Origin of the sequence: uncultured Phocaeicola sp., from assembly GCF_948499155.1 — a bacterium.
In the GTDB taxonomy this organism is placed as follows: Bacteria; Bacteroidota; Bacteroidia; order Bacteroidales; family Bacteroidaceae; genus Phocaeicola; species Phocaeicola faecalis.
The window spans coordinates 1-57671 of the sequence record NZ_CAOOSE010000024.1 but is presented as its reverse complement, the minus strand read 5'-3'; the positions used below and the strand labels follow the sequence as shown (position 1 = coordinate 57671).

Below are 57671 nucleotides of genomic sequence, written 5' to 3'. Positions count from 1 at the left end.
AAGACATTCAGTCGGGAGTCGCGTTCTTTACGGACGTCGGCTATGGTTTCGTCTCCTTGATATCCACTGCCTGATGCATAAATGGGCAAACCGTTGGCCATTAGGAATCCGTCCACCATTCCACGGGTAACCCCGATTCCATAATTGCCGTGCTGTGCGGCTACCACCACATTGTGTGTCAATCCTAATGCTTTGCTGTAGGGGCGCCATAAGAGCACTTCGCTGTAGCCTGACATGTCTTCATCTCCGAACATATCCATATAAGGATTTGTCGGTTCGGTAGCCGACTGCTGTATTAATCCGGTGTTGTCAACCATTTCTACTGCATCGCCTAGTTCTTTGGCCGCTTCCATAGCTTGGGTTAGGAAGTAATCGATTTCATTGTCTATATTTCCTGTCGGATATTGGTAATTGGCATTATACTCTTTGCTTTTACCCGGCCAGTCCGGACCGTTGGGAACGAATGGCGTATCTTTGAAGTACTTCAACCAAGTACCTTCGAATAAAGCGACGCGCGATTTCATCAGCAATGCACATTCACGGTTGATGCGGGTCTTTTCGGTTCCTTTTCCCGAAGCCATAAATTCGATGGCGGCATCTAAGTCCGACAAGATAAAACGTGCAACTTCGTTACGTGGCGAGCGCTTGCTGGCTTCTACCAACGGTTCCATTTCGTCGGGCAATGTGGTTTTGACAATAGGGAAATCACCATAAGAACGAAGTCTCTTGAAATATTCATACGCACGCATAAAGTACATCTCACCTATATATTGGAGAATCTTTTCGTTTGCGCCCGAAATATTGCCTGCTTCGTATTCGGGAAGTACTCGTTCGAAGAAGTAGTTGCAGCTGTAGATATTTCCAAAGCTATATGAGCCACCCGACGATTGTGAAGTTTTCCATTGTCCCGGAATATAACGGTTGTCATAACCGAAGCCGGCTTGATTGTCTGTGTGGTTGTCGTCTCCGAAAAGTCCGTATCCATATCCGTGTCCGGGCAGGATATCGGTATAAAGTTTGTTGGCATAAGCCGCTAATTGGGATTCGTCTTTCAGATACTTTTCCGGTGAAACAGAAGACTTCGGCTCCTGATCTAGAAAATCATTGCAGGAAGTCATGATGCCCAAAATGGCAACTCCGGCTGCATATTTAAATAGATTACTATGTTTCATGATTGTTATTTCTTTTATATGTTATAAGGTTACGTTCAATCCAAAAGAGAAAGTTCTGCTTAACGGATAAGCATTTCCATTGTATGCATCACCGCCGCCGATTGTTTCGGGGTCGAATATTTTGGTCAGTGAAGTACCTGTCCACAAGTTCTCGCCTGATATGAACACGCGTAATTTGGATACGGCAAATTTCTTGGTAAGGGATACCGGCAGGGTATATCCCAACTGAAGGTTTTTCAGGCGGATATAAGAGGCATCCTGCAAGTAACCGGATTGCGTCTGTTTATTTTTGTCGGAGCCAAAGATGGGGCGCGGATAGTAAGCGTCCAGGTTGGCAGGCAAATCGTTGGAAGGTTCTGCCCTGAAGTAATCGGCATGTTCCACAAAACCGGTAGAATGCCACAATGTGGTTGCTCCCCAGAAATAAGCACTTCCCTGCCAGTAGTCGCGTTTCATGACTCCCTGAAAGAATGCCCGGAAGTCAAAACCTTTCCAGTCTGCATTCAAATCGATACCGAATTGATAGCGGGGGGTGTTGTTACCCAAGATTTTCTTGTCGCCCATATCATCATATTTATTACCTCCGCCATCTATTTTGCCATCACCGTTTAAGTCTCTGTACATGATGTCTCCGGCTTCCCAAGTAGAACCCAATGCGTTTTGCCCTCCATTGGGAAGAGATGCTAAATGCTGTTCCATTTCTTCGTCGGATTTGGCAATGCCAATCGTTTCATAACCATAAATAGCTCCCAACATTCTGCCTTCTCTGTATTTGTCCAATGTATTGGTAGGATTCGGATAGCGGGTAATTTCGGTTTGTGAATCGGATAAAACAAATCGAATTCCGTAACCCAGTCCGTTTTTCAGTCGGTCTTGCCAAGCTATTTCAAAGTCGAAGCCGTAAGTCTTCAAGTCGGTATTGTTTGTCTTGGGAACGTCCAGACCAAGGATTCCCGGAAGTTCGGGAGCCGGTCCTACCATATCTAATGTCTCGCGGGTATAATAATCGAACGAGCCGGTCAGACGGTTATTGAACGCTCCGAAATCGAAGCCGATGTTCCAGTTGCGCACACGCTCCCATCCCATGGTAGAGCTAATGAGTCCCGGTACGGTGGCCGTATTGGGTTTGAGTCCGTTTTGTATCCAACTGCCGCTGCTGGCTGCTACTGCCAATGTCTGATAAGTAGGATACCATGATTTGGTATTTTGGTTGCCTAACTCTCCATAAGAACCGCGTAATTTCAGTGTTCCTACATATTCGCTCCATGGTTCCCAAAAATTTTCGCGGGCAATGTTCCAACCGAGGGAGAATGAAGGAAACCAGTTCCAGCGCTGTTCGCGGCGGAAGCGGGAGGTGCCGTCATAACGGATATTGACTTCTGCCAGATATTTACCTTTGTAGTCATAGTTCAGACGTCCGAAAAAACCGGCGGTAGACCAAGCGGCACGCGAACCGTTTACGGATGGGCTTACCACTTTGCCGTTATAATCCAGTCCGGTAGTTATGTCAATTTCAGGTAGTTCGGGGACGATAATGCCTTTGCGGGTCGCGCCGAATATTTGTTGTTTCATTTCTTCAGCTTGAAAACCAATCATACCTTTAAAGTTATGTCCCGATTCAAGACTGTGCGAATATTCTGTATAGGCATTGAAGTTCATATAGTTCTCTTTTGTCTGGTCTTCGTGAGCCTCTGTGTCCTGATAATAACTGATGGGATATGGATTGCCTTGTACGTCATGGTTGTACAAAGTCTGTGTATCCCAGTGGTTGTTGACTATATTGATTCTGTAGTTGAAGTCCACATGGGTTATCCAGTTTTTTATCGGTTCGATGATGAGAGATATCTGCTGGTATATATTGTCTGTTTGAATGTTGTGCTTACCTCCGTCGCGAATGGGGAGTGCCGGAGAAGGAGAGTAGTACATATATCCGTTAGGGTCATATAAGGGAAGTGTAGGCCAGCCTTGGCGTGCCAAGTCACGGAATAATGCATTGGTAAGGTAGGCAGGACGATGAAAGTCTTCGCGTGTAAAACGGCTGGTGTAGTTCACTTTTGCCCACTCTGTCAGTTGCGCATTGATTTTTCCTGTTCCGGTGTAGCGTTTGTAAGTATCTTGATTGTACTCCATCAATCCTTTTTGATCCATGAAGTTGCCGGATAAATAGTAATTTACCTTATCGTTACCGCCGCTGAAGCTCAGGTTATGTTCTTGTGAGAACGTCCAGTCACGATACATCACATCATACCAGTTTGTATTGGCATTACCGCCGGCATATCCGTCGAGCCAATATTGATTGTTGGCATCTGCCAATACTCCGTCTGTTATTTTACCGTCCTGATAGTCTTTAATACGTTGCAGATGGTCGGGGGTAAAATAGGCACCCGCCCCTGAGTTGATATTGGCATCGTTGTAGAAGGTGGCAAATGTATACGAATCCATTTGTTTAGGAATTCTGACAGGTTGTCCCCAGCGGAAATTGTTATTGTAATTGACAGAGGTCTTGCCGCTTTTACCGCTTTTAGTTGTTACCAGAATCACACCAAAAGGTGCGCGTGAGCCGTAGATGGAGGCGGCAGCGGCATCTTTCAAAATTGAAATGTTTTCAATGTCCTGTGGGTTGATAGAGTTGATGTCACCTTCCATGCCATCGATTAATACTAAAGGACTGGCGTCAGAACCGTCACCGATAGTTCCTGTACCGCGGATACTCATACTCATCTTGTTGTCCAGTGCGCCGCTGGTTGTAGTAATTTGCAGTCCCGGCACTATACCCTGCAAGGCTTGTACGGCGTTCTGCACCGGACGGGATGCAAGCGCTTCGGCATCAACGGTACCTACCGAACCGGTCAGGTTGACTTTCTTTTGGGTACCGAAACCTACTACTACCACTTCATCCAGTGTTTGGCTGTCTTCTTTTAGCATAATCTTAAGGATGGATTGTCCGGTGTACTTCACTTCTTTAGTGGTGTAACCTACGAAAGAGATTTGCAGAATGCTTCCTTTTTCTACTCCTTCTAAGGTGAATCGTCCGTCAATGTCGGTAGTGGTTCCGTTAGTCGTTCCTTTTACTATTACCGTGGCTCCGATTACTGTTCCTAAGTCATCTTCTACGGTACCTATAACTTTCCCATTCTGTTGGGAAATGCTTGCTTCGGATTGATTAGGCATCTTTTCTGCCATACCGATGACCGGAAAACTTAAGGCTCCGACCAGCAAGATGAGCTTCATAGCTTGATTTTTCTTTGGCATAATATTAGTTTTAATTAAGATTTGAATACCCCTTTCATTGAGATATTTTGTTTGAGGCAAAATTACAATGAATGAAATGAAGCGGCGAACGAAGCAGATGATATGGATTAACGAATTCGGTACTTACAAAAAAGATAATTATAAAAAACGGAAATGACGAAATGTGCTCATTATGAGGATATAAAATATACATTATTATATTAAATAAAGGGGAGAAACCGCTGTGCTAACTATAGAAAGAAGTCCGGTTGCCAGATAATACTCTATCATCCTTACCTTTGAAAAGCAATTAGATTCCATACATAAAGCCAATCGGCTCTTGAGATATTCGTTAGTTTCTGCCATCGACTAATAAATCAGTGGCAGAAACTAGCAAATCAGTGACACTGTTTACTGAGCCAATGGCAATGATTAATGAATACGACGGTTCGCTGCAAAGAATGTATCAGCTCGCCGGACGAAATATCTATCGTTCTGTTTGGTTTATTAAACTGAAATCTTGTGTATTACTGTGGAAACTCCCCCAAAAACACTTATCCCGAACTCACGTTAATCTAGAGGACGAAAAGGCTTACGGTATTGCTCTTGCCGGCTAAGTATATCTTCTTATGTCCATTTTCTATATGTTTTCTTGCTATTTGTTCCGAATTTGTTAAAAGTAAATTTGAAATTTAGGCTGTTGTTTTCGTCTGATTTGTGTATGTTTGCAATAGATTCTTGAATTTAATATACTGAATGACATGAAATTGAAAAAGATATTGATGCTAGGCTTCGTGGTGGGCATAATGAGTTGTAGCACTTCTGTAGATTATTGTCCTGTTACGGCATCTGATAATGATTTGGTCTTTCCGGCTTTGGCACAAAGTTGGGATGAAGGCATTCCATTGGGGAACGCCACGGTAGGTGCATTGGTGTGGGAAAAAGATACCGCCTTGCGTTTCTCCCTAGACCGTACTGATTTATGGGATTTGCGTCCGGTGGACAGCCTTTCGGGGGATAATTATCGTTTTGCATGGGTAAAGGAGCATATCCGTATGCGCGATTATCGGCCTGTGCAGAAGAAATTCGACGAACCCTATAACAGGATGCCTGCCCCTTCCAAAATACCGGGGGCGGCTTTAGAGTTTCCATTGACTGAACTTGGAAAACCTGTGCAAGTGCGCCTGTATCTGGATAATGCTTTGTGTGAGGCCATTTGGGAGAACGGCACCCGGATGCAGACTTTTGTCCATGCTACTAAGCCGGTGGGATGGTTTGTCTTTAAAAATCTCACAACGGAACTGGAACCTTTGCTGGTGACTCCTCAATATAAGAAAACAGGAAACAGTTCCGAAGCCAGTCCGGTTTCTGGACAGGACTTGCAACGGCTGGGGTATGAGCAGGGAAGTGTAGTGCGTAAAGGCAATGAATGTGTGTATCATCAGAAAGGATATGGCGACTTTTCTTACGATGTGGTGGTGAAATGGAAACGGCAAGGAAAAACGTTGTATGGAACGTGGAGTGTCACTTCTTCTTTGTGCGGCGAACAGGCGAAAGAAGAGACAGAGGCTGCTATGCTGCGCGGTTTGGAAAAAGATTATGCAGTGCACTTTGATTATTGGAAGAATTATTGGGCACAGTCATCCGTTGCTCTTCCGGATAGTATCCTACAAAAACAGTATTATAATGAGATGTATAAGTTCGGTTCGGCAGCTCGTGAAAATTCCTATCCCATTTCTTTGCAAGCCGTGTGGACGGCAGACAATGGCAAGTTGCCGCCTTGGAAGGGGGACTATCATCATGACCTGAATACCCAACTCAGTTATTGGCCTGCGTATGCGGGTAATCACTTGTCTGAGGGACTGGGATATCTGAATACGTTGTGGAATCAACGTGATACTTACAAACGTTATACCCGTCAATACTTTGAAACAGAGGGGATGAATGTGCCCGGAGTCTGCACCCTGACAGGTGAGCCTATGGGAGGATGGATTCAGTATGCCATGTCTCAAACGGCGGGAGCTTGGTTGGCACAGCACTTTTATTTGCATTGGAAATACTCTGCCGATAAGGAGTTTTTGAAAGAAAGGGCTTACCCTTTCTTGAAGGACGTGGCTATATATATGGAGCAGAATTCCATTGTCGACAGCAAAGGAGTTCGTCGGCTGGAGTTCAGTTCAAGTCCCGAGATATATGATAACTCACTGCAGGCGTGGTTTAAGGATATGACGAATTATGATTTGTCATTGATGCATTTTTTGTTTGATGCAGGTGCTGAAATGGCAAATGAACTGGGAATAAGGGCTGAGGTAGAGCATTGGAGCAAATTGAGAAGTCAGTTGCCTGATTTTGATTTGTATAGTGATGGAAGCCTTACCTTTGCCAAAGGATTTCCCTATAATGCATCGCATCGTCATTTCTCTCATGCACTGGCCATTCATCCGTTGGGCATCATAGACTGGAGCGACGGTGAGAAGGCGCAACACATCATCCGTGCCACTCTGAAAAGAATGAGTGACTATGGGCCGGATTACTGGACCGGATATACTTATAGTTGGTTTGCCAATATGCAGGCGCGTGCATTTAACGGTGAAGAAGCGGCAAAGGCATTGAGAACTTTCGCCGAATGTTTCTGTCTGAAAAATACATTCCATGCCAATGGAGATCAGTCGGGCAGCGGAAAATCAAAGTTTACTTATCGTCCTTTTACGCTTGAGGGAAATTTTGCGTTTGCCTCGGGCATACATGAAATGTTGTTGCAGAGCCATACAGGAGTGATACGGGTCTTTCCGGCAATTCCCTCAACCTGGAAGAATGCATCTTTTAACAATCTACGGGCCATGGGAGGTTTCCTTGTCTCGGCCGCTCTCAAGGATGGAAAGATTGTCCGATTGGAAGTTTATTCCGAAAAGGGTGGTCATCTTGCTGTCTTTTCTCCTTTCGAACATAAAGTGATGGAGTATGAGACTCAGCCGGGTAGCCGGATTGACTTAGTTGTGAAGTAGATGAAAAGTTTGGATTTGTGTAACAGAGAAATAGATAAGATTATGGATGAATGTGCCGTACCCTCTTCCCTTTGGGAGATATTGGAGCAGATAACCGAGAATTTAAAGAGTAAGCGTCTGGCGGATGTGTTCCGTTTTATCTCGTTTTATCCTTCGGAAACGTATGGCCCTCATAAGCATTTGCGCATTGAAATAAACTATGTGAAAAAGGGCTATTGTATCCTCCATTTGGATAATGAAAGTGTGACCTTCAAGGAAGGAGAGATAATGGTTATCACTTCGGATGTTAATCATTTGTTTGAAGCGGGCAGTGAAGGGACAACTCTGATGCAGTTGGAGTTTTTGCCGGAAATCTTTTCCAACTTTAACTTGAATTCCCGGGTGGGCAAAGATAATTCGGTGCCCACTTCCGTCTTTTTATTTTCTGAAGAAAACAGGCTGATTAAAATAGTGAATAACCTTCGTATCATGCGGGTAGTGCAGCGTATAGTGAATGAGTTGGAGATAAAAAGTGTATATTATCAATATTTGGTCGTGATGTATTATGCAGAGTTGTTGGTGCTTATCTATCGTTATATGGATGAGGCTTATTTACCTATCTGCACTAATGAATCGCTGAGAAAAGCCATTGCTTACATCCGTTTGAACTATCATTCGGATATTAATATAAATAAGGTGGCGGAAGAAGTAGGCATCAGTGAACGCTATCTCAGAAACCTATTTTCACAGTATTTGAATCTTTCTCCCTTAGATTATCTGAATCAGATAAGAATCAATAAAGCGGTCGAACTTTTAAGAAGCACGGAAATGTCTATAAAGGAAGTGTGTTTCCAATGTGGTTTTCAGTCGCCACAATACTTTTCACGCATCTTTAAACAACAGATGGGAGTGTCTCCGCGTGATGTGGCAAAATAGTATTTCCGTTTTGTATATGTTTTGGCCATATTTTCACCTTTTTACATAAGTGCCATAGCTCTGAAAAGTTCTTTCTTTCTTTAAAGCAGATTACCTTTGCTGTTACTATAATAAAGTAAAAACAACCTTTTAATAGAACAGAAAAATGAAAGAATGGAACGATGACAAAGAGCTGGTTTCCTTGATAAAGGGAGAACTCTATACGGCTGTTGTCGGAGATATTATGGACAAGATGGGATATACACATCAATTCTTGCCGCCTCGTATTCGTCCGCTTCGCGACGATATGTTTGTGGCAGGGCGTGCCATGACCGTACTCGAAGCCGATGTGTATGACAATCAGGGAACAAGCGGAATAAACCCGGTGCTGAAGCGCTCTTTCGGTTTGATGCTCGAAGCATTAGACGATTTGAAAGAAGGTGAAATCTATATTTGCTCCGGTTCTTCTCCCTCTTATGCTTTATGGGGGGAATTGATGAGTGCACGTGCCATGCAGTGTAAAGCTGCCGGTGCGGTTGTGAATGGCTATTCCCGTGATACGAAAGGTATTCTGGCTTTAAACTTTCCCTGTTTTTCTTATGGTCCCTATGCTCAGGATCAGGCTCCGCGCGGAAAAGTGATTGATTATCGTGTGCCTATCGAAATTGATGGCGTGTTGGTGAATGACGGAGATATGTTGGTGGGGGATATTGACGGTGTGTGTGTGGTGCCGCGCCAAATAGAAGAAGAAGTATTTGTACGTGCTCTTGAAAAAGCGCGTGGCGAACGTACCGTCTTGAAGAAGATACAGGAAGGCATGAAAGCCCGGGATGCATTTGATAAATTTGGTATTATGTAGTTTATAAAATAAGTAAAGATGAAAATAACAGATGTAAAAGTATGGTTGGTGCAGGGCATCAAGTACAATTGGACTTTATTGAAGATATATACAGACGAAGGTTATACGGGTGTGGGTGAGGCTACTAACTGGCCGGGAAGCCCTATCGTATACGAGGCGGCAAAACATATAGGCAACCGCATTATCGGGCTTGATCCGATGAAGACGGATTTTATTTGGACAAAGCTTTATCGTGACTTAAACTGGGTAGGTCCCTATGGTGCCAGTATGTGTGCCATTAGCGGTATTGATATGGCATTGCTTGATTTGAAAGGCAAGGTATTGGGGGTGCCGTGCTATGAACTTTTGGGAGGAGCTTACCGTAAGGATATTCTGTTGTATGCCAATTATTGGTTTACGAAAGGGGGGCACAATGAAGCCGATTATGCTGAACAAGCACGTGCGGTGAAGGCAGCCGGATTCACGGGGTTGAAGTTTGACCCGTTTGCACATACCAATTATTTCTATGGTGAAGATTTGGCGTCCAATCTTACACTGACTCCTGCACAACAGGATTTGGCATTCAACGTTTCAAAGGCAGTCCGTGAGGCGGTAGGTCCGGAGGTGGATATTATGATTGAAACCCATGCCATGCTGAATTACCGCATTGCTGTGAAGATGGCGGAGCGTTTGGCAACATTGGATATTGCCTGGTATGAGGAGCCGGCAGGACCGGAAAGTTCTCAAACATTGCGTGCCATGCGTGAACGCATTCCCTCGGATGTCTCTATTTGTGTGGGCGAACGTCATTATACCCGCTTTGGCATTCGCTCATTGCTTGAAAAACATATATGTGATATAATCATGCCGGATATAACCCGCTGCGGAGGACCTTCTGAGATGAAACGGATGGCTACGATGGCTGAGGCTTATCAGGTTCTATTGGCTCCTCATAATCCTAACGGCCCCTTGTCCACTCTTGCTTCGTCTCATGTGTGTGCTTCCGTTCCTAATTTTTTCCGTCAAGAGTTTATGTTCAATGATGTTCCCTGGAGGGATACGGTTATTGACCATCCTATTGCCGATATGGTTTATGATGGGCATTTACATCTGTCGGACCGCCCGGGGCTGGGAGTGGATTTGGTGGAAGAGGAGATGGAAAAGCATCCGGGTATTATAAACAATCCTCCTGAGAACTTTTATATTTAATGCGTATGCCGTTTCAAATAGACTTAACCGGAAAGGTTGTTCTGATTACCGGAGTATCCTCCGGTATCGGACTGGGCACGGCACGTGAGTTTGCTCGTGCAGGAGCTTGTGTGGCAGGATGTTCGCGTAAGCCGGGCACTGATGACAGTGTTTCTGTATTTTTGCAGGCTGTGGAAAGAGAGGGTCGCAAGGCACTCTATGTTCAGGCGGATGTCACGCAGGAAAAGGAATTGGAACAGTTTGTGCAAGAGGTGATTACGACCTTCGGGCGGTTGGATATTGTTGTTTCCAACGCCGGGATGAATGTATTTGAAGGTGCGGCAGCATGTTCGGAAAGCCAATGGACATACAATCTGGACCTGAACTTGGCTTCTCACTGGCGTTTGGCTAAACTTTGTAAACCTTATTTAGAACAAAGTGGCAATGGGGTCATCTTGCTGATGACTTCCAATCATGCTTTCTGTTCCATTCCGGGATGTTTCCCCTATAATGTTACAAAGACGGCTATCACCGGACTGGTACGGAGTCTGACTATAGAGTGGGGGCCGAAGATACGGACGGTCGGGGTGGCTCCCGGATTTATAGATACGGCAGGAAATGATACTTGGTTCAATTCGTTTCCGGATGCGATGGCCGAACGTCGGCGTACGATTGACCTTCATCCGGTGAAAAGAATCGGTACGGTGGAGGAAGTGGGTGCATTATGTGTTTATCTGGCTTCACCTATGGCTCAATTTATAAGTGGAACGACCATTCTGATGGATGGAGGACGGTCTGCGTTGATGCAGGATGTTTAAATCAGTTTTCAATAGGTAGTTTAATATAGATGATGATGAATGCAACTCTATTACATCGGTGTTATAACCGGACCGGCGAGGCCGCTACATGGATGCCTGGTTTAGAATGTTTGTTATGGGTGGACATTGATAATGGGATTTTATATCAATATGGTTCCAATGAAGGTACGGTGGAAGAACATACCTTTCCGGAAATGGTAACTTCTATTATTCCTTGGAAAGGACATGACCATGAAGTGCTGCTGGCAATGAAAAACCGCTTTATCGCCTATGACTTGAAAGAAAGGACATATAGGACATTGATTGAGCTTCCATGTTTGCATCCGCAATGGCGTACCAATGACTGTAAGGCATCTCCGGAAGGTCGTATCTGGTGCGGAGTGATGCATTGCAGTGAACATAATGGAAACGGAAGTTTGTATTGTGTGGATAATGATTTATCTTTGGCATCTGTTTTGGGACAACAAAGTATCCCGAACGGAATTGTTTGGAACCGGAAAGGAGACCGTATGTATTATGCTGATTCCGGCAGAAGATGCATTGAAGAATATGCTTATGACTATTTGACCGGTGCTATTTATTTTATTCGTACTGCTGTACAGGTTCCTATGGAGTATGGAGTGCCAGACGGAATGACCATTGATGCTAACGGACTTTTGTGGGTGGCTCATTGGGGAGGATTCGGCGTGTATGTTTGGAGTCCGGCAACGGGACAACTGGTTGATAAAATAGAAGTTCCTGTTCCCAATGTGGCTTCGTGTACATTTGGTGGTAAGGAGCGTAATCAGTTGTTCATAACAACGGCCAGAGACGGTTTGTCGGAAGCCGAGATACAAGCCTATCCACTGAGTGGCAGTTTGTTTGTGGCCGATATACCCGGAGTTGCTCCGGGAGAGAATCATTATCCGTTTATAATCCGCTAAGAGGACGACAGCATGAATATATCAACGATTGATTTGATTATCTTTATAGCCTACTGCTTGCTTATTTTGCTTGTAGGACTTTATGTTTCACGTAGTTCTAAAGGGGAGGTGCAGGATGCCAATAACTATTTCTTGGCCGGCAGGGGATTGGCTTGGTGGGCAATAGGGGCCTCTATTATAGCATCCAATATCTCGGCAGAACAGTTTGTCGGTATGTCGGGGTCTGGTTATGCCATCGGATTGGCTATGGCGACGTATGAGTGGATTGCGGCGTTGGGGCTGCTGATTGTGGCTAAGTTTTTTATTCCTGTTTTTCTGGAGAAGAAAATCTTTACGATGCCACAATTCTTGGAGGAGCGTTTCGACCGCCGGGTGAAGACGGTGATGGCTTTTTTCTGGTTGGCGGTATTCATATTTATTAATTTAACTTCCATTCTTTATTTAGGTGCCTTGACCATTGAGAATATTATGGGAGTTCCTATGTTGGCAGGGATAATAGGATTGGCAGCCTTTGCCGGAATTTATTCCATTTATGGAGGACTGAAAGCCGTGGCGTTGACCGATGTTATCCAGGTTGTGTTCTTGATAGGCGGCGGATTGATAACCACTTACATTGCACTCGATATGCTGGGCAATGGGGAAGGGGTTATTTCAGGGTTTACCAATCTTTGTGAACAGGCGGAAGATAAGTTCCATCTTATACTTGATAAGTCACATCCCGGATATATGGATCTTCCCGGGGTATCGGTTATTATAGGAGGGTTATGGGTTGCCAATTTATATTATTGGGGATGCAACCAGTACATTATTCAGCGTGCGTTGGCAGCCAAATCGGTGAGCGAGGCACAAAACGGTATGTTGTTTGCCGGTTTCATCAAATTATTGATTCCGTTGCTGGTCGTCATTCCGGGCATTGCGGCATTTGCTTTGAATGCTTCTCTGGAAAAGTCGGATGAAGCCTATCCTTGGTTGCTGAGCAATCTGCTGCCTGTGGGGGTAAAGGGAATTGCGTTTGCGGCTCTGACGGCAGCGATTGTCAGTTCGCTGGCATCAATGATGAATAGCATTTCCACCATTTTTACAATGGACATTTATCGTTCCTATTTTCGTCCTAAAGCAGGACAGACCGAGTTGGTGCGTACCGGACGTTGGGCAAGTGCTGTTTCGTTGTTGGTGGCAGTGTGTATCGCTCCTTTACTTTCGGGGTTGGATCAGGCGTTTCATTATATTCAGGAATTTACCGGATTTGTGAGTCCGGGTGCATTGGCTATTTTTCTTGCCGGTTTCTTTTATCGGAGAGCAACGGCAAACGGTGCGCTTTCGGCAGCACTGGGGTCATTTGTATTTTCTGCTTTGCTGAAAATACTTTGTCCGGCTTTGCCGTGGATGGATAGAATGGGCATTGTCTTTTTATTATGCTGCGGTCTTATCATTATGCTAGGCAGACGTAACCGCTCATCCGGCCAATGTTCCGCTATTCATGCTTCGTTGTTTCATACAAGTAAGTTATTTAATATTTTTTCTTGCATCATCATTGCCATTCTGATTGGTTTCTATTGGCTTTGGTGGTAAAAAGAGTACTAACCTTATTTATATCATTATGATAACGATAAAACAGACTTTATTAATGGCAGGTATTTGCCTGCTTTCATATTCTTCCCTGAATGCAGCATCCGCTGCTGTCTGTTCAGGGCGAAGTTATATCTTACCTTCACAGTTGGAAGGAGTGCAGCAACCTGTCATGTCATTAAGCGGAACATGGGCATTTAAATATTCTCCCCAAAGCCGGTGGACTACTATTCAAGTGCCCGGCGAAGCGGCTATGCAAGGATTTGCCATTGAACATGATAAACCGTTCTTTTATAAGAAGACATTTATCATACCGGCCGACTATGCGGGAAAGCAGGTTATTTTGCGTTTCGACGGCGTATACAGTCATGCCAAGTTGAGTGTAAATGGTAAATTTGTTCGTGAGCATCATGGTGGTTTTACCCGTTGGGAAACTGATATTACTTCGCTGGTGCGTGTAGGGAAGAAGAACGAAATTCAATTGGAGGTAGAAGACCGTTTAGACGAGATTTCTTATGCTTCCGGATATGCACATCATCCTATTGGCGGCATACTTCGTGATGTCACATTGTTCGCTTTACCTGAATCTCACCTGTATGATGTGAGTGTGGAAACCCATTTGGATTCACTTTATAAAGATGCCGAGTTGCGTTTTGCTTGTGAGTTTATTGGTAAAGAAGGTGCGGAAGCAAGATTGGAGTTGAAGGATAAGGAAGGCAGAAATGTACAGTTGCCGCAAAGCCGTTTTAAGTTGGCGAAAGGGAAAAATACGTTCTCGTTGCCTGTAGCAAACCCATTGAAATGGGATGCGGAACATCCTAATCTGTATACATTGGAAGTGGCAGTGTACAAGGATGATAGAGAACTGTCTCGTTTCGACCGTCGCATCGGTTTTCGGGATGTGAAGATTGTTAAAGACCGTATGTTGGTTAACGGCCGTCAGGTGAAACTGCGCGGAGCTTGTCGTCATGATATCCATCCTACATTGGGGCGTACCACTACTGCTGAGTTGGATAGTCTGGATGTATTGCTCTTTAAGCAGTCTAATATGAACTTTGTCCGTACTTCTCATTATCCTCCTTCGGAACGTTTTTTGGAGTTTTGTAACCGTTATGGTGTATATGTGGAAAGTGAAACGGCTGTTTGCTTTGTTGATACTTATCGGCAGAAGAATTATGCTCCGGGTAATACACAGAGTGATTCGGCTTATGCCGACCGTTACTTGGGACAATGTCAGGAAATGGTGAAAGCTTTCCGTTCTCATCCTTCTGTCTTGTTTTGGAGCATCGGTAATGAAAGTGCTTATGGTACTAATTTCCAATTGTGCTGGGATTGGGTGAAGGCTACGGATACCACGCGCCCCGTTATTTTCAGCTATCCGGGTTCGGCTGTGGAAAAGAAGGCTAAAATATTTGATATTCTGAGTATGCACTATCAGAATGTGTATGGCAATATCAACCAATGGGGGATGTCTACCCGTAATTTTCAAGGACATGGTATGCCGGCATTATACGATGAGTGGGCTCATCCGGCTTGTTACACCTATGCCACTTTGCAGACCGACCCTAATATCCGTGAATTCTGGGGGAAATCTATTGATATGATGTGGGATGGCTTGTACAATGCGCCGGGCGGATTGGGAGGAGCTATTTGGGGATATGTGGATGAAGTGTTTGCATTACCTCAGCCTAAGGTTGGAACTGCATTCTGGAAAGAGTTTGCCCACACTGCCAAACCTGAAAATTATCAAGGGAACTGTGTCGGATACGGAGAATGGGGTATTGTAGACGTATGGAGACGTCCGAAACCGGAATTTTGGTCTACCAAGAAAGCTTATTCACCTGTGCGTTTACTGGCAGATGACAATCTTTCTTTTACTGCCGGGCAACCACTGATGTTGACTGTATACAACCGTTTTGACCATACCGACCTGGATGAAATAAGTGCATTTTATACTTACAAAGGAACGCGGAAGTCTTTGAAACTGACTTCTGTCGGGCCTCATCAGAAAGGTCTGTTGACAATTCCTGCCGAGCAATGGGAAGAGGGTGAGAAGCTGTTGGTAGAGTTCTTTACTTCGGAAGGAGATTTGATTGATGCTTATCGTCTTGTATTGGGAGTAGAAAAGATAGACTATCCTGCTGTGGTTGGCGGAGAAAAGCTGATTGTAACAGATAATGGTGATAAACTGATTATAAGAGGGGAAGGCTTTGAAATACCTTTTGATAAGGCTACAGGGTTAATAGTCAATGCTAAAGCCGGTGAGCAAGTGATAATAGAAAAAGGTCCGTTCCTTAATCTTTATGTTAACCTGAATCATTTGACAGGTGCAGAGGTTCGTAAAATGGCCAATCATTTTACGATTTCAGATTCGGACTGGAAAAAAACATCATTCAGTTACACTGAGAAAGAGAACGGAACAATCAAAGTAGTGCTTGTCGGCAATTACCGGGGAGTTGTAGCGGAGTTTGATATATTGATATCTCCTAAAGGAGAGTTGTCGGTTAATTACCAAACTTCCGGTGTGCCCAATGGTTTCTTGCGTGAGACGGGGTTGTCTTTCTATTTGTCGGATGCTATCCAACACTTGGATTGGAAGCGTAAAGGGTATTGGAATTATTATCCTGAGGGTGAATTTGCCGGAAATGAAGGTCGTACTTCCCTTTATCAGTCTAAACAGGCAGCATACGGCGAAAAACCGGTTCAAGTTTGGCAGGCTGATACGCACAACTATTATTATTGGGCAGATGCCGGTGCCAATTGTAAGCAGCCTCTTACACAAATGGCAAAAGGTATGAAAGAGAATATTTATTATTATTCACTTTCTACGGAAACAGATTCCGAACATCGGATATCGGTCATCTCAAAAGATGCTTCAGTAGCTTGTCGGATAAACAAACGTGCCGATGAACAATTGATTTTATACACAAATAATCGTTGGGATTATCCTGAAATAGCATGGGGAAATTATTGTAAGACATTGGAAGCTCTGCCTTGCTACGGACAGATAAATCTGAGAATGAAATAATCGAATAAAAAAGTGTGCGTCATTTTATGATGAAGGTTAATATAATAAAGAGATTGAAACGTTTTGGGGCAATAGTCGGAGCAATGCTTATAGGAGCATTGCCGGCACTTGCTCAGGAAAGTTCATTGACGAGGGTTGCAGCCAATGATTGTGGTGTACCCGGTGCGCAGCCTTTTTTAATAAAAGGAGAGAACTATACGATGCCTCCCGAGGTAAAAGGTAGTAAGGAAGCTATAACATGCAATTTCGGTGGAAAAGTGATTTATGCTTTTAATCATTTGGATATTCATGCCGACTATCAATTGGAGGTGGTTTATCTGGCTGACCATGAACGTAAACAACGTATTGTGGTAGATGGAAATGAAATACAGAATGTGACGTTGGAAGCGGGAAAGGAGCAAAGATATTTGTTGGACTTACCACGTAAAGCTTATGCTTACAGTCAGTTGGTATTGGTGTTTGAAGTGGCCGGGAAAGGAGCAAATGCCATTGTTTCCGAATTAAACCTTTATTCCTCCAATACTAAAGCTCCGGTTCCTTTTGAAGGTAAAGAGAAAGAGGCATTGGGAAATGTGCAGACTTATCGTATTGATACGGATGTGGATGTTGAAAAAGTGTTGCCGGTTTATACGGTTCTTCCTAAAAGTGTTACGGGTACTTATCGGCCGGTTTTGTCTTTGAATGGAACATGGCAGTTTAATCCTCAGCCTGAAAAAGAGTTTTATAAACACCCGGATTCTTCCGGGTGGAGGTCTGTTATTGTTCCCGGCCAATGGTCGATGCAGGGATTTAAGGTGGACTCGATGGCGTATGCAGGTTATCGTAAGTCGTTTGTTTTGCCGGAAGATTGGAAAGATAAGAATGTCAAGTTACGCTTTGACGGAGTGCATAGTGAATACTATGTTTATCTAAATGGGGTGAAAGCAGGTTATCATTTAGGGGGGATGACTGTATATGAGATAGATGCGACAGAGTATTTAAAACCGGGCGTTAATGAGTTGGCACTTGCTGTAAGAAGCGAATCTTTGGCTGATATGCTGGGCAGTCTGACTCAGTATGCCGCCCATCAGTTGGGAGGTATTACCAGAAAGGTGACACTGATGGCTGTTCCTCAAACCCATGTGTCGGATTTGCGTATTGTAACAGATTTGGATAGTGAATATCGGAATGCGGTTCTGAAGATAGAGACTGCTGTAGTGAATAAGGCAACTTACGTGCAGAGTGGATTGACATTGCGATTGTCTGTCAATGGTTTGCCTAATGTCATAGAGCGATGTCTTCCGAAACTGGCTGTCGGAGAGACTTGGAAGGGGCTTCTTTCGGATACTGTTACTGCCCCGCTGTTATGGAATAATGAACAGCCTAATCTTTATACGTTGAGAATGGAGCTTTGTCTAAATGGCGAAGTGATAGAAACCGTGGAGAAACGTTTTGGTTTTCGTGAGATAGAAGTTCGTGGAAATGAGTTGTTTGTAAATGGGCGTGCTGTTAAGTTGCGGGGAGTATGCCGACATGAGATGCATCCTTTGACGGGGCGTGTCGTGGATGCAATGTTGCAACGAAAGGATATTGAACTTTATCGTGCCGCCAACTGTAATTTTGTCCGTACTTCACATTATCCTCCTTGTGAGGAAATGCTGGATATCTGTGATGAACTGGGGATGTTTGTCGAAGTAGAATCTCCGGTTTGCTGGGTGGGACATCATGCCAATGAAAATTGGAAAACACTCAATTATCAAGATAGCCAATACTATCCTTATATACTCCAAGCTAATATGGAGACGATTCATTTTTATCGTAATCACCCTTCTGTTTTGTTTTGGTCTATGGCTAATGAGTCTTATTGGAACAAAGAATTTGCCCAAATACAAGAATATGTGTATAAAGCCGATTCTACTCGTCCGCATACGTTTCACGACCAGGCGTATGGAGGTTTTAATAATCAGGGAAGTACTGCTCCTATTGCGAATATTCATTATCCCGGGCCTAATGGCTATAAAGTGGCTGCGCAGAGTAATCGCCCCATGATTTATGGAGAGTATTGCCATTTAAATGTTTATAACCGCAGTGAACTGGTGACCGACCCGGGGATACGTAGTGATTGGGCATTGGCTTTGGCTCCTACTTGGGAAAATATGTATCAGACCCGAGGAGTGCTGGGCGGTTCTATTTGGTCGGGCATTGATGATATCTTCCAATTGCCTGACGGGAATGCTGTCGGGTATGGAGCTTGGGGACCTATTGACGGTTGGCGTCGCCCCAAACCGGAATATTGGGATATGAAGAAAATTTATAGTCCGGTCAAAGTTCTTACCGAAGCTCTTTCACCTGCCAATGAATTGGTTGTGGATGTGGAGAACAGATATACTTACCTGAATATGGATGAGATAAAGATTGCTTATCAATATGGCGAGGAACAGGGTACGGTTTCTGCTTCCATTTCTCCTTCGGAAGATGGAAGGATACGTATACCAATAGCCAATCCCGATAAGGCAAATGAACTTTATTTGTCATTTACTGATCCTCGTGGGTTTATTGTTGATGAATATCTGATACCGGTAGGAGAACAAAAACAAAATGAGCTGCCTCAATGGTTGTCGCAGCCGACTAAACTGAAAGTCGGTAAAAAGGCTTATGTAATCAGTGGAAAGAATTTCTGTTGTGAAATCAGCAGATTTAATGGGCAAATCTTGTCTCTGAGGAAGGCAGGAAAAGAAGTCTTGAAAGGCGGTCCATGGTTGATGGCGCTTCCGTTGACTGGAGGTGGATGTTATCCCAATCACAATGCTAATACGCCTATTTATAACGATTTATGTTCAGATTGGAACGCAGTGGAAGTAAAGGCATATAAGGAAGAAAATAATGTAATAGTAACTGTAACAGGAAGCTATAAGGAGTTTGAAGGCAGTTATCGTTTGACGGTTAATGCTAATGGTGAATTGGCAGTTGACTATCATTTTAAAGCTTTACAGAATGTAAATCCGCGACAATGGGGCTTGGTTTTTGAGGCACCACAAAGCTATGACCAGACGTTTTGGCGTCGTAAGGGAATGTGGAGTGTGTATCCTGATGACCATATCAGCCGTCCGGTAGGTACTGCCGATTTATTTTATCAGGGTCTTCCTGCACAAACAAATCCGCGAATACAACCTTCGTGGTCGTGGAGCAAAGACTTTAATGAATTGGGTAGCAATGACTTTCGGGCTACTCGCCGAAATATTTGGTATGCAGGATTGTGTGACGGAAACGGGCATAAAGTAACGGCTTGTTCAAATGGTGAGCAGCATTGGCGTTCTTGGTTGGGAAAAGATAAAATCTGTTTCCTTGTTGCCGACTTTGTAACTGCCGGCAACGAAATGTTTTTGGACGGATATTATGCTCCTTATCGGAAACCGATTAAGAGTAATGACATAATAAAAGGTAAAGTGACACTGAGAGTGGAATAAAGCTGTATGTTCAGTACCTGATATTCCTAGAGTTTTATTTATTAGTTCCGTTTTGTGCAACTCTTCTTTCCGGCAAATTAAATTAGGAAAGAAGGGTTGTTTTTATCTTTGTACTTTAAAACAATCAGCTTATTAATGTCGTATTATGAAAAAATCAAGTAAAGTCTTTGTCTTGTTTTTCTTCCTTTGTTCTTTGATATTTATGGGATGTAGTCCCATACAAAAGGAGAAACATACTTTTTCTATTGGTGATAAAACATTTTTATTGGATGGAACCCCTTTTCTGATAAAAGCAGCCGAGATGCATTATACCCGTATTCCTGCCGAGTATTGGGAACATCGTATACAGATGTGTAAGGCACTTGGCATGAATACTATTTGTATTTATGCTTTTTGGAACATCCACGAACAAAAAGAGGGCGAGTTTGATTTTAAAGGGCAGAATGACATAGCTGCATTTTGCCGTTTGGCACAGAAACATGGAATGTATATCATGTTGCGTCCCGGTCCTTATGTTTGTTCGGAATGGGAGATGGGAGGATTACCTTGGTGGTTGTTGAAAAAGAAAGATATCAAGCTTCGTACCAATGATGCCTATTTCCTTGAAAGAACAAAATGCTTTATGAATGAGATTGGTAAGGAACTGGCGGATTTGCAGGTGAGCCGCGGAGGGAATATCATTATGGTACAGGTAGAAAATGAATATGGAGCCTATGCTACTGACAAAGAATATATTGCCAACATACGCGATATAGTCAAAGGAGCCGGTTTTACAGATGTGCCTCTGTTTCAGTGTGACTGGAGTTCTACTTTCCAACGTAACGGATTGGATGATTTGGTTTGGACAATTAATTTCGGAACAGGAGCCAATATTGATGCACAGTTTAAAAAATTGCAAGAAGCTCGTCCCAATGCACCTTTAATGTGTAGCGAGTTTTGGAGCGGATGGTTTGACCATTGGGGACGTAAACATGAAACTCGTGATGCTGAGACAATGGTTTCGGGCATTAAAGATATGCTTGACCGCCATATCTCTTTTTCTCTGTATATGACGCATGGAGGAACTACTTTTGGACATTGGGGAGGAGCAAATAGTCCTGCTTATTCTGCCATGTGTAGTTCTTATGATTATGATGCTCCTATCAGTGAAGCGGGTTGGGCAACTCCTAAATATTATAAGTTGCGGGAGATGTTGATGCAATATGCCGACTCAGCACAAGTGATACCCGATGTTCCGGCTGCTTATCCGGTAATTGAGATTCCCGAATTTGCTTTAAAGGAAGTGGCTCCGTTATTTGACAATCTGCCCGAACCGAAACTTTCAGAGGATATCAAACCGATGGAGCAGTTCGACCAAGGTTGGGGAACGATTTTATATCGCACCTCTTTGCCGGAAGTGAAGGAAGGTACTACTTTGTTAATAGATGAAGTACACGATTGGGCACAAGTGTACGCCGATGGCAAACTGTTGGGACGTCTGGATCGCAGACGCGGACAGAATTCGTTGGTACTTCCTTCGCTGCAGAAAGGTACCCGACTTGATATTCTGGTTGAAGCGATGGGACGTGTTAATTTTGATGTGGCTATCCATGACCGTAAAGGAATTACGGATAAGGTTGAACTGCTGACCGAGACGGATAAACGGGAGTTGAAGAATTGGGAAGTTTATAGTTTCCCGGTTGCTCACGACTTTGCAGAGTCAAAGAAATATGTGGAGGGTGAAAAACTTGATGCACCTGCATACTATCGTGCAACGTTTGAGTTAGACCAAGTAGGAGATGTTTTTCTAGATATGCAAACGTGGGGAAAAGGAATGGTTTGGGTTAATGGAAAGGCGATGGGACGTTTTTGGAAAATCGGACCGCAGCAAACTTTGTTCATGCCTGGCTGTTGGCTGAAAAAAGGTAAGAATGAAATCATTGTTCTTGATTTGCTGGGACCTGAGAAAGCAACGGTATCGGGATTAAAGAAACCTATTCTTGATATGTTACGCGCTGAGGCTCCCGCCACCCATCGCGCTAAAGGGCAAAATCTTAATCTGAAAGGCGAGAGCCCGGTTGCCGTTGGCGAATTGTCAGCAGGTAACGGCTGGCAGGAAGTTAAATTTGGAAAAACTGTTGCAGGACGTTATTTCTGTCTGGAGGCATTGAGTGCGCAAGATGGAAAAGACAATGCTGCCGTGGCCGAGTTCTATTTGTTGGATGAAAATGGTAAGCCGCTTTCCCGTCAGCATTGGAAGATTGAATATGCTGATAGTGAAAGCACAAGTTGGGGCAACTTTACTGCCGATAAAATATATGATTTGCAGGAATCTACCTATTGGAGCACTCGTGATGGAAATAAATATCCTCACCAGTTTGTAATAAGTTTGGGAGAAGACGTAAAAGTTTCCGGTTTCCGTTATCTGCCACGTGCTGAAGAGTCGTATCCGGGTATGATAAAGAAGTATAAGGCTTATGTAAAGAGTACCCCTTTTAATTTCTGATTCTATTTCCCGGCTTGCGTGCAGTGTTTGCGATAGTATGTGCCTCGGCTTCTACTTTACCTTTTACAAATTCAGGAATATTATATGAGAACATGAAGCGTGAGTAGAAATCAGGGTCTTTTTGCGGGAGGACAAAAGGTTTGCCAGACGTTCCGTTTTCATCAATATGTACCAGATACGGACGTGTATAAAGACCGTCAATGCGCCGGCTGCTGAAAACAAGCCAACGGCTGTTACTGCTCCATGAATGGTAGCTTTCCACATCGTCACTGTTTACTTCATCCATACGGTGCATGACACCCGAATTCAAATCTATTCTATATAAATCTGCATCTTTATGCCAAATGGAAAAGTTTCCATACTCGGACAGTGTAAAGACAAGTTGTTTTCCATCGGGAGAAACCCGGGGGAAGGAGGCACTTTTGTGTTCTGTTCCGGTTATTTGGACAGTGGCTTGTTCACTGCTGTAAAGTGTATCGACTTGATGACCGAAACGGCGGGTTTCGGGGTCGAAGCTGATAGAACAAAGGCTGTATTTCACTGATTTGAAGTCTTTGGGAAGTTCCTTCGCCTGAGCCGAACAAAAATAAAGTGTTTTGCCATCCGGTGAGAAAGTGGGGAAAGTTTCAAAGGCTTTATTGGAGAATATCAGCGAGTCGGTCACTACTTCATGCTTATTGACATCATATACTACCACGTCGGAAGACAGGTCATAGACTTCAATCCGGTTTTTATCGTTCATGTGGAAAGACTGACGGGTATTGTTGACGGAGAAAGCCACAAAGTTGCCCGTAGGATGCCATGACGGATAAACCAATGACTGCACTTTTTCACCGGCTTTCGTATCCAGTTTTTCTATGCTCTTTCCATTTATAATGTAAGTACCCGGCAGTTCGGCACGCATGTGGAACAACATTTTCTCCGGGTCTTGCTGACAGAAGGAATGGCAATTCATGCAGTTATGGTTTGTCAGGCTGTTTTCAATGATAGGTGTTTGTTCATAATCGGTGAGATGACGTTGGTAGATTCCCATTTTATTCCACAATTCATATCCCGGTTCTATCAGTCGGTAGGCCAGATACTCGTCTATCGGGTCGGCAGATACATGCCACAGAAAAGTGGGGTAGCTTTGCCATTCGTTCTTTTCTCTTCGATATACTTTTACATTAATGTCTTTTCCGACAGCCTTGTCTAGTAATTTGTTCCATTCTTTTTCTGAAAAGAGAAATTGTCCGTCAGCGGAAGCTGCCGTTATCATCTTTTCATTGCCGCAGCTGAGTACGGCTATTGCTTCGTCTCCCGGTTCCAATAACTGAAAACGTAAGGGGGCGATATGTGGGGGAATGGTGACATCGGCGTAATCGGGAAAGATAGACGGTAGTTCGTCCAGCGTTACATCGGCAACCGGTTCTTTAGTTGTGCCGGTGCAGGCCATGCAGCAGATACAAAGCAAAAATATGTGGAATAAGATAGAGTTCTTCATATTGTTTTATTTTTTGAACATATAATAATACCAGTATGTATTACCGAAACCGGCATGCAGCTTATTGGGTAATGCGGCACTTCCTCTGTTTTGAAGTACCGTTTGCTTGAAAGCACGGAAACGTTCTGCCACTTGTGGGGTTACGCCCAATCGAGTCCATGCTGCTGTGTCTCCTTCGTGGGCGAGAATGATGGCTTCCTGAAAACTCACCGGCATAGGCGACAACCCTTTGGCATTATGATAGGTTTCTATAAGTTGGTTGAACGGAATGATATCTTTATTCATTAAACAGAATATGCCTAGGTATTCGAATGCCGTCTTACATTCGGGATTGGAAGCGACGATTTGGAGCAAATCATAGGGAACTCCTTCTATTTGGGCCAAGCCGTCGGTCTTGGCAATACAGTGTCGTTTGAACCCCAATTCAGAATCTTTGTCTATAGCTTCATCATTGTTCAGAAATTGTTTTAAAGCAAGTGCCTGCTCTCTATAAGCGTGCGTGTCTTCCAACATTCTGATGTATTTGCCGGCAACGGCATGATTGCCATAAATCAAATTTGTCTTCACCAGTCTGATTAGCAGGCGGGGATTTACAGTCCATTCGGAAGAAATCATTCCCTCGAAAGCCATTCGTTGGGCAAGGGCTACATTTCCCATTGCATAATAAACATCACTTAATAAGGTGGAAGCTGTGGTGGAACGGTTCCATGTAATCCATAAACCGTCTGTCCCTACTTGTTTGAGCGATAATGCTTTGTTGGCCAAAATGCCTTTTTGTGCCAATGCCAGATTTTGGAAACAGGCGTGCATGGCGTTTTTATCGGAACGAAGGGGAGCAGAAAGAAGTTTGTCCCATTGTTCGGTTCTGGCGTAATAATCGAGCTCTTTTACAAAATACAACGTAGGGGAGTTGTATGTCTTTGTTCCGTTGTGTAGGAACCATCCTGCCAATATGATTTGAAGAATAGGAGAGGTATAGACCATCCATTTCTTTTTAAACCCTTTGAATTTACCACATAGGCAGGCTAGTGCGAATATGAGTAATAATGCACCCCAAGCATAATAAATAATAGGTTGTAATGCCAATCGGGGATGGAAATAAGCATCGGGCGAGAATACAATGCGTGCTTCTCCTCCCAGTCCTGTCTGATACCACCAAAAGGCGGGAAAAATACCTAAAGGGAATAAAAGAAGGGAATACCATTTAGAAGATGATTTTTTATAGAATTCATAGAAAATAGCACAGAATATGACTGCTTCGAATGCCGGACCTGCAAAGTAGAACAGTAGCCATGAGGCGATGGTCATGAATGAAATCCGAATCAATGAGGAACGGATGCGGATGTATAAATTGAGTATCCAGACTACCGATGCGTAGGCAAGGATGCCTTCCAGATGATGATTGAAATCCATATCGGCCAATAATAGTAGGATGCCCGGTGTCAGATAGGCCAACGGCATTTCCAAATTGGGAGACAGCTTCCTCCAGATGGTCTGCACACCGATGCTGATAAAGAGAAACAGACAGGTCATAATCAGCGGTCCGATATGCGGGTGGATGAAATATTGAATTAAAAAAGAAGCAATGTATTCAGAGATACCTCCGGGACGGGAAAAGAGTTGGAGAGCGTAGTCTTGGTTGAAACGGAACAAACGAAATTGTTCGATATAAAAATAGTGGAATGCAAGTTGCCGTTCCAAATATGAAAATAGAAGCAAACCTATGCACAGCCAGCTTGTTATATTAATTATAATATTCTTCTTCATCAATGAGTTTCGTTTATTCTGCAAGTGTCATTAAATAAAGGAGGATGTGTCAAAACTCCTGATAAGTTCTGATACATCCTCCCGATAAATTGTTTTTTAATATTTGTTGATAGCTTCTTTAGCTTTAGCAACAACCGTAGCAGCCGGAATCTTTTCCAGACTGAATTCGTCGAATGTTTTCAATACTTTATCAATTTGTTTGATAGCTGATTTGTTTCCTTTCTTTTCGAATTCTTCCTTTAAGATGCGAATCTTTTCGTAAGCTTGAATACCTTCAATCAGACGTTCGAAACGGATGGATGAACGTCCTTCGGGATAAATCATATAAGTGTCTCCGGCAGCCCATGCTGTGAAACGGCTGTCTTGCAAAGGATTCTTAACCCAGCTGTTTAAAGCCCAACGGAGGTAACCGTCCAAGTTCTCTTTGGCAGCAAACCAACCTAACCATTCAGCTTCAGCCGGTGCACTGAAAGTGAAAGTATTCGGGCGGGGTTCGGTACAACAGGTATAATAGGTAGTGACCTGTCCGGCTTCTCTGCGTGATTTAATCACTTCTGCAGGGAACTTCTCGCCTATGGCGATACAATAGTCATGCAATTCTTTCACTAATTCATCGTGATAGGTTCCTGCTAAAGAAACTTTAAAATCTTTATCGGCTTTACGAATCACTTTTAATGTAGCCAACATGTCTTTCATCGGGCGTTCGTCCATAGATATATGTGTTATGTCGAACCATCCTTTTTCTTTCAGATGTTTGGCGAAAGAGGTCAGCATATTGCCCCAAAATTCATCATAAGCAGGTTCGCCCGGTTTGGCATCCAGATATTTGAATGAATTGCTTGCCTGGTCGAAGTATTGGAAGGAGAGTCTCCAAGGTACCATTGAATAGCAGTTAATTTGCTTTTTAACTCCCAATGACATCATATATTCCACCCATTTGTCGAATACGGTATAATCGAAATACCAAGTTCCGTCTGCTTTCTTTAACCAAGTTACCATGCTTTCGAAGGGATCATAAGTCTGGCCGTTCCAAGGTTTGTGCATGATAGAGGCAGTGATGACTTTTCCGCCTGCATCTACATAATTTTGCATATCGGGACGCATACGGTCAAAATGTTCTTTGCTGAACGGTTCTACATTATAGTAACGTGCTTCGGCATATGGGTTTTGCCACAAATCAAGATGGAAAGCCCATTCGGTGGAAGCCGGCAAAGTGTGATTCTTTACATTTACTGCTAATTTTAGTTCTGATAAGACTTTATCTCCATCTTTTACAGTAACGATACCGGTATATTTCCCGGCTTTTACCTGTTGAGGCACACGGACACTAATCCATCCGCCTTGTGTCGCATTGGCAGGTACCACTAGGGTGGAGGCGATATGGTCGATAGGGTCTGCTACAAGTGTAGAGTCATAATCCGAACTCTTACGGTAGCCGCATCCGCCTTTTCCGTCTTTATTTAATTCGTCGGTCATGACATAACGTACAAAACCGGTACGGATGTCGTCTTTTGAAATCGTTTCTTTGCCGGAGGTTAGGTCACTGACTATAAAAGATAAGTTGTCGAGTGCTTCAGGAGTCCATACAACAAACTGTGCCGAAACTCTTTCACCCTTCCATGCAGTAAGGTTAATGTCTTTTTTAAGTCGGGCAATCGGAGCAGGTTCTTCTTTTTTGTATCTAATATCTGTGCTACCCCAGCTGACTTGCGGAGCACTTACTTTAGCCCATAAAGAGGGATTGGTTGCAATTGGATTACTTGCTTCTTCGTAGTTTGTTGAAGTCTGAGCATTTAGACAGCTTATTGATAATAAAAAAGTGCCTAGAATAATGAGTCTTTTCATAGGTTGTGATTATTTGTTTCTGTATGCAAAGGTAGCGTAGTGAGAGCTAATATCCAAATAGGTTTCTATAAATCCTGTGAAATATATCAGTGAAATAAATAAAAGAGGCGGAAAGCAATGCTACTTTCCGCCTTGACACTTCTTTTTGCCTTATGCTAATACCCTGAAATCTGAAGCGAATTTTTTTAATACATAACTGTGATAAAACACTTGTGCTTTTTTGCCTTTTTAGAAATTATTTCTTCCGGCATCCCACCACAGGCGTGTTCCGCCATTGTCGGCACCACCTAGTAAACTGGTTAATTGGCTGATGGTACTTGCATCCAATTCATTGGAGAATGGAAGACGGCGAATCATGATATCGGTGTCGATGGTTCCCTGACTGTTGTTTACAGCCACTTTGAATAGCTTTGGATAACCGGTACGGCGTTGCTCTGCCCATGCTTCGCAGCCGTCGGGATAGCACGCCAGCCATTTTTGTGTAATGATACGTTCCAATTTTTGTTCGTTTGTTGCAGCATCATCCCATTTAGGAGTAATGGAGGTCGTTGCTTTGGCATCGAATTTAGCATTGAAAGCATCTTTATAGTCAGCCGGAACATTTTCACTTGTCAGGTAAGCACCTGCATCACCTGCACCCCATTGTGCAAAAGAGGTTTCTATACCTTTCTTATAATATTCGGCTTCTTTTCCGGGGTCTACATATCCTCTTAATGCAGCTTCGGCGCGAAGGAACCACACTTCGGCTGCCGTCATTACGATAATCGGAGTTGAGGTAGTTACAATGGTCTTGGAATGAGTGACATACCGATTGTCGGTAACAATGCCTGTACCCTGACGCACTCCTTTAAACTTATTCTTTATCGGGAATAATTCTGCTACATCACCGTCACCTCCCGAGTTGCCTGTTGCAGGTACGAAGTATTTATCCATGCGAGGATCTTCATATCCATTCAAGAAAGATTCAAGGTTGGCATTCATAAAGACTTCATCCCAACCGTTGACGCCCCCCAACGGATTACGTATTCCATATTCACCTACTGTATCATCAGCTTTTTCTAACACTCCACCATTGTTTGGGTCTAATGCTGCTTTGGTTTGAGCCTCGGCCAGACTCTTGTCTACATTGGAAACGCGCATAGCCAAGCGGAGACGTAATGAATTGGCGAATTTTATCCATTGGGCATAATTGCGTTTTCCCGGGGGCATCATAATGTCTACACCGGCAAATGTTTCAGGACCATTATCAGCAACGTGTGTTTTCAGTAAGTCTATAGCTTCTGACAAGTCGGCAAAAAAATCGTTGTATACTTCTTGTTGCGATTCGGGAGCAGGGTTGTCTTTACCGAAGTTCTTGTAAATAATCGGACCGTAATAGTCTGATACACGATGCATCATGGCTACCTTGATAATCTTGTTGACAGCATAGAAAGTCGGATATTCTTCTTTGGTGTCAATCTTTTCTGCACTGGCAATAGCGGGCATTCCCTGTGCATAGTTGTAACTCCATTGAGCACTCGTCCAACCTAGGTTAAGGTTGTAGGTGGAATTCTTGTCGTTGAAATCGCCTTTCATATCATGAAAGTATCCGCCAAACATATCGGCAGCCAAACTCTGCATAATTTGGTATTGCCAGTCGGTACCGTCTACTCCGGTCTGATAGATGATTGCAGTTTGAGAAGTTTTGAATGGGATGAGCTGTCTTTGAAAATCATAATCCTGCAAATCTTCGGTGAATGCTCCGTAAGGAGTATTATAGCGTTCAAAACTGTCTGTACAAGCGGTCATTCCAATAATTCCGCTTAATAATATGGAGAGAATATATTTATTACTTTTCATAATGGTCTGAGTATTAGAATGTGAATTTAATATTGAAACCTATGTTTCTAGTAGACGGCATGCCGAATACGTCAATACCTTGATTGGTATTACCTACAGACATTGTTGCATCCGGATCAAACGGAGCGTCTTTGTAGAAGAAGAAGAAGTTGCGTGCTACTAATGAGAGGTCAAGACCTTTGATAAATTTTGTCTTTTCCAGCATATTCTGCGGGAATGAATACCCTAGTGATATCTCACGCATACGAACGTTGGTCCGGTCGTAACGATAATAGGATGTACAAGCGTCACCTCGTGTTGCCACTTTATTATAGAAAGCATTTACATCTTCAAATTTCTGTCCTTCTACTTCTACATAGCCTTTGTCACGTGCTTCGGCAGATACTTTGCTAAGCCCTTTCAGGTCAAGAGCAGCCTGAGTCAGCGAGATGACGTCACCACCGATTGTAGCATCGACCAAGAAATAAAGACTGAAGCCTTTGTAAGTAAAGGTGTTACTCCATCCCAGCATACAGTCCGGGTTAGCATTTCCAATCAATACATTGTTTCCTGTTTCGAGTACCGGCACTCCCTTTTCATCGGTTACAATCTTGCCGTTTTCACGTTTGAAGTCGTTACCATAGAGGTCACCCAGTGAACCGCCTTCTTTAACGCGCATTCTGTAAGGCATTGACAAACCGTCATCACCATATACGAACTCGTCATTGCCACCTAAAGAAACCACTTTATTTTTATTGGTAGAGAAGTTTACTGTTGATTTCCAACGGAAGTTTTCATTCATTATAGGCGTGACGCCTACAGTCAGTTCAACACCTGAGTTACGGATTTTACCTGCATTGATATATTTGTGTGGGTGTGCGCCTGTCGGAGTGCTGATATACAATAATTGGTTTTTTGTATCTGTCCGATAGTAGGTGAAGTCCAAATCCAGACGGCTGTTGAAGAATTTCCATTCCATACCGATTTCCCAAGAAGAAGAGATTTCAGGCTTCAGGTTTTCGTCAATGTCATATTGAATTTGATGAACGATGCCACCGGCTGTGATAGTCGGAATAGGAGAAGTGATGCCGATAGGAAGGTCGTTACCTACTTGTGCCCATGAACCACGAATTTTTGCAAAGTTAATCCATTCGGGCATAGGAAGGCTCTTGGACATAATCCATGTCAAACCTACCGACGGATAGAAGAAGCCTTTCTTGCGGCTGCTGGTTCCTGCCAAAGTGGATGACCAGTCATTACGCGCGGTCAAGTCAATATAAGCGGCTTCTTTCCAACCGATTTGTGCTGTCCCGAATATAGATTGTACTGTGCGGCGTTGATTCAGGGTTTCGTCAATATAGGCAGTTCCGGTATTAAGAATCATATTGGGAACTGTGAATACATTTGCATAATACAAACCGGCCTTTCCGGAATCCAGCTTAAGCATATTGGTTTTCTGCACATTGATGCTGCCGCCGACAGCTGCATTTACGCTCCAGTCCTTCCATGTTTTATTAAACATGGCCATTACGTCACCATACATTAAAAATTCCTGGTCGTTCATGTCTACATAGCGTCCGTTTGCATGGCAAAGATTGGCTGCTGTGCCGGCATAGAATTTCTGTTGGTATTTGTCATTGATAAAGTCGATATTGCCACGGGCTTGTAAAGTCAGCCAGTCGGTGGCCTTGAAGTTTGCACTCAACGATGCAATGGCGCGATAACGTTTGTCTTTGCTGGTGATACGGTTTACAATCCAGTAAGGATTCTGTTCAAAATCGGCTGTGGAGGTATACCAATTTTGCAATGGCAGATTACGTCCTTCATCGAAAACTTCATAATTGTCGCGATATTCGCTCATATCCTTGCCGCGTGGGAAGGTATAAAGTCCTACCAACGGGTTCATGTAATAACCACCGGAAGTGGGGCGGTCTTTGATTGTTTGGGAAATCAGGTTCACATTGGCATCCAATGTAAGTTTATCGTTGAATAGTGTAGCGGTTTCGCGCAATGCCAGATTATGTTTGTATAATTTGTTGGCATCGATAATACCTGACGCAGTTGTGTTGGCGTATGAGAAATAGGTCTGAACTTTTTCTTTTCCTACTTGAATACTCAATGAGTTGATTGCAGTAATACCGTTTCCGAAGAAGTCACCTACGTTATCATAATTCTTCATGGAAGTATTTTTGGTACCCCAATTGGTTAAACCGTCTACGTCATAGCTGTTTTGGAATTCGGGTAATGAAACAGCATGGTCGACTGTCAGGTTGGAAGAGAATGTAATTCTTTGCATACCTGCTTTCCCTTTTTTGGTTGTAATTAAGATTACACCATTGGCAGCTTGAGAACCATAAAGTGCGGCAGCAGATGCACCTTTTAAAATACTCATACTTTCTATGTCATCTGGGTTGAGATTGGATATGCCGTCGCCGGAGTCACGGTTACCGGCATCATTATTACCACCCATTACGCTGAATGATTGTTCAGTAGTGTTGTTCAGCATAGGGACACCGTCAATGACGTACAATGGTTGGTTATTGCCGTTTTCATTGGCAGAACGGACACCACGGATAGATACTTTTGCAGAACCGCCCAAACCGGAAGAGTTTTTTGTAATGGTGACACCGGCAGATTTACCGGCCAGTGAATTAATCATATTGGCATCTTTGGCACGTGTCAGTTCATCACCGTTCAATTGTTGGGTAGAATAAGTCAATGAGGCCTCTTTTTTCTTAATACCCATCGCTGTAACTACTACATTATCCAATTTGAGGGCGTCATCTTCCATTTTGACGGTGAAGGTAGTCTGACCGTTTACAGGGATAATGATTTTCTTATAACCGATATAGGAGATTATCAATTGTGCGTCAGAAGGTACCTCCAGAGTAAACTCACCGTTGACATCGGTAATAGTACCGTTGGTTGTACCTTGCTGAAGTATATTTGCACCAATGATGGGCTCATTTTGTGTGTCGGTAATTGTACCTTTAATGGTAATGGTATTGGGTTGCTGTTCACCAATTGTGCCATTCCCTTTTGTCAGGACGATATTCTTACCTTCCATGACATAAGAAATACCGGTTCCTTCAAAGACTTCGTCTAATATTTCAGAAACGGCTTTGTGGGTAGCGTTGATTTTGACTTTTCGGTTTAAATCAACGTTCTTTTTGTTGTATACAAATAGATAATTAGTCTGTGCCTCAATAGCAGAGATTAATTGAGCTACCTTTATAGTGTTTGATTCCAAGCTGACTTTAGCGCTTTGAGAATACACATCCATACTGAATGCACTAAGAGTAGATGCCAGTAAAAGGCAGACTGCAATTTTCATAGTTCGTAATATTTGTTTAAAAGCTGAACTTTTTGGGTATAAATACCCTTCCAAAGAAATTTTTCTCATATCTTTGTAATGTGTTAAGTTAATAAATTTGATTAAGGTCATTTGTTAGCTGTCGAATCGGGGAGTATGGGGGTACTTCTCGATTCTTTTTTGATGGATTTCTATGTCATGGCTTTAAAAATATTTAAGGTTAAACTTTTATGTGATTTTATTCTATTGTTATCTTATTATGTTCATTGTCAATATGGTACTTGAATGGGTGGTCTTTCTGAATCACTTTTAATATGTGTTCTATACCGTCCAAATCTTTAAATTTGCCTGTACAGCGGTAGCCTTCCAATATCTTCGGATTGTCCACTGTTATCTTGTAATTATAATACAGGGCTATTTTACTGAGGAGTTCTTTGAAAGGCACATCATCAAAATAGTATATTCCTTCCATCCAGGCTAAAGCATTGTTGCTGGTCAGCTCTCCGGTTTTATATTTGCCGTTTTCCATCGAAAAGTATTTCCCTTTGTTCAGGCTGCTGAGTGCCTTTTCTTCTGTATCATTGGTCAGCAGGTTGATGGAACCTTCAATGAGTCGGGCGATAAAGTTATTCGAACCTTTGTAAGAGCATACATCAAATTTAGTTCCGGTTACTTGCACTTTAATTTTCTCTGTCTGCACATAGAAGGGAATCTCTTTATTGTGTGCTACTTCAAAATATGCTTCACCGTCTAATGTGACTTTCCGGTCTTTCTTTCCGAAGCTGGCATCGTATGTCAATGTCGTTTGGGAATTGAGCCAAACAAGGGAGCCATCCGGTAATTCCATTTGAGCACGTTGACCGGCTGGAATCCGAATCGTTTGTGATAATACACTTTCTGTGGTCGGAGTGTGAGGAATACCTATATAGAATAGGAGTGCGAACATAGCCGCTACTGCCATGGCCGGAACTATATAATATAGAAATATATTTTTCTTTTCTTTCTTGCCGGTTGTTGTGTCCGAGAAAAGAGATACGTCGTATAGCATACGCTCTTTCAGATAACGTGCCTTATTTTCAGCGCTCTCTTCTACCCACTCTACAATGAGGCTTTCCTCTTGTTCAGTGGTTTCTCCTTTAAAGTATTTATGTAATAAATCAGTGTTCATTCTTCCCCTGTTTTATATATATAACCGGATAGGATGAAAGAACCCTAATGGAAAAATGAATTTTTTTAGTAAAATCTCAATATTTCTTTTTCTTATAGCCAAATCCACACAAACTGATAGTCTTTCAATTTGGCCCTAAGTTGTTTTAGGGAACGCGTGATATGGAATTCTACAGTCTTCACAGAGATATCCATCCGGGTGGCAATTTCTTTATTAGACATATTGTTTATTCGGCTCAATATGAATATTTGTCTGCTGGTAGATGGAAGCTCATTGATTGCTGTATGTATTATGGATTGTATTTCGTCGCAAAATAGTTTTTCCGGGTCACAGGCTTCCAGTGTGGAAATGCGCAGAGCTATTTCTTTTTGTTTCATATTACTGATTTGCTGTTCGGCATTCATGCGTACTTCCTGATGTTGTAGATAATTAAGTGAACGGTTTTTGATTGCCGTCAAAAGCAGGGCGGAAATGTTAGTGTGCTCTTGTAATTCGTCACGGCGCTCCCACATAGTGGTGAAAGCGCTCATGACAATATCTTCTGCATCTTCTTTGTCTCGTACATAAGAATATGCAAACTGTATGAATTGTTGTTGCTTGTTTTTAAATACTTCTGTCAGTTCTGAAATAAATGATAAGTTGCCCTCTTTATCCATCTGTTTATAGTTTTCTTCTAAATTGATTTTAAATTTTTATATAAATGCCCTTCTTATATAATATATGTGCAATACTCCAGCAAAACAGGATATAGAGCAAAGAATACACAAGTGAAGCAGGGTAATTGCCCAAAATTGGTACAAGTACTCTTTCATAGATAAAATTACTACATCTTGTCACTCCTAAAATAACACCTATCGTTTCGGCAAATACATATATGAATAATGGATTTACTCCGAATGACCGGAAAAATATGCACCATTCTTGATAGCCTTTAATGTCTATAATCCAGATAAGAAGAGCCAAAAAACTCGATGCCAGTCCACAAGTAGTAATAATAAAAGTAGGTGACCATATCTTTTTGTTGATAGGGCATCCGTAGCTCAATAGAAAACCGATGAAGGTCAATAAGGTACCAATAATAAACAGTCGTTGTATCTTTTCATTATTATCTTTGGCCGAAAAGAATAATTTTCCGCAGTAAAAGCCTATCATGACATGGCAGATGGCAGGGATAGTACTCAGTAAGCCTTCCGGGTCAAAAGCAATCCCGGAGTCGTGGTACATATGGGAGGGTCCCAATGCCCATGCATCAAAGCGGGCTATAATATTCGTTTCCGACAGGATAAATCCGTCTCCCATAGCCAGTAAGATGAAATATGCTGTCAGTGTGGTAATGATGATAGCAGGGAAATATTTATGTTTTACTGTGATAGCTATCAAAGCGGTAATGCCGTAGCTGATGGCAAGTCGTTGCATGACTCCCATATAGCGCCAGTCTTCAAAATTGAGATGATGGGTAAATGCCGATTTTGCAAATAGATTTAAGCATAACCCGATGCAGAAGATGACGATTGTTCGTTTGACTATCTTTTGCAAGGTCGTATGTGAATAAGAAAACTCATATTTCCTTAATGAAATATACGTTGATATTCCCATGATAAACATGAAAAAAGGAAAGACTAAGTCGGTGGGAGTGAGTCCGTTAAAAGCGGCATGCTCTAAAGGGGGGTATACATAACCCCATGAACCGGGATTGTTTACAAGAATCATGCCTGCAATGGTGATGCCTCTCAGAATATCGAGAGCGAGCAATCGTTTGGGGGTATTTGCTGTCATGTGTATTAGAATAAATTTGGTTAACTCCGACAAAGATAGTATTTAATTCCGTTTTTCTTGTTATTTTTGTCAGCAAAGAATTAAAACCCCCATAAATTAAAACTTAACACAGTATTTATTATGAAAAAAAGGAGTCTGTTTTTATTTTTCATTGGACTGCTAATGTGTGGATGCCAAATGAAAGAGTCTGTTAATGCATATAATATTGTTCCTTTTCCCACTGTTTTGGATGAAAAAGCCGGACGTTTTTATTTGGATAATGATGTGCCGATTGTTGTAAATGCTTCTCAGGAAGTGAAGGATATTGCTTCCGACTTTTCTTCTAGATTATTTAATATAGCCGGACTGAAGTTGAAGATATCGGACGAATTGCATGAAAATGTGGCATCTATTGTTTTTGACAGTGTGGCAGGAATGTCACGAGAGGCTTATTCTTTATCCGTTACTCCAAAGCAAATAAAGATTACTGCTTCTGCTCCAAACGGATTTTATTATGGCTTGCAGTCATTGTATCAGTTGTTACCACCGGAGGTTTATGGAGATAAACCGGTGCGTAATGCTGATTGGAGCCTTCCTTGTGTGGAAATAAATGATGCTCCGGCATTCAGGTATCGTGGAGCGATGCTTGACGGATGCCGTCATTTTGCATCGGTGGACTATATAAAGAAGTTTATTGATATTCTTGCCATGCACAAAATGAATACTTTTCATTGGCATCTGACGGATGACCAGGGCTGGCGAATAGAAATTAAGAAGTATCCCAAGTTGACGGAAGTCGGTTCGAAGCGTTCAGAAACGATGATAGACTACTTTTACACTCATTATCCATTTAAGTATGATGGTAAACCTCATGGCGGATTTTATACTCAGGAAGAGATAAAAGACGTGGTTGCTTATGCAAAGAGCAGATATGTTACGGTGATTCCGGAGATAGAATTGCCCGGACATGCTTTAGCTGCCATTGCTGCTTATCCTGAGTTGTCTTGTACCCCAGACAGCACCTATGAGGTAGCCAAACTTTGGGGAGTATTCGATCAGGTCTTTTGTCCCACAGATACTTTATTTTCTTTTTTGGAAGGAGTGATGGATGAGGTGGTGGAACTTTTTCCCGGTGAATACATTCATATAGGTGGTGATGAGTGTCCCAAGAACGCTTGGGAAGAATGTTCGCATTGTCAGAAACTGATTCGTGAATTGGGATTAAAGGAAGATGCAGTTCCCAATCCTATAGATGGTAAGAAGCATACGAAGGAAGAAAAACTGCAAAGCTATATTGTGGGAAGGATAGAAAAATATCTGAATACTAAAGGACGTAATATTATTGGTTGGGATGAAATATTAGAAGGAGGTTTGGCTCCGAATGCGACAGTTATGTCTTGGCGTGGTGTGGAAGGCGGTGTGAATGCTGCAAAGGCCGGTCATGACGCCATTATGACTCCTAATCCTTATGCTTATTTGGATCATTATCAGGAAGACCCAGAAATAGCTCCGGTGACTATCGGCGGATATAATACGTTGAAGAAGACATACAGTTATAATCCGGTTCCGACTGATGCGGACAGTCTGGTGAAGCGACATATTATCGGTCTGCAAGCCAATTGTTGGTCGGAATATATGCCGACGGAAGACAGGAGGGATTATCAGATATTTCCGCGTTTGATGGCTATTGCCGAAACGGGTTGGACTCCGATGGATAGAAAAGATTTCCATTCTTTTTGTGAACGTATGGAAGAGGATTTTGAACGCTTGGATATTCTAGGGGTAAAGGCGTGTCGTAATTTCTTTGATGTAAATATTAATACGCGTGCCACAGACAGCGGAATATTGAATGTGGAGTTGGAAACTTTCCGCCCCAATACACAGATTTATTATACTATAAATGGCACTGAACCTACTCTTGCCGGGAATTTATATACCGGCCCTTTCCCTTTGTCGGGAGTTTATGAACTGAAAGCGGCTGCTTTTGTAGATGGAAACCCTGTGGGTAAAGTCACACATAAAAAATTATATGGTAATCTGATTTCGGGAAAGAAATACAAAATAACTCCTGAGCCCACAGGCATGAAAGGGGATGTTTGGGATGAGAATGATGTTTTGGGTGCTGATAGCGTTACATTGGGATTGACGAATGGAAAAAGGGGAAATGATGCCTCGTCTACTCCATGGGTGGGAATCCTTCCTGATGCAGATGATAAGGTTACTTTTGTGGTGGAACTTGATGGAACAAATATCAGCAAGATAAGATTCGGTACTTTATATAATGCTGCCGGAGGTGTGTTGCCGGTAAGCAAAGCAATTGTCTTTGTTTCAGATTCGGATAAAAACTTTCGGAAGATAGTCGAAAAGGATTTTACTTACGATATAAAAGAGAATACTTTTAAAGGATTTGATGAAGTGATAGAGTTTCCGGTGCAAACGGATATTATAGAGGTGAAGATTGAACTTTTTAGCGGAGGTAAAATCAGGAATGGTATAGATTGTTATAGCCCACATGACAGGAGTGAGGTTTCCGGGCTTATCGCTTTGGATGAAATTGAGATATATTGATTAGAATACTTTTCAGAAAATTACCTTTTATATGTATCGTGGGGTTTAACACAATGTTTCACAATAACTTGATGTGAAATATAAGGTAATAGGGAATTGAACTGATGGACAGGAAACTGTTATAATGAAAAAAGATGGAAGAGTTTTTAAAGAAACTGTTATAACGAAAAACTCTTTCATCTTTTCCATTTCATTATCTCTTAAAACATGAATAATGCGGTTGCCACCAAACGGTTATTGGATATGGAATGAGTATCAATCACTTTCCTATTAGATTGATTCAGAGAACCATACCACGCAGAAGTAAGATTATATTCCACTCCTAACTTCCAATGAGGAACATTATAAGTCAGTTCGGCTGTCCCGCTGATTAACTGGTCTATGTTTGTTCCTGTTCCGTACATCTTGGTTACAGCGTCACTTGTTCCGAGGTTTTTCATGTAGCCGAAGAAAAGTGCGGGTTTCCATGTCTTTCCATATACGATATTAATCCATGAACTACTGTTACGGTTGGGTGAGTATTCCTGTTCTCCCGTACGTGGGTCAACTGATTTTACACCGTAACCTCCCAACATGGAGGTTTGTGTAAGATTTGAACCTAATACGCTTTTAGCGGCAACAAACCATTTTGCAGTATTATACTTCATGTGCACTTCGTATGACAGGCTGGTAATACGTTCGCTCACTTTATATATCTTATCCTCCACAGTGGTTTGTGTACGAGGAGTTAAAGATACCATTTCGATGCCTGCTCCTATTAATAAGCCGTTGTGTTTGTAGTCAATGCCGGCATATATCTCAGGTACACAGCTGTTCTTGATATATTTCTGGCTTTTACCTTCAGGACCTTGAGACAGGTATTGTGACTGCCACAGGGCCGCACCTGTTATTTGTATATCTCCGGTTTTGTAACGGTAGCGGATTTGCGGTGCACGGCTGAATGGCTGAAAAGGAGCTCCCATATTCAGATTTAATATCTGTGGGGCAACATCACCATACAGGGGATGCCATGTTTGTCCCAATAGTAAAGCAGAAGTACCCCAGTCTAAATTCAGATAGGCATGGCGCAGGCGTACTACCGAGAATGTTGTACCCGAACCTCGGAAATCCAGCTCCACCTTGGCAGAAGTTTTTGCATTTCCTAATTTGGGGCCTTGTACGTCCAATCCCATACGAGTATATAAAGCATAAAAGCTGCCGTTGGCTGTCGCATTTAAGTCTTTGCCGTCGGCATCATATACTTTGTCTTTGGGATACATATAGAAAAGTCCGTCTACCGTTTCTTCGTTAGCCCGGCTGTTGTAAAATAAGTCGGTGCGAATCTGTCCATAGAATTTATAACTAAAATCTTTTAGTTGTGCAAAACTTGTTGTTGCCGATAGTAGCAAAATTGTAAATAGTAGTGAATATCTTCTCATAATTTATCGAGTTATATTGAATAGGTGGCAAAATTACATAATTTTTTTGAAAATCGTTCATGTGCCTGGTTATAAATGAAAATATTACTAGATAATTGAATAAGATGGAATGGTCGAGGAGATGACAGAGGCGGTTTTGTTCTATGAAAAATTTACAAAAATAAAAAGAGACTGACTCAAAATACTTTCTGAGTTCAGCCTCTTTTTTATTATATCAAATCAATGAAATTATTCACCTTTGATAGCTGCAACACCCGGAAGAACTTTTCCTTCGATTGCCTCCAACAAAGCACCACCACCTGTAGAGATGTAAGATACTTGGTCAGCCATGCCGAACTTGTTGATACAAGCTACAGAGTCACCACCACCGATTAATGAGAAAGCACCGTTTTTAGTTGCTTTTGCAATAGCGTTAGCGATAGCGCGTGAACCGGCTGTAAAGTTATCAAATTCAAATACACCTGCAGGACCGTTCCAAAGGATAGTCTTGGCATCTTCGATAGCGGCAGCAAATGATTTTTGAGTTTCAGGACCTGCATCAAGACCTTCCCATCCGTCAGGAATATTGTTAGAAGGAACAACCTGAGTATTAGCATCGTTAGAGAATGCGTCGGCTGCTACGCAGTCAGTACCCAATACCAGATTTACACCTTTGGCTTTTGCCTTGGCAATGATGTCGAGAGCCAATTCCAATTTATCGTCTTCAACGATAGAGTTACCGATTTTTCCACCCTGAGCTTTAGCAAAAGTATAAGTCATACCGCCGCAAAGAATCAAGTTGTCAACTTTATCCATCAGGTTTTCAATGATACCGATTTTGGTAGAAACTTTAGAACCACCCATGATGGCAGTGAAAGGACGTTTGATGTCTTTCAAAATATTATCAACGGCTTTTACTTCTTTTTCCATCAGATAGCCCAGCATCTTGTGGTCTGCATCGAAATAGTCGGCGATGACAGCAGTAGAAGCATGTTTGCGGTGTGCAGTACCGAATGCGTCATTTATATAGCAGTCAGCGTATGAAGCCAATGTTTTAGCAAACTCTTTCTGAGAAGCTTTCATTGCTTTTTTAGCATCTTCGTATGCGGGATCTTCTTTATCGATTCCGACAGGTTTTCCTTCTTCTTCAGGATAGAAACGCAAGTTTTCCAATAACAGGACTTCTCCCGGTTTCAAAGCTGCTGCAGCATCACCTGCTTTAGCACAGTCCGGAGCAAATTTAACGGGCACACCCAATTTTTCAGAAACAGCGTCTACAATCTGGTTCAATGAGAATTTAGCATTGACTTTTCCTTTGGGTTTACCCATGTGTGACATGATAATCAAGCTACCACCATCAGCCAAAACTTTTTTCAGTGTAGGAAGAGCACCACGGATACGGGTATCGTCAGTGATTTTACCATTTTCATCCAAAGGTACATTGAAGTCCACGCGGACAATCGCCTTTTTACCGGCAAAGTTGAAATTGTCAATTGTTTGCATAATCTCTTAATTTGTTTATAGTGTATAATTATAATCTCGTTTATTAAGGGTGTGGCAAAGTTACTAATATTTTTTGTTCGCAGAGTGTTAGAGACATAATATTTTTCTTCTTTTTTGCAGAAAGCATTTTTCTAAATATAATAATGTGTCTTCAATAGTCCTATTATAAAGGCTGAAATATTTTTTTTTCGTGTTAAAATTCTCATAAATAGTTTATTAACGAAAATCTATAAAATAAAAGTTAATTAAAAGTTTGACTGTAAAGAGATAAAAAGTACTTTCACTTGTGTGTACAACTGAATAATAGCCATTAATGCACTAATTGAAAACTTCTGTATCAACGACTAATCAGCTTGCCCTATCTTGGTGTTATTAACGGATATGCGATAATGTATATCTTATATTTTAAAATATAAATTAGATACAATGAAGTATTTGAACGGTGTTACTGTCTGTTTTTTAGGCAGTATTCTATTTTTGTCTTGTCAAGAACAATTTGAAGAAGACTCTGAAAAGCAGGAGGGTCAGCAGTTACCAATGTATGTTGTAGCTCAAATAGGGGCCATACACGATGAGTCGACTCCCCGTTATTCGGGTGAAGTGGGGAGTGCTATTTTTGCAGAAGGTGATAAAATCGGTATGTTTGTGGATGATAATCCAGTCATGGAGTGGACTTATTCCGTGCAATGGACTTCTTCAAAAGCTTATTGGGATGATTTGGTGAGTGAAAGTACATTTTCTGCTTTTTATCCATATAATGATGCGAGTACTGATAAAACAAAAGTCTGTATGCCATCTTTAAATGGACAGGATGGCAGTTGGGAAAACATCCAGAAATATGATTTTATGGTGGCGGAAGTGACTCAGGCTTATGGCGCCGATGGGACGGTGGCTTTTACCGGCAATCACGCTTTTCGTCATGTTTCCTGTTTGGTGCAATTCGATATAAAAGCTGCCGGTACATTATCCAATGCAGTTTTGAATAATTTATTGCTGGAAGGCAGCAATATCATTTCTTCTGCTACTTATTCGTTTGAGACAGAAAAGGTTACTCTTACGCAGGAAGGTGATTCCGATTTGTTGAGTGTTTCCCTGAACAACCATTCAATGGCGGATGGGAATGGAGTGGTTTCCTATTATCTTATATTGAACCAGAAAACATCCGATACTCCCGTTTCATTGACGTTGGATTACTCGGTGGCAGGTAAGAGTTATAAGGCTTCCATTGCGAGTTTTGCAAATAATAATAAGTTTGAAAAGGGTACCCATCAGAAATACAATCTTGCGGTTAATGGAAAAGAAATACAAATAACGGGAGGTGAGATTGATAGCTGGAATGACGGAGGGAAAATGGAAGATATTAATCTTGATATAAAGACCAATGATGAAGAAAGTAAATAAAAGTTTGCTCTGTTACATACTGCTCTTTTCTGTGTTCTCGTTATTTTCTTTTGCTTGCCAGCGTGTAATGGATGATGGAGGGGAAGAAGATATGCCCTCTTCTGATGAGACAGCATTGAAAATAACGGCTCGTTCCGGTGAAAATATATCTATTGAATATCCGGTTTATCTGTATGCCTTCAATGAGAAAGGAGACTGTGCGGCAAAACAGAAGATAACTTCGGAGGAGGTGGAAATGAATTTACAGTTGCCTTCGGGAAGTTTTAAGGTAGTGGCTCTTTCAGGAGTATCCAAAGGATATGCCATGCCCGATAATCCCCGAATTAATGATGCAATCACTATGCAGGAGGGCAGTTGTGCATCAAAAGCAATGATGATGGGAATGGCTGACGTTACGTTGGAAGGAAAGAATAAAACGGTGAATCTTATGCTTACTTACAGGGTGGCTTCTCTTAATGTTGTTCTGACTAAAGCGGATAAGGTTAAGCAGGTGAAAGTAGGTGTATCGCCTTTATATTCATCTCTTAATTTTGAAGGGAAATATGGAGGTGAGAACAAGACATTGGAGATAGATTGTTCGTTGGGAACGGATGGGAGATGGACTGCGGGGCCTGTTTATATCTTTCCTGGTAGCAGTTCTCAAGCAACCCTGTCTATAACGCTGGAAGATTCTAAAGGAAGCCATACGTATGGATATATCAGTACAGCAGTTCCTCAAGCCAATCATCCTTATAATATAGGTGGCAGCTATACGGGAGATATTTCTATCGATGGAAGCTTGATAGCTAAAGGTTGGGAGGATGCGATAGATGTTGAGTTTAAGTTTGGTACGGATGGAGATAATTCCGATGATGAAGATACGGATGGAGATGAGAATATATCGGGAGTACCTGAGGTTGGAAACATCTGGAATGATTGCATTGTTGTGGCTTCCAATAAAGGTAGCGATGGGAATGGAATTGATTTGTTACTAATGAGTTTGGAAGAGTGGGAAAGTCAAATAGCGACTGCCCAGTCCATCCCTGAAGGTTATTCGGTCAATAGTATAAAGAATTGGCGTTTCCCTACAGAGCAGGAAGCTAAAGTGATTAGAGACCGGTTTAATGGGGATAGATTGATTGAGTTGAATGAGAAGATAGAGGCTAGAAATCAAGAAGAATTGGAAATAACGCACGATTTAGATACGCGTTATTTATGCGATAAAGAGGGTGTTTTCTATTCTTTTCAGTTTATTGGCGGAAAGAGGGTCACGAAAGCGGGAAAGGATAAACTTTATCTGATTCGTGCCGTTACTACTTACCACTTTGCAGAATAGGGGGGACGATAAGTATATATAAAAAATAGAGGCAGGTTTTAAGCCTGCCTCTCCCTTAAAATTAAGATTCTTTTTAGAAACTATAATCCGCACTTAAACCGAATACCTTGTTAGTACGGCTATATACGTTCGTTCCGGGTAATTTAGTATTGTTATAGTTTGCTGATTTTTTGGTATAATCCTCGTAAGTAGTCCACATATATCCTACATTCAGATTGAGATGTTGGTTCATCTTTACTTTTGCTCCAAATCCTAAAGTATAAGAGTCGCAAGAAAAGCTTGTATCGGACTGGAAATTGTCAGACAGTCCATAGTCTGTGATTTGTCCGCCACAGCTAAGAGTCAGTTGCTTGGTTACGTCAAATTCGATACCAGCCAGATATTCGTTGGTCCCTTTGGTCAGATATTTTTGTTTCCCATTTGCCATACCTGCGTTCTTGTCGTCGTAGAAGTGATATTCTACAGAAGCGCGCAGCACGGGGAGGAATTCGTAAGCCGCTGCGATAGAGAGCATGGCAGGTATATCATTGGGAGTGTTTACACCATGTTCATAAGGGGCTACCATGTCTTTGGCACTTTCCGGACGTTGTAAATTGTGCGTATTATTTTCAATATTCAGATTGGTTTTGAATTCGTATTTAGCACCGATATTCAGTTTCCCTAATTTGGCATCCACGCCGATAACGGGTGTAAGTCCCCACCCCGTCTGGTCACAATCCAAAGCAAGTGGCAACAGGTTTGTGTCTGTTCCTTTCAGGTATGCATTCAGAAAGCCTTTGTAACCGCCTGTGAAATAGTTCATACGGCCTCCGCCGAATACAGAAAGCCATTCGGTAGCTTTGTAAGACAATCCCAGTTGCAAAGAGTAAATATATTGTTTGCCGTCCATGGCGCTTGTGATATCATACATGTCAGGAGTTATAACCGTAGGCCTTTCTGCTTCCAAACCTCCTAAAAAAATACCTGCCATAGCCGAGGCATCGAACATAGGCAATCCGTCATCGAAAGATGCTTTTCCACCTCCGGCGGTAATAGCGAAGAATCCCGAAATAGTCCAGTCTCCTTTCTTATAGGCACCAAACACACTGGGAATAATCGGTGCAGCTGCTGTTCCTTTATAATATTTCTCGAAAGGCTTGTCCGAAACTGTAGGACCTGTGGCGCTAATGCCGTTGTATGTCATAAAACTAGCATCAATATTTCTAGTCTGGTATGCACTCTGAATGCTCAATCCCACATGAAATCCGTCTTTCGGCAAGAAAGTCAGTCCGGCAGGATTGGATAATGCGGCATCTATTTCGGTTGTAGCACCACGGGATAGCATACGAAGAAAAGAAGCATGTTGATTTGTATTAGTCAGGATACCTCCTGCAAAAGTTGGATTTGAAACCATTAGCGTCGCTGCGCCAATCAGTAGAATTTTCTTCATTAATTATTTCATTTTTTGATTTGTGGGCGCAAAGGTAGGATAAAATAACACATAAACAAAAGAATTGTGCAATTAATTACGCTTTTAGATGAATGCTTCAACTGTTTCATGAGAAACTATTGAAGTTTGCAATAATATGGTATAACAGTTATTAAGTCATGGAATAATGTAAAACAGAATAAATATTCCTACCTTTGTAACCCTTTTAAGCACTCAAAAAGTAAGTATGTATACGAACAAAGAAATATGGAACGTCAGTTATCCGATATTCCTCGGGTTATTGGCACAAAACATTATTAATGTGACAGATACCGCCTTCTTGGGAAGAGTGGGTGAAGTGGAACTCGGTGCTTCGGCCATGGGTGGATTGTTTTACATTTGCGTCTTTACGATAGCCTTTGGCTTTAGTACAGGTTCGCAGATTATGATAGCCCGCCGTAACGGAGAAGGCAGATTCAGAGATGTAGGACCTGTTATGATGCAGGGTTGTGCTTTCTTGTTGATATTGGCAGTCGTTCTTTTCGGGCTGACCCATGCGGCAGCTCCTTCACTGATACGGTTGCTCATCTCTTCGGATGCCATATTCGATGCTACCAAAGAGTTCCTGAACTGGCGTATATTCGGTTTCTTTTTTGCATTTGTCAATGTCATGTTCCGTGCTCTTTATATAGGTATCACGCGCACGAAGGTACTGACTTTGAATGCCATTGTTATGGCTATGGTAAATGTCGTGCTGGATTATGCTCTGATTTTCGGTCATTTCGGTTTACCTGCTTTAGGGCTGAAAGGGGCTGCCATTGCTTCGGTTATTGCAGAGGCTTCTTCTTTGGTCTTTTTCCTTTTATATACTTGGGCAAGAATCGACTTCCGGAAATATGGGCTGAATCATTGGCCGCGCATTGATTTCACGTTACTGGGACGTATTTTGAGCATCTCTTGTTTTACGATGGTACAATATTTTCTGGCAATGGCAACTTGGTTTGTTTTCTTTGTTGCCGTAGAGAGATTGGGGCAGCGCCAACTGGCCATTGCAAATATAGTGAGAAGCATTTATGTGGTGATGCTGATACCCGTCCAGTCTTTGTCCACTACTACCAATTCGCTGGTGAGTAATCTGATTGGTGCCGGAGGGGTGAGCCACGTCATGCAACTGATGGGGCGCATAGCCCGTATGTCTTTCATCATTATGGTGGTATGCGTTGCTGTTTTGGTCGTGTTTCCGCAGGCAATGCTTTCTGTTTATACCAATGAAGAAGCATTGTTGGTAGAGTCTGTACCTTCTCTTTATGTCATAGGAGGTGCTATGCTGATTGCTTCGGTTGCCAATATTTATTTCAATGGAATTTCGGGTACAGGCAACACACAGGCTGCTTTGATATTGGAGACAGCGACTCTTGTTATTTACACCTCCTATATCTTTTGGATAGGGTATATTGTGAAAGCTCCCGTATCTGTCTGTTTCTCCACCGAGGTAATTTACTATGCTTTATTATTGATTTGCAGCGTTATTTACTTGAAAAAAGCAAAATGGCAGAACAAAAAGATATGAGATAATTAACTTTTTTGTATTTTTGCACCTCAAAAGCTGTTTAAGGTTAGTGATTAAAGTTCAGTAACTTATAATTCATAATTCGTAATTTATAATTAAAGATATATGTTCGATAATTTAAGTGAGAGACTGGAACGGTCTTTTAAAATCCTGAAAGGTGAAGGAAAAATCACCGAAATCAATGTCGCAGAGACCCTGAAAGATGTGCGTAAAGCGTTGCTTGATGCCGATGTTAACTATAAGGTAGCCAAGAACTTTACAGATACGGTAAAAGAGAAGGCGTTGGGGCAGAATGTGTTGACAGCTGTCAAACCGAGCCAGTTGATGGTAAAGATTGTGCATGATGAGCTGACTGCATTGATGGGTGGCGAAACTGCCGAACTGGAATTGAACGGTCGTCCTGCAATCATCTTGATGTCGGGTTTGCAAGGTTCGGGTAAGACAACTTTCTCCGGTAAGTTGGCACGTATGCTTAAAGCCAAGAAGAACCGTAAACCGTTGTTGGTGGCTTGTGACGTTTATCGTCCTGCTGCTGTCGATCAGTTAACTGTTTTAGGAGAACAAATCGAAGTCCCTGTGTATAGTGAACCGGACAGCAAAGATCCGGTGCAGATTGCACTGAACGCTATTCATGAGGCAAAGGCAAAAGGCTATGACCTGGTGATTGTCGATACAGCCGGACGTTTGGCTATCGACGAACAGATGATGAACGAAATTGAAGCGATTAAGAAAGCTATCAATCCTGATGAAACATTATTTGTTGTTGATTCAATGACCGGTCAGGATGCAGTAAATACGGCTCGCGAGTTCAATGAGCGTCTTGATTTCAATGGTGTGGTGCTCACTAAGTTGGATGGTGATACCCGTGGTGGTGCCGCCCTTTCTATTCGTACGGTAGTAAACAAGCCGATTAAGTTTGTCGGTACAGGTGAAAAGCTGGATGCCATTGATCAGTTCCACCCTGCACGTATGGCAGACCGTATCCTCGGTATGGGTGATATCGTATCGTTGGTAGAACGCGCACAGGAGCAATACGATGAAGAAGAAGCCAAGCGTCTTCAGAAGAAGATTCAGAAGAACCAGTTCGACTTCAACGACTTCCTGGCTCAGATTCATCAGATAAAGAAGATGGGTAACTTGAAAGAACTGGCTTCTATGATTCCGGGTGTGGGCAAGGCAATCAAGGATATCGATATCGATGACAATGCTTTCAAGAGTATCGAGGCCATTATCTATTCCATGACTCCCGAAGAGCGTACGCATCCCGAAGTTCTGAACGGAACACGTCGTACACGTATTGCCAAGGGTAGTGGTACCACTATTCAGGAAGTAAACCGTCTGCTGAAACAGTTCGACCAGACGCGCAAGATGATGAAGATGGTCACAAGCAGTAAGATGGGTAAGATGATGCCTAAAATGAAGAAGTAATACCTTATGTATATAAGGAAAGGAGGAAGTGCAAAACTTTCTCCTTTTTTTATTATGTCGACTGACTGATTTATACTACATTTGTTGGAAAGAATCATTTAACAAAGAGAATATGCAATTAATTGACGGAAAAGCCATTTCGGAACAAGTAAAGCAGGAAATAGCTGCTGAAGTTGCCGAAATTGTAGCCAAAGGAGGCAAGCGTCCTCACTTGGCAGCTATCCTCGTCGGCCATGACGGAGGAAGTGAAACATACGTGGCAGCCAAGGTAAAGGCTTGCGAAGTATGCGGTTTTAAATCGAGTCTCATTCGCTATGAGGCTGATGTAACGGAAGAAGAGTTGTTGGCTAAAGTCAGAGAACTGAATGAAGATGCCGATGTAGACGGTTTTATCGTTCAACTTCCATTGCCCAAGCACATATCGGAACAAAAGGTGATTGAGACCATCGACTATCGTAAAGACGTGGACGGTTTTCATCCCATCAATGTGGGACGTATGTCAATCGGACTTCTTTGCTATGTATCGGCTACTCCGAACGGAATCCTCGAGCTGCTGAAACGCTATAATATTGAAACACAAGGTAAAAAGTGTGTAGTGCTGGGACGCAGCAATATCGTAGGCAAGCCGATGGCTATGTTGATGATGCAGAAATCTTATCCGGGTGATGCTACAGTAACGGTTTGTCATAGCCGTAGCAAGGATTTGGTTAAAGAATGTCAGGAAGCGGATATTATCATTGCTGCTCTCGGTCAGCCTAATTTTGTAAAAGCCGACATGGTGAAAGAGGGAGCTGTAATAATTGATGTGGGCACTACTCGTGTGCCGGATGCAAGTAAGAAGTCGGGCTTCAAACTCACAGGAGATGTGAAGTTTGACGAAGTGGCTCCGAAATGTTCTTATATTACTCCCGTGCCGGGAGGGGTAGGGCCGATGACCATCGTTTCGTTAATGAAAAACACATTGTTAGCCGGTAAAAAAGCTATTTATAAGTAAAGGATATTGCTTTAATGCACCGAAATGCTGAGGGTGTGTCAGGATGATGGCTTGTTTTCATTTTGATACACCTTCGTGTTTCCGGATGCAACAGCCCAAAGTCGTTGTCTTTGATATTGTACAGGGGATGATAAAATTAAAAAAATAAAGAAATGAAGAATGTAATTGTATTATTGTTCGCTTTCGTATTAATAACTTCATGTGGTGGACAAAAGAAACAGGCTAATGAGGATGTTCAGAATGTTCAATTAAAGGGAGAAGAGGTTCCCATTGATACAGCTCTTTTTCGTTATGCATACCGAATTAGGGTGCAAGGAGATAAAGCGGTAGTCTTTGACCTTCATAATGTGGATTATTATTATCATGTTTTCACATATCCAAGCTTTAAGTATATTTCTTCTTTCGGTAAACGGGGTGAGGGCCCTGAGGAGATGATTTCGGCTGAAAATATTCGTTGGGGAGGAGATAATACAGCATGGGTGTTGGATGGCTCAAAAAATCGTTTGTCTCGATATGGCGGCATTGCACCGGGACAAGAACCGAAACTGGAGGAAAACATTTCGTTGGACAAGGCATTTATGCGTCCTTTAGACTTTGATTTATCGGATACGGATTCTTTTGTTATTCCTGACTATTCGGGAGAAAATCGCTTTAGTTGGGCAGACATGGCGGGGAACTTGTTGCATAAGTCCCACTGCATACCAATAACTGACGAGAAGCGGTTGCAAGAAAGTGCACCTGCTGTAGCACAAGGCTGGCGTAGCTTTATTTCGTTTAGTCCGGATAAGAAACTTTTGGTGACAGTAACTCAATTGGGAGATGTGCTTGATATTTATAATATAGAGAACGGCCGTCATATCAACTATAAGGGAGAAGATGGTGAACCTGAGTTTCATGTCACTTCAGAAGGATATGGTATTCCTGCCGGTCGGATGTGTTATTATGATATTCAAGTGACCGGACATTATATTTATGCCATTTATGATGGACGTAAGTTTAGCGATATTGTGAAGGAGAAAGAATATAAGCAGGGGGCAAAACAGCTTCGGGTGTTTGATTTTGACGGAAAGCTGCGTAAGGAATACACGTTAGACCGTCCGGTTACAGGCATCTATGTGGATGAGGCAAATCATTGCTTGTTGGCAACGGATGTAAATACGGATAATCAGATAGTGAAGTATGTATTTTGACGGAGCCTGCCACAATGACATATATACGTGTGGTCTTATGCGTACGTCCGTGTAGCCCGATGCGTATATACGTGTAGGCTTATGCATACGTACGTGTAGGCTTGTGCATACGTACATCTGAAAATATGCCATCCTGAATGTTGTAAAAAGACCTTGAGGTTTTCAAAAAAGACCAGGAGGTTTTTTAAAAAGCTCGGCATCTTTTTCAAAAAGCTCGGCATCTTTTTATAGAGGGCAGATTGTATCCCACCCTCACCAATCCGGTTATTCCTTTTTTCCGTTCATCCTTACATTTTAATCAAAATATGCAGACTATCAGCCTGTTAAGAATGACAGAATATCCTCTCATCTTCGTTTCAGCCGTGCTTGTCAAGCCCTTTCAAATCTGTCTCCGGCGATTCCCTTTTTTACGAATGAAAGGGTGCTGAAAGGGTGATGATGAGGTGTCCATTCACTGCCGGAACCCCATCAACAGGGTGTTTCAACGGCTAATGAAGGGAGAGAGGAAGAAATTATCTGGCTGATACGGAAACTTTATAATAAAAATGTTTCAGCCATTTTTAAACAGCTCTGGAAAGAGGGACGGATGATGGATATCACAAGGGAAAATAATTGCTTATGGGACTTTTTCTGGGTATCGTTTTAATAAGAAGGACGTAAAAGAGTTGCGTTACATTACCCGGAGGGATGCCTTCACTTATCCGGTTTGTCTCGATGAAAAGGATGATTTTAATGCATTAAACCGTTTTCCCGGTGAAATGACATTTATCCAAACACTGGATTGTGAAAAGAAGTTTTGCATGGCCTGAAAAATTCAGAAGGCTTACAATTGACTACGAGTTCCATGTAGATACAGCGGTGGCTATGGTGCAATTGGCTTGCTGTAAAATCATGCTTAATAAATATTTCGATTAATTTTTAAACAACGTCTAACAATAATTTCTTCCCCAACAAAAGAATACAAGAAATAATATTTACTTTTGTGACGAAGTTTACTATGAACTAAATATAAAGAACCATGAAGAGATATATTATATATTCCGTTATTGCAATCATATCAGCGATATGGTTTTATATTTCTTATTGTGCCGAACGCAAAGAAATGCTCAATGTAGCAGAAGAAACCTTGATAAAGGCAGTGCATGAAGACTTGAATAATAGAATAATAGTTTCCGATTTGACAATGCACCATTCCTCCCCTTCTACCCAATACAAACACATAGAAATCACACATGAGGATGGGGAAAAAACATATCAACTGGACAGTGTGAATAGCAGCAAAAACATAGATAAAGACTTGCATGCCCAAATACTGCATACCATTGCTATCCTTAACCGCCAATACGCCCACCCGGATACATTAAACCAGTTGTGGCAAAAAGAACTGCAAGCCAAAGGAATCAATCACATAAAGACTTTTATTGATATAACTATTTCCACTCGCCCATACAGGGCACAAAACCGTGACTCTCTTGCCGGTAAGCATTATACTTCGCTCCCCACATTCTATGCCGGAGCTAAAAACGAAATGAAATTGCAGCCAGCCATAGACCTGACCTTCTTCAGCATTCTGAATTACAATCTTCTTCTTTATATCTTTTGGGGAATAATAGGGGGATGCATTGGGGGAATAATCGTTTCATTCTTACAGACTAAACAGAAAACAGAAATAACTTCTGAAAAATCGGAGGACAACTTTTGGTTGTCTCCCCCCAATATACGACTATCGGACAATGTAGCTTACGCCCCCGATGCAAGCATCATATACCGAGATGGCAAAGTGGTGACAAAACTGCCTCCCCATCCCAATTTGTTACTGAAACTATTGGCAGAAGCCGAAGACCACCGCATGAATGGAGTGGACTTGACAAAAGTCATTTGGGGCGATAATGAAATCAATCTGGACAAATTGTACACATTAAACAGTCGCCTTCGCAAAATATTAAAAGAAATAGACACAGAAATAGCGATAAACAGCTTAAAAGATGGATATTTCCAACTAACTTACCCATACCTTTCAAAAGATGTAAGGGTGTAAATATTTACTTAAAAGGTATTGAAAGGTAGTTTTTCTTGCTCGTATGAAAAGAAACACTTAGCTTTGCGACACATAAAACTACTATATAAAACAGAAAAACAAATGAATATGAAAAAGGTTTCAAAAACATTGGCGGTTGCATTGATAGCTTTATCTGCAATGTACATTAAAAGTATGACGAAAGAGCAATCCGCTCACGAATTATTGCTGTTGAACAACATTGAAGCACTTGCTTCCGGTGAAGATAATAACTTGGATAAAGCTGATTATTACTGTTATGGAAGAGGTAATATAGACTGCCCAATCAGTGGTGAAAAAGTAAATACAGTAATCAAAGCATATAGCCTTGACTAAGATATGAAATACTATTTTATATTCCTGCTTCTCTCTTTCTTAACCGGATGCAAGGAATCAGAGAAAGAGAAAATCGCTCGTTTGGTTAAAGAATGGGATGGGAAAGAGATTTCCTTTCCTCCCCATTCTGTTTTCACCATTCAAGGGAAAGATACGATTGATTTTTCTTTCGCAGATGCCGAATATAAGATAGTTACTTATGTAGACTCTGTAGGTTGCACCAGTTGTAAATTGCAATTGCCTCGTTGGAAAGAATTCATGCACGAAGTAGATTCATTGGTTCAGGGGAAAGTGCCCTTTGTGTTCTATTTCCACCCCAAGGATGTAAAAGAGTTGCGTTACATTACTCGGAGGGATGCCTTCACTTATCCAGTTTGTCTCGATGAAAAGGATGATTTTAATGCATTAAACCGTTTTCCCGGTGAAATGACATTTCAATCTTTTTTATTAAACCGGGAAAACAAAGTGATAGCGATAGGCAACCCGGTTCACAATCCAAAGGTGAAAGAGCTCTATCTGCAGAGATTGACCAATGGCGAAATGCCTTCTTCGGCAGTTGCCATGACAGACGTTTCCGTCAATACGGCCAATATGGATTTCGGGACTTTTCCACAATCGGAAAGGCAGGAATACAAATTTGTATTGACCAATGAGGGCAACAATCTGCTGGTCATTCAGGATGTCACTACATCTTGCGGTTGCACCAAGGTGAGTTACAGCAAGGAACCTGTCCGTTCCGGCGCGTCATTGGAACTGACAGTGACGTATGAGGCAGAAGAAAAAGGTCATTTTAATAAGATGATAACCGTGTATTGCAATACAAAGGCATCTCCGCTTCGGCTAATGATAGCAGGGAATGCCAAATAAATAAAGTTTAATTTAGAGAAACCCTTCCTTCCCTTGGGTTTCTCCTTAAAGAAAGGAGGATTAGTCCGATGCAAACTTAATGGAAATAATCAGAATCTGCAAGTCATGTATTTGCTTTTTCTGCGGTGGAGTTCTTTCCGATAAAAGATGAAAACAACTTTTATTAATAATCGAAACATAGAAAAGAGATGAAAAAGAATATTTTAAAAGCAACAGTTGTTGCTGCGTTTGCTCTGGTAGCAGGATTTAATGTGTATAACTCTCAGAAATCGGATGTGATGTCTGAGTTGGCTTTGGCTAATGTGGAAGCATTGGCTAGTGAAGAAGGGGGTGGAAATCATATAACTTGTTATTCCGGCAGCGGTTCTTCTTTTTTGTGCAAATGTAGCACATGTACTTGGGGATACATAGGGACAAGTAGTAAATCAACCTGTTATTAAATGGATTGGATGCGAACGAAGGTAGAAAATATCAAATATTGTATTTGTGTAGTATTACTTATACTCTTGGATTCCTGCGTGAATAGGGAAATTACCATTATGACAGAGGATAAAATAACATATCCTCAAGTGGAAAATGCAGACCTGTCAGAAGTACTATATGCAGATAAATTAATAGTGTCTGATTCATTTCTGGTAGTGATAAACCGGAAGGCAGAACCTTTCTTTTATATATATGATGCTGATTCCTTCTTGTTTAAAGAGAAATTTGGTTTTTCGGGAAATGGACCGGAAGATTTTCTATTTCCTTTTTTTATGAATCAGACGGATTCTGTATCTGAGCATGTTTCTGTGTACGATGTGAATTTGGCTTCATTCAAGAATATTAATATAAAGCGTTTATTGGCGCACGAAGAGAAAGCCATTGTATCTTCTTCCATGCCCTCTGCCTTGATAGGTGCATCTGTATTAGTGGAGAACAATCATCTGTATTACGGCAATATAGACAGTGGCGAAGGTTTGTTCTTTGTTTATGACAGTATCCTGAATGTTTGCAACTGGATTTCTTTCCCCTCCTCTCTATTGCCTTCCGAAGGCGATTTTACGGTAATGAATTCCAATAGGATTGCTGTAAATACTCGATTGCATCGAGTTGTATCGGGTATGCGTTTCTATAATAAACTATATTTATATGATGTAGAGAAAAAGGAGATGTTGAAAGAGGTGATGATAGGCAGGAATCCTATCTTCCCTATATTGGAAGGGCAGTCCATAAACGGAGAAAGCCAACTTTGCTGTATGGAAACACACGCTACGGATCAATATGTTTACGTGTTGATGCAGCGCGTCAGGGAAAAAGACTGGGATAACGCAGATGGGGAACCTTCGCGTATCATAGTGTTGGACTGGGAGTTGAATTATGTGAAAACATATCAATTGGCTCATCATACTAATTCTTTTGCAATTGATGTTAGAAATAATCGTATTTTATATACGGCAGCCAATGATGAAGGGCATACGATTCTATATTATTGGAAGGAAACTTTTGATGATGTCAAATAGCATACTTGCCAATCAACAAGTTTTTTCCGGAAGAGGGACAATATAAATAATAATAAATTTGAAAGGTTAGAATAGCTATAACGAAGAATATTCTGAGCTACACATACGGTGGCATAAGCCTGTACATAATATGTCATTGCGTCGGCCACCGTTTCTTCGCTTGGTATTATTTCAAGGCAAAGAAGCCAGAAATTTATATAAAGGGCTACTCGTCGCTTAAATAAGATGTTGTATTGCAATACAAAGGCATCTCCGCTTCGGTTAATGATAGCAGGGAATGCCAAATAAATGGAGTTTAATTTAGAGAAACAAAAGAGGGATGGTAAGAAAGCTATTTTCTTCGCAGGAACACGCTTCCTTCCACCCCTTGGGTTTCTCCTTAAAGAAAGGAGGATTAGTCCGATGCAAACTTAATGGAAATAATCAGAATCTGCAAGTCATGTATTTGCTTTTTCTGCGGTGGAGTTCTTTCCGATAAAAGATGAAAACAAGATTAATGAATCATCGAAACATAGAAAAGAGATGAAAAAGAATATTTTGAAAGCAACAGTTGTTGCTGCATTTGCTCTGATAGCAGGATTTAATGTGTATAACTCTCAGAAATCGGATGTGATGTCTGATTTGGCCTTAGCTAATGTGGAAGCATTGGCTAGCGGTGAAATTGATGTGAACACCTCTTATGGATATGGCCTAAGAGATTGTAAAGATTCAGATGGGAATCTTACGGGCAAGCGTTGCGAACTGACGCATCCTTATGATACTTGCAATAACAAATTAACATGGGGAAACTGCCGCTAATTATGTATAGATGTATATTTATGTTCCTTTTGTTGTGCACAAGTTGTGTAGAACAAAAGGATACTACTTCAATCAAGATAGATTTGATGGCAACAGATAGTGATACCCTGTATTATTCCTCATTTGTTGACTCCTTGAGTTATATACCATTGGAAACAAAAGATGATTGTTTAATAAGGGAGATAACGGATGCTATCCTGACCAATCAATACATCTTCATTTTAGACACCCCACAACAGTCCGTCTGGATATATAGTACAAAAGGGAAATTCATACGCTCACTTCATCATCAGGGTAACGGTCCCGGAGAATATATAAACCTGATACAGTTTGAATATGATGCCGACAACAGGGAACTGTTATTATTGGACGGCTGGAATAAATCCATCCTGCGATATTCCCCTGATGATAAATTCATTGATAAAACAGTACTTGATATATATCCCTCAGATTTCAAGAAGACCGCTGATGGATATCTATTATCAATGTTGGGAGCCCCGGACAGCATTGGAGGAGTCTATTCTTATTCTTCGCAGAATCATAAGTCGACGCAATTAATAAAACGAACCTACAATTTGCCATGCAATTTTAATTGGGAATTAATGGGTTATGACAACGAGATAACTTTCATGGCACCTCCTTTTGATAATATAGTTTACAGTTATGATAAGAAAGGAGCATTAAGACAACAAATACCTTTTAAAATCTATCCACTTCCTACACAATCCTATACAGAAGATGTTTCCACCCAACATTTGCCCGATTTCATTCGGACAAATTATATAGAAAGTTCCCATTGGTTGTACGCAACATATTGGCGTGCGGAATCAGGTTTAAGAGTGTTTTTATACAATAAACAAAATGGAGATTTTCAAATAGGGAAACGTTTGGTGAATGATATTGACAGAGTTAAATATACCTATATGACTTCGTCCTGCAATCACAACCGATTTGTCTTTGGATACAGGAAAGAGAATACGGATGACAATCCGATATTACAGATATTACATCTTAAGAATTAGATATGTCATTGCGTCAGCCACCGTTTCTTCGCTTGGTATTATTTCAAGGCAAAGAAGCCAGAAACTTATATAAAGGCTACTCGTCGCTTAAATAAGATGTTGTATTGCAATACAAAGACATCCCCGCTTCGGTTAATGATAGCAGGGAATGCCAAATAAATAGAGTTTAATTTAGAGAAACCCTTCCTTCCCTTGGGTTTCTTCTTAAAGAAAGGAGGATTAGTCCGATGCAAACTTAATGGAAATAATCAGAATCTGCAAGTCATGTATTTGCTTTTTCTGCGGTGGAGTTCTTTCCGATAAAAGATGAAAACAAGATTAATAAATCATCGAAAAAACAAAAAGAGATGAAAAAGAATATTTTGAAAGCAACACTGGTTGCTGCATTTGCTTTGATAGTAGGATTTAATGTGTATAACTCTCAAAAATCGGATGTGATGTCTGATTTGGCTTTGGCTAATGTGGAAGCATTGGCTGATGGAGAAGATGGAGGTTCGTGCCGATGGAGCCGTGTATATGATTCAGAAGGATGTGTTTATCATGTCTGCGTTGCCAATGGTTCTGGTGATA

At 41.8% G+C, this 57671-nt stretch carries 39 protein-coding genes (1 of these 39 running past the window's edge); 26 read left to right on the top strand and 13 right to left on the bottom strand.

Going from position 1 to position 57671, the window contains the following annotated elements:
• Together QYT14_RS14960 and QYT14_RS14955 are read right to left on the bottom strand one after the other, a co-directional pair.
• On the bottom strand, positions 1-1172 hold the 5' portion of the coding sequence (locus QYT14_RS14960; protein WP_288325259.1) for a RagB/SusD family nutrient uptake outer membrane protein. The gene continues 835 nt to the left of window position 1, outside the view; the window shows 1172 of its 2007 coding nt (coding positions 1-1172); its start codon is at positions 1170-1172; its stop codon lies off the left edge, out of view.
• A 21-nt stretch (positions 1173-1193) separates the two neighbouring features.
• Positions 1194-4424 carry a TonB-dependent receptor gene (locus QYT14_RS14955; RefSeq protein WP_288325257.1) on the bottom strand — a complete coding sequence of 1077 codons (3231 nt, stop codon included), beginning with the start codon at positions 4422-4424 and terminating at the stop codon, positions 1194-1196.
• 380 nt (positions 4425-4804) lie between these two features.
• Between QYT14_RS14955 and QYT14_RS14950 the strand changes: the two genes are divergently transcribed.
• The 11 genes from QYT14_RS14950 (at position 4805) to QYT14_RS14900 (ending at position 22597) form a co-directional block, all read left to right on the top strand.
• Positions 4805-5020 (top strand): hypothetical protein, encoded by a 216-nt coding sequence (locus tag QYT14_RS14950; protein ID WP_289307094.1) that lies wholly within the window; start codon positions 4805-4807, stop codon positions 5018-5020.
• A 144-nt stretch (positions 5021-5164) separates the two neighbouring features.
• A complete protein-coding gene (locus tag QYT14_RS14945) occupies positions 5165-7408 on the top strand; it encodes a glycoside hydrolase family 95-like protein (RefSeq protein WP_288325256.1) in 2244 nt (747 codons plus the stop codon).
• 42 nt (positions 7409-7450) lie between these two features.
• Entirely contained in the window at positions 7451-8323 is an 873-nt protein-coding gene (locus QYT14_RS14940) for an AraC family transcriptional regulator (RefSeq protein WP_237039714.1), read from the top strand.
• Positions 8324-8468: 145 nt separating this feature from the next.
• Positions 8469-9161: an RraA family protein gene (locus QYT14_RS14935; protein WP_237039653.1), complete on the top strand. Its 693-nt coding sequence runs from the start codon at positions 8469-8471 to the stop codon at positions 9159-9161.
• Between the two features lie 18 nt (positions 9162-9179).
• Positions 9180-10349, top strand: coding sequence for a mandelate racemase/muconate lactonizing enzyme family protein (locus QYT14_RS14930; RefSeq protein ID WP_237039652.1), 1170 nt, complete (start codon positions 9180-9182; stop codon positions 10347-10349).
• 5 nt (positions 10350-10354) lie between these two features.
• Positions 10355-11146 carry an SDR family oxidoreductase gene (locus QYT14_RS14925; RefSeq protein WP_237039651.1) on the top strand — a complete coding sequence of 264 codons (792 nt, stop codon included), beginning with the start codon at positions 10355-10357 and terminating at the stop codon, positions 11144-11146.
• Between the two features lie 29 nt (positions 11147-11175).
• The gene (locus QYT14_RS14920; protein WP_237039650.1) at positions 11176-12069 is read left to right on the top strand and encodes an SMP-30/gluconolactonase/LRE family protein; all 894 of its coding nucleotides are present in this window, start codon (positions 11176-11178) and stop codon (positions 12067-12069) included.
• 12 nt (positions 12070-12081) lie between these two features.
• A complete protein-coding gene (locus tag QYT14_RS14915; RefSeq protein WP_288325253.1) occupies positions 12082-13641 on the top strand; it encodes a sodium/sugar symporter in 1560 nt (519 codons plus the stop codon).
• A 28-nt stretch (positions 13642-13669) separates the two neighbouring features.
• Positions 13670-16666 carry a glycoside hydrolase family 2 TIM barrel-domain containing protein gene (locus tag QYT14_RS14910; RefSeq protein WP_288325251.1) on the top strand — a complete coding sequence of 999 codons (2997 nt, stop codon included), beginning with the start codon at positions 13670-13672 and terminating at the stop codon, positions 16664-16666.
• A 26-nt stretch (positions 16667-16692) separates the two neighbouring features.
• Positions 16693-20112: a glycoside hydrolase family 2 TIM barrel-domain containing protein gene (locus QYT14_RS14905; protein ID WP_288325250.1), complete on the top strand. Its 3420-nt coding sequence runs from the start codon at positions 16693-16695 to the stop codon at positions 20110-20112.
• Between the two features lie 202 nt (positions 20113-20314).
• Positions 20315-22597 (top strand): beta-galactosidase, encoded by a 2283-nt coding sequence (locus tag QYT14_RS14900; RefSeq protein ID WP_288325303.1) that lies wholly within the window; start codon positions 20315-20317, stop codon positions 22595-22597.
• Here QYT14_RS14900 and QYT14_RS14895 read toward each other — a convergent pair.
• The 8 genes from QYT14_RS14895 to QYT14_RS14860 form a co-directional block, all read right to left on the bottom strand.
• Positions 22587-24080, bottom strand: coding sequence for a hypothetical protein (locus QYT14_RS14895; protein ID WP_288325248.1), 1494 nt, complete (start codon positions 24078-24080; stop codon positions 22587-22589). The two genes, QYT14_RS14900 and QYT14_RS14895, sit on opposite strands and share 11 nt — an antisense overlap.
• Before the next feature lie 6 nt (positions 24081-24086).
• Positions 24087-25847 (bottom strand): DUF6057 family protein, encoded by a 1761-nt coding sequence (locus QYT14_RS14890; RefSeq protein ID WP_288325246.1) that lies wholly within the window; start codon positions 25845-25847, stop codon positions 24087-24089.
• 96 nt (positions 25848-25943) lie between these two features.
• Entirely contained in the window at positions 25944-27692 is a 1749-nt protein-coding gene (locus QYT14_RS14885) for a glycoside hydrolase domain-containing protein (protein ID WP_288325244.1), read from the bottom strand.
• Positions 27693-27920: 228 nt separating this feature from the next.
• The gene (locus QYT14_RS14880; protein ID WP_288325242.1) at positions 27921-29531 is read right to left on the bottom strand and encodes a SusD/RagB family nutrient-binding outer membrane lipoprotein; all 1611 of its coding nucleotides are present in this window, start codon (positions 29529-29531) and stop codon (positions 27921-27923) included.
• Between the two features lie 13 nt (positions 29532-29544).
• The gene (locus QYT14_RS14875; protein ID WP_288325241.1) at positions 29545-32913 is read right to left on the bottom strand and encodes a TonB-dependent receptor; all 3369 of its coding nucleotides are present in this window, start codon (positions 32911-32913) and stop codon (positions 29545-29547) included.
• Positions 32914-33061: 148 nt separating this feature from the next.
• The gene (locus QYT14_RS14870; protein WP_237039641.1) at positions 33062-33991 is read right to left on the bottom strand and encodes a FecR family protein; all 930 of its coding nucleotides are present in this window, start codon (positions 33989-33991) and stop codon (positions 33062-33064) included.
• 92 nt (positions 33992-34083) lie between these two features.
• Positions 34084-34647 (bottom strand): RNA polymerase sigma-70 factor, encoded by a 564-nt coding sequence (locus tag QYT14_RS14865; protein ID WP_237039640.1) that lies wholly within the window; start codon positions 34645-34647, stop codon positions 34084-34086.
• A gap of 28 nt (positions 34648-34675) precedes the next feature.
• Complete coding sequence (locus QYT14_RS14860; protein ID WP_288325239.1) at positions 34676-35767, bottom strand: DUF5009 domain-containing protein; 1092 nt, start codon at positions 35765-35767, stop codon at positions 34676-34678.
• 120 nt (positions 35768-35887) lie between these two features.
• Between QYT14_RS14860 and QYT14_RS14855 the strand changes: the two genes are divergently transcribed.
• Positions 35888-38314 carry a family 20 glycosylhydrolase gene (locus QYT14_RS14855; RefSeq protein ID WP_288325237.1) on the top strand — a complete coding sequence of 809 codons (2427 nt, stop codon included), beginning with the start codon at positions 35888-35890 and terminating at the stop codon, positions 38312-38314.
• 200 nt (positions 38315-38514) lie between these two features.
• Here QYT14_RS14855 and QYT14_RS14850 read toward each other — a convergent pair whose 3' ends face one another.
• Both QYT14_RS14850 and QYT14_RS14845 read right to left on the bottom strand, forming a co-directional pair.
• Positions 38515-39732, bottom strand: coding sequence for a hypothetical protein (locus QYT14_RS14850; RefSeq protein ID WP_288325236.1), 1218 nt, complete (start codon positions 39730-39732; stop codon positions 38515-38517).
• Between the two features lie 228 nt (positions 39733-39960).
• Positions 39961-41214, bottom strand: coding sequence for a phosphoglycerate kinase (locus tag QYT14_RS14845; RefSeq protein WP_288325234.1), 1254 nt, complete (start codon positions 41212-41214; stop codon positions 39961-39963).
• 426 nt (positions 41215-41640) lie between these two features.
• Between QYT14_RS14845 and QYT14_RS14840 the strand changes: the two genes are divergently transcribed.
• Entirely contained in the window at positions 41641-42615 is a 975-nt protein-coding gene (locus tag QYT14_RS14840; RefSeq protein ID WP_288325233.1) for a fimbrillin family protein, read from the top strand.
• Positions 42596-43930 carry a FimB/Mfa2 family fimbrial subunit gene (locus QYT14_RS14835; RefSeq protein WP_288325232.1) on the top strand — a complete coding sequence of 445 codons (1335 nt, stop codon included), beginning with the start codon at positions 42596-42598 and terminating at the stop codon, positions 43928-43930. Before QYT14_RS14840 ends, QYT14_RS14835 begins: the two co-directional genes overlap by 20 nt.
• Before the next feature lie 73 nt (positions 43931-44003).
• Here the strand turns inward: QYT14_RS14835 and QYT14_RS14830 are convergent, their stop codons facing one another.
• A complete protein-coding gene (locus tag QYT14_RS14830) occupies positions 44004-45359 on the bottom strand; it encodes an outer membrane beta-barrel protein (protein WP_288325231.1) in 1356 nt (451 codons plus the stop codon).
• A 226-nt stretch (positions 45360-45585) separates the two neighbouring features.
• Between QYT14_RS14830 and QYT14_RS14825 the strand changes: the two genes are divergently transcribed.
• The 12 genes from QYT14_RS14825 to QYT14_RS14770 form a co-directional block, all read left to right on the top strand.
• Positions 45586-46908 (top strand): MATE family efflux transporter, encoded by a 1323-nt coding sequence (locus QYT14_RS14825; RefSeq protein WP_237039632.1) that lies wholly within the window; start codon positions 45586-45588, stop codon positions 46906-46908.
• 105 nt (positions 46909-47013) lie between these two features.
• Positions 47014-48336, top strand: a complete 1323-nt coding sequence (gene ffh / locus QYT14_RS14820; RefSeq protein WP_022507890.1) for a signal recognition particle protein — start codon at positions 47014-47016, stop codon at positions 48334-48336.
• A gap of 112 nt (positions 48337-48448) precedes the next feature.
• Entirely contained in the window at positions 48449-49330 is an 882-nt protein-coding gene (gene folD / locus QYT14_RS14815) for a bifunctional methylenetetrahydrofolate dehydrogenase/methenyltetrahydrofolate cyclohydrolase FolD (RefSeq protein ID WP_288325228.1), read from the top strand.
• Between the two features lie 152 nt (positions 49331-49482).
• Positions 49483-50520 carry a BF3164 family lipoprotein gene (locus QYT14_RS14810; protein WP_022507892.1) on the top strand — a complete coding sequence of 346 codons (1038 nt, stop codon included), beginning with the start codon at positions 49483-49485 and terminating at the stop codon, positions 50518-50520.
• Between the two features lie 1018 nt (positions 50521-51538).
• On the top strand, positions 51539-52558 hold the full coding sequence (locus QYT14_RS14805; protein ID WP_288325226.1) for a hypothetical protein: 1020 nt from the start codon (positions 51539-51541) through the stop codon (positions 52556-52558).
• Between the two features lie 102 nt (positions 52559-52660).
• The gene (locus QYT14_RS14800) at positions 52661-52912 is read left to right on the top strand and encodes an NVEALA domain-containing protein (protein ID WP_288325225.1); all 252 of its coding nucleotides are present in this window, start codon (positions 52661-52663) and stop codon (positions 52910-52912) included.
• Between the two features lie 3 nt (positions 52913-52915).
• Positions 52916-53779 carry a DUF1573 domain-containing protein gene (locus tag QYT14_RS14795; RefSeq protein WP_289307597.1) on the top strand — a complete coding sequence of 288 codons (864 nt, stop codon included), beginning with the start codon at positions 52916-52918 and terminating at the stop codon, positions 53777-53779.
• Between the two features lie 188 nt (positions 53780-53967).
• Complete coding sequence (locus QYT14_RS14790) at positions 53968-54219, top strand: NVEALA domain-containing protein (protein ID WP_289307274.1); 252 nt, start codon at positions 53968-53970, stop codon at positions 54217-54219.
• Between the two features lie 99 nt (positions 54220-54318).
• Positions 54319-55281 (top strand): BF3164 family lipoprotein, encoded by a 963-nt coding sequence (locus tag QYT14_RS14785; RefSeq protein WP_289757687.1) that lies wholly within the window; start codon positions 54319-54321, stop codon positions 55279-55281.
• 522 nt (positions 55282-55803) lie between these two features.
• Positions 55804-56079, top strand: a complete 276-nt coding sequence (locus tag QYT14_RS14780; protein ID WP_117913096.1) for an NVEALA domain-containing protein — start codon at positions 55804-55806, stop codon at positions 56077-56079.
• Between the two features lie 86 nt (positions 56080-56165).
• A complete protein-coding gene (locus QYT14_RS14775) occupies positions 56166-57101 on the top strand; it encodes a 6-bladed beta-propeller (RefSeq protein ID WP_289307529.1) in 936 nt (311 codons plus the stop codon).
• Positions 57102-57448: 347 nt separating this feature from the next.
• A partial coding sequence (locus tag QYT14_RS14770) for an NVEALA domain-containing protein (protein WP_289307595.1) occupies positions 57449-57671 on the top strand: 223 nt, incomplete at its 3' end.

What these genes read in the sequence shown, in the direction of transcription:
- QYT14_RS14800 (WP_288325225.1), top strand. Translation starts at nt 52,661, where the DNA reads ATGAATATGAAAAAGGTTTCAAAAACATTGGCGGTTGCATTGATAGCT.
- QYT14_RS14850 (WP_288325236.1), bottom strand. Translation starts at nt 39,732, where the DNA reads ATGAGAAGATATTCACTACTATTTACAATTTTGCTACTATCGGCAACA.
- QYT14_RS14935 (WP_237039653.1), top strand. Translation starts at nt 8,469, where the DNA reads ATGAAAGAATGGAACGATGACAAAGAGCTGGTTTCCTTGATAAAGGGA.
- QYT14_RS14930 (WP_237039652.1), top strand. Translation starts at nt 9,180, where the DNA reads ATGAAAATAACAGATGTAAAAGTATGGTTGGTGCAGGGCATCAAGTAC.
- folD (WP_288325228.1), top strand. Translation starts at nt 48,449, where the DNA reads ATGCAATTAATTGACGGAAAAGCCATTTCGGAACAAGTAAAGCAGGAA.
- QYT14_RS14785 (WP_289757687.1), top strand. Translation starts at nt 54,319, where the DNA reads ATGACAGAGGATAAAATAACATATCCTCAAGTGGAAAATGCAGACCTG.
- QYT14_RS14900 (WP_288325303.1), top strand. Translation starts at nt 20,315, where the DNA reads ATGGGATGTAGTCCCATACAAAAGGAGAAACATACTTTTTCTATTGGT.
- QYT14_RS14920 (WP_237039650.1), top strand. Translation starts at nt 11,176, where the DNA reads ATGATGATGAATGCAACTCTATTACATCGGTGTTATAACCGGACCGGC.
- QYT14_RS14955 (WP_288325257.1), bottom strand. Translation starts at nt 4,424, where the DNA reads ATGCCAAAGAAAAATCAAGCTATGAAGCTCATCTTGCTGGTCGGAGCC.
- QYT14_RS14845 (WP_288325234.1), bottom strand. Translation starts at nt 41,214, where the DNA reads ATGCAAACAATTGACAATTTCAACTTTGCCGGTAAAAAGGCGATTGTC.
- QYT14_RS14905 (WP_288325250.1), top strand. Translation starts at nt 16,693, where the DNA reads ATGATGAAGGTTAATATAATAAAGAGATTGAAACGTTTTGGGGCAATA.
- QYT14_RS14875 (WP_288325241.1), bottom strand. Translation starts at nt 32,913, where the DNA reads ATGAGAAAAATTTCTTTGGAAGGGTATTTATACCCAAAAAGTTCAGCT.
- QYT14_RS14780 (WP_117913096.1), top strand. Translation starts at nt 55,804, where the DNA reads ATGAAAAAGAATATTTTGAAAGCAACAGTTGTTGCTGCATTTGCTCTG.
- QYT14_RS14840 (WP_288325233.1), top strand. Translation starts at nt 41,641, where the DNA reads ATGAAGTATTTGAACGGTGTTACTGTCTGTTTTTTAGGCAGTATTCTA.
- QYT14_RS14910 (WP_288325251.1), top strand. Translation starts at nt 13,670, where the DNA reads ATGATAACGATAAAACAGACTTTATTAATGGCAGGTATTTGCCTGCTT.
- QYT14_RS14885 (WP_288325244.1), bottom strand. Translation starts at nt 27,692, where the DNA reads ATGAAAAGACTCATTATTCTAGGCACTTTTTTATTATCAATAAGCTGT.
- QYT14_RS14795 (WP_289307597.1), top strand. Translation starts at nt 52,916, where the DNA reads ATGAAATACTATTTTATATTCCTGCTTCTCTCTTTCTTAACCGGATGC.
- QYT14_RS14895 (WP_288325248.1), bottom strand. Translation starts at nt 24,080, where the DNA reads ATGAAGAACTCTATCTTATTCCACATATTTTTGCTTTGTATCTGCTGC.
- QYT14_RS14860 (WP_288325239.1), bottom strand. Translation starts at nt 35,767, where the DNA reads ATGACAGCAAATACCCCCAAACGATTGCTCGCTCTCGATATTCTGAGA.
- QYT14_RS14855 (WP_288325237.1), top strand. Translation starts at nt 35,888, where the DNA reads ATGAAAAAAAGGAGTCTGTTTTTATTTTTCATTGGACTGCTAATGTGT.
- QYT14_RS14830 (WP_288325231.1), bottom strand. Translation starts at nt 45,359, where the DNA reads ATGAAGAAAATTCTACTGATTGGCGCAGCGACGCTAATGGTTTCAAAT.
- QYT14_RS14890 (WP_288325246.1), bottom strand. Translation starts at nt 25,847, where the DNA reads ATGAAGAAGAATATTATAATTAATATAACAAGCTGGCTGTGCATAGGT.
- QYT14_RS14865 (WP_237039640.1), bottom strand. Translation starts at nt 34,647, where the DNA reads ATGGATAAAGAGGGCAACTTATCATTTATTTCAGAACTGACAGAAGTA.
- QYT14_RS14945 (WP_288325256.1), top strand. Translation starts at nt 5,165, where the DNA reads ATGAAATTGAAAAAGATATTGATGCTAGGCTTCGTGGTGGGCATAATG.
- QYT14_RS14790 (WP_289307274.1), top strand. Translation starts at nt 53,968, where the DNA reads ATGAAAAAGAATATTTTAAAAGCAACAGTTGTTGCTGCGTTTGCTCTG.
- ffh (WP_022507890.1), top strand. Translation starts at nt 47,014, where the DNA reads ATGTTCGATAATTTAAGTGAGAGACTGGAACGGTCTTTTAAAATCCTG.
- QYT14_RS14880 (WP_288325242.1), bottom strand. Translation starts at nt 29,531, where the DNA reads ATGAAAAGTAATAAATATATTCTCTCCATATTATTAAGCGGAATTATT.
- QYT14_RS14810 (WP_022507892.1), top strand. Translation starts at nt 49,483, where the DNA reads ATGAAGAATGTAATTGTATTATTGTTCGCTTTCGTATTAATAACTTCA.
- QYT14_RS14870 (WP_237039641.1), bottom strand. Translation starts at nt 33,991, where the DNA reads ATGAACACTGATTTATTACATAAATACTTTAAAGGAGAAACCACTGAA.
- QYT14_RS14825 (WP_237039632.1), top strand. Translation starts at nt 45,586, where the DNA reads ATGTATACGAACAAAGAAATATGGAACGTCAGTTATCCGATATTCCTC.
- QYT14_RS14940 (WP_237039714.1), top strand. Translation starts at nt 7,451, where the DNA reads ATGGATGAATGTGCCGTACCCTCTTCCCTTTGGGAGATATTGGAGCAG.
- QYT14_RS14775 (WP_289307529.1), top strand. Translation starts at nt 56,166, where the DNA reads ATGGCAACAGATAGTGATACCCTGTATTATTCCTCATTTGTTGACTCC.
- QYT14_RS14915 (WP_288325253.1), top strand. Translation starts at nt 12,082, where the DNA reads ATGAATATATCAACGATTGATTTGATTATCTTTATAGCCTACTGCTTG.
- QYT14_RS14925 (WP_237039651.1), top strand. Translation starts at nt 10,355, where the DNA reads ATGCCGTTTCAAATAGACTTAACCGGAAAGGTTGTTCTGATTACCGGA.
- QYT14_RS14835 (WP_288325232.1), top strand. Translation starts at nt 42,596, where the DNA reads ATGATGAAGAAAGTAAATAAAAGTTTGCTCTGTTACATACTGCTCTTT.
- QYT14_RS14805 (WP_288325226.1), top strand. Translation starts at nt 51,539, where the DNA reads ATGAAGAGATATATTATATATTCCGTTATTGCAATCATATCAGCGATA.